This is a genomic window from Microbacterium sp. FG3 (genome assembly GCF_057809335.1).
Window position 1 is genome coordinate 1 of record NZ_JBMDJT010000010.1, and the last position, 57,079, is coordinate 57,079.

A 57,079-nucleotide genomic window follows, 5' to 3' on the forward strand; every position below is an offset into this window, starting at 1 on the left:
CTCCCGCGCCCGCCGCGCCAGCACCGCCGACGCCTGCGCCCGCGGCGCCCGCACCGCCGAAGATGCCGGGGCCGCCGGAGATGCGCGCCGCCACGCCGGCGCCGATCGCGCCGCCGCCGAGGGCCGCACCGATGCCGACGCCGCCTCCGTTCACGCCGCCGCCGACGCCACCGCCGATCCCGCCGCCGAGACCACCGCCGATGCCGCCCGCACCGGGCACCGTCGGCGCGCCGGGCGTGAGGCCGCCGTCGATGCGGATGGGGCCGCCCTCGATGTCGCCGATCCCGATGCCACCGGGAGGAACCGTGCCGCCCGGCCCGGGCAGCGACGGAACGGTCGGCGAGGGAAGCGGGTAATCCGGAAGCGTCTGACCAGGCGTCGGGACCGTCGGCGTCGACGGGGTCTGCGGGAACGTGCCGCCGTGGATCGGATCCATCGGCCGCACCTGACCGCCGCCGTATCCGCCGCCGCCCGGCACGCCGCCGCCGTACCCGCCACCGGGGCCCAGCAGTCCGCCGGTGCCGCCGGTGCCGATCGGCTCAGGGGTCGGACCGGGGATCGGATCGGGGGCATCCCGCGGCGGAAGATCAGTGTCGACAGGCTCCGGCAGCGAGGCTCGGGCGTTGTTCATGCCCCTCTCGAATTCACCGAGCGCCCTGGCCGCCGCTTCCTCCCGCCGTCGCTCATTCTCGCCGATGAGCCAGTCCGCCGCGATGTCGCCCGCGACGTACCCGAGCGGCCCCGCGAAAACCGTGCCTCCAGTCTTGAGGGCGATCTCGATCGTGTTGCGATCGCTCTCCGAGAGGTCGGTACCGGGCAACGACTCGAGCGCCGCAGCGGCGTCGCCGAACGCGCGCGTGGCCGTGGTCCACGCCGGGGTGTGACTGCCCAGATTCGTCCTCAGATTTTCGAGCTTCGCCGCCAGCGCGTCGAGCCGATCGCCGGATGCGTCCGCGATCTTCCCCGTGAAGCCGGGAGCGCTCCGCACATTGCGGATGGCAGTGACCACATCGTCCAGAGCGGCCTTCGTGTCGTACACCCGGTTGCTGAGCGCCTCGCGCGCGTCGCCATTGTGATACGTCGCCGCAAGAGCGCGGAGGCGCTCCTCATTCGTCCCCGCCATCTCAGGCCTCCAGTGTGTCGATCGTGGCGTTCACCGCGGCAAGGAACTCCTGCGCCATGGCGGCATCGGCGTCTTCGACGTCCTCCAGCGCGGCGCGGAGCTGCTCCGCGATGTACAGAGCCTCTGCCCGCGCCTCGGAGAGAAGCTGCACACCCGCTGACATGTTCTTGGTGAACCGTGCGCGGAAGTCCTGCGACATCTGGTCGTTCGCCCACACCGTCGCCGTCAGCTGAGCGTCTGCGCCGCTCAACTCTCCACGCGCGAAGGTGATCGTCTCCGCAAGCTCGTTCAGCCTGCTGACCTGATCCGCGATCTGATCGCGATCCGCGCCGAGTTCCTGACTCATCGTTCCCTCCCCGATTCGTCCAACGTGGGCAATGCTAGGGGCTGGCCCGCTCCATGCCTATGGAGAGAACTACCCACTCTGCGTCAGCGAGGCGGTTGCGCCCCGGGGCTCGCCCCCGCGCCGGGAGGTGGGGGCTGCTGCCCGTACGTCCCCGGCGGGTATGAGCCTTGCGGCGGCTGGCCGTAGTAGCCCTGCGGCGGGTGCGGCCCAGGCACCGGCTGCCGCTGCTTGCGACGCGCGGCCAGCACCACGACCAGCACGATCACACCGACCAGCACCACCCCGCCACCGAGCAGCCCCAGCACCAGACCCATCGGGAACGGCTCACCCTCGGAGCCGCCGCCGGCGCCCTCATCAGAGTCGGCTCCCGCGGCGGGGGCATCCCCGATCGGCGGATCGATCGGGTACTCGTTGAATTCGCCCGAGTACACGCCGGCCTCGTACTGCGCGGGCGTCGGCACGCCCTCGGCGGTGATCAGCGGGTTCTCATCTGGGAACTGGGTCGGGTCCGTCGCCAGCAGACGCGGCAGATCGATGAACCCGTACCCCTCCTCGTCCGTGTGCACCGGATCGGGATTCGCGTGCGAGGCCGTGTGGATGAGCGACTGCAGAATCTGATTCGACGTCGCCTCCGGCCACTTCTGCATCGCCAGGGCAAGGCTGCCTGCGGTGAACGGCGCGGCAAGCGACGTGCCGCTCATCAGCATGGGCCGGTCCCAGGTGCCCGCATCGCCGCGCTGATACGTCAGCGAGCCGTCGCCCGGAGACACGATCGTGAGCCACGGCGCGATCACGGGGTCGTCCCTCACGCCGCCGGGGCCGAAGCTCTCCACCGAGACGGCGCCGTTGAACGAGGCGGTGGTGCTGCCATCGCCGAGCTCGTTCGTATCCGCTCCCGCGTTGCGATTGGAGGCGACAACGATCACACCCGCCTTGACGGCCTGGATCAGCGCGGTTGCGAACTGCCCGTCGACGCCCTGCCCGCTCGTGAAGAGGATGATGTCGGCACCGCGCTCGACAGCGTCACGCACGTTCTGGACGCTGTACTCCTCGTCTGTCGCGCAGAGGGGCACGTCATCTCCCTGGCCGTACACGGCGGTGTACACGAGCACTTCGGCGCCCGCTGCAACGCCCGGGATGCCCGGGTTTCCGCCCACCGGCTGGCCGTTGCCCGCGAGCATCGTCGCGACATCCGTGCCGTGCTGCGCGGTGGCGCCATCATCCAGAATCGGCACCTCCTCCCCCGAGGCGCACTCGGTAGCGCCCGCGCCGACGATGTTCGCTCCCCGCAGCGCCGGCGCATCGGCATTCACGGGCGTGTCCATCAGCGCGATCGTCACGCCCTCGCCCGTCACCTCCGCATGCGCGGCCGCGACCCCGGCATCCGTGTACCACCACAGGCCGCTCTCATAGTCCGACGCCGCACCCGCCGGCGCCGCCGCCCCCAGCAGCAACACCAGACCCGCAGCGGCCGCCGTCATCCGCCTCACACCACGCTTCACGCGCCCACCCTTCCGCTCACGCGACAGACGTCCCGGCGACCCGCATCGCACGAGCAGTGCCGGCACGCCGTCATGAGCAACCTACCCAACTCCCCCGCGAATGGGGCGGGCAGCCGTGCCCATCGCGACCGCGCGACACCGCCGGTACGATCGGACGCTCCTACCCGCCCTGCCCGTGCGGCGCCTGCGGCGGCCTGGGCGGGGGCGGGTACTGGCCCTGGGCGGGATGGCCATACTGGCCCTGCGGGTGCGGGCCCGGCGGGTGCGGGCCCTGTGGCGGCTGACCGTAGTAGCCCTGCGGCGGATGCGGACCAGGCACCGGCTGACGCGGCTTGCGGCGGGTGGCCAGCACCACGACCAGCACGATCACGCCGACCAGCACCACCCCGCCACCGAGCAGGCCCAGCACCAGACCCATCGGGAAGGGCTCGCCCTCGGAGCCACCGCCGGCGCCTTCGTCGGAGTCGGCTTCCGCAGCGGGGCCATCCCCGATCGGCGGATCGATCGGGTAATCACCGAACTCGCCCGAGTACACACCGGCCTCGAACTGTGCGGGTGTCGGGTCGCCGTCGGCGGCGATGAGCGGGTTCTCGTCCGGGAACTGGGTCGGGTCCGTCTCCAGCAGTCGCGGCACGTCGATGAACCCGTACCCCTCCTCGTCCGTGTGCACCGGATCCGGGTTCGCGTGCGAGGCCGTGTGGATCATCGACTGCAGGATCTGATTCGACGTCGCCTCCGGCCACTTCTCCATCGCCAGCGCCAAGGCTCCGCCCGTGAACGGCGACGCGAACGACGTCCCCGCCAGAAGCTGCGGCTCGTCCCACGCGCCCGCGTCGCCGCGCCGATACGTCAGCACAGTGTCGCCGGGAGCCACGATCGCCACCGACGGCGACACCACCGGCTCATCCCGCGAACCGCCCGGACCATACGCCTCCACCCCGATGAGCCCATTGAAAGTCGAGATCTCCGTCCCCGGAGGCATCACGTACCCGTAGTTGTCGTGCGCCGCCGTGACAATCACTCCCGCGTTGATCGCCTGGATCAGCGCGGTCGCCGTCACATCGGCGATCGCGAGGCCGCTCGAGGTGACGATGATGTCCGCGCCCTGCTCGACAGCGTCACGGATCAGGCTCACGGTGTACTCGGCGTCGGACACACACGTCGGCACACCCTCGGCACTGTTGAGAGCGGTGTACACGAGCAGCTCCGCCCCGGGGGCGACGCCCGTGACACCCGGGTTGCCGTTCACCGGCTGCCCGTTGCCCACGAGCATCGTCGCCACATCCGTGCCGTGCTGCGAACCCGGCCCGTCATCGAGCACCGGCACCGGCTCTCCCGTCAGGCACTCGGTCACACCGCCGGCACGGATGTTCGCGCCCGCCAGCGCCGGCGCATCCGCGTTCACCGGCGAATCCATCAGCGCGATCCTCACGCCCTCACCCGTCGCCTCCGCGTGCGCGTCCGCGACCCCGGCATCCGTGTACCACCACAGACCGCTCTCGTCGTCCGACGCCGCACCCGCCGGCGCCGCCGCACCGAGCAGCAGCAGCATCACGCCCGCAGCAGCAGCCGCCATCCGCCCCGTTCGGCGGGGGCGACGCCCAGTGCGCACGCTCATCTCGATCCCTCCGGAGCCTGGCGTGGCGCGGAGGACTCCCGCGCCGCCCGCTCCTGACGTTCCCATCGCTTCCGGCGCGCACGACGGAGGACGACCGTCCACAGCACGATGACGGCGAGGAGGACCACCCCGCCACCGATCGCGCCGATCAACAGCGCCTCGTCGGACGGGCGGTTGTTCCCCCACCGGGAGTACCACAGGGAATCCGACTCCGTGGCCGCCGTCGCAAGCAGCGTCGGCAGCGCCGCGGCCATCACGGCCGCCCCATACGCCAGCTCACCCTTCATGGGCCGCCTTCCCGTCTCGCGCTCGCGCGCCGATGATGCCACGCGTCCGTGCCCCGTCCGGCGCCGGACGCGAAGATGGGCGGCGCCCGCTCACGCGGACACCGCCCATCTGGTCAGCCTGAGGCTCAGGCGAAGCGCTTGGCGTTCGCCTGCTCCGTCTGCTGGAACTGCTCGCCGTCGCGCTGAACCTGCTGGCCGATCTGCGTCAGCAGGATCTTCATGTCCGCAATCGCCTGGTTCCAGTTGCGCTGAGCGATCTGGTACGACTCGGACGCCGAACCCGACCAGTCCGAACGGAGCGGCGCGAGCGCGCGGTCCATGTCGGCCAGGTGGGACTCGATCGTGCTGGCGCCGGACGAGATGTCGGCCGCGGCGGTGGCGATGCCACCGAAGTTCGCCTTGAAGGTCATGATTCTCTCTCCCTAGGTTCCGGTCAGCCCAGACGGCTCTGAAGGTTGCTCATCGCCGACGCCGACGTGTCGTCGGACGTCGTGTAGCCCACCTGCGAGGACTTGAGGTTGGCCTCGAACGCGTCGAGGTTGTCGGTGATCTTCTTGGCCTGGGCGCGCCAGGCCTGCATGAGCGACGTGAAGGCCGTCGCGGCGGAACCCTGCCACGACGCGCCGATGCCGGCGAGCTTGCCCTCCAGCTGCGTGATGTCGGTGTTCAACTGAATCTTCGCCTGCGCGACGATCTGAGCGCCGCGCTCAATAGCACCATCTGCGGCGGAAACCTCGTTGGCCATATTCATCTCCAAGTTCTGGGGCGACGTATGTCACCCGGTCATGGACCCCTCGGATCCCCCCTACGGGAACCATCACCGGATGCCCGGCGACGCGACCCACCATACAGAGACGCCCAAGGCGGACCAATGGGTACCACTCCCCATCGGACGCGTCCCTATACTGAGTGCGGCGCTGGGACACAGGGGAGCGGATGAACGAACGCGACGGAGGCACCGCAGTGGCGGCGCCTCAGCTGCTGAAGCTCACGATCCAGTCAGGCGAACGCCGCGTGGACGTCGCGCTTCCCGGCGGGGTCCCCGTCGCCGAGATCGTGCCGTCGGTCGCGCAGCGCCTGCGGGTGCTCGACCCCGTCGACGCGCACGCCGGCTACTGGTTCGTGCGCTCGGACGGCGAGCGGCTCGACCCCGACCGCTCGCTCGTGGCGCAGCGGGTGCAGGACGGCGATGTGATCGCGCTGCAGGTCGGCGCCGACTCGACCCCGACCAAGACCTACGACGACATCGTCGAGGCCGTCGCCGACGTCGTCGAGGAGCAGGCGAAGCCCTGGACGCCCGCCGACACCGTGACCACCACGACCGTGACGGCGTCGGTGCTGCTGACCGTGGCGGCGCTGCCCGTGCTCGTCGCCGAGCTCGCGGGCGAGCACTCGCTCATCGCGCCGATCGGCACCGGGCTGGCCGCCGTCCTGCTGCTCATCTGCGCGACCGTGCTCGAGAAGATCGGCACACCGCCGCAGGCGCCGGTCGCCCTCGTGCAGGTCGCGGCCCTGCACGCGGCCGTCGCGGGGTTCACCGCCCTGGGCGTGGCTCCCGGCTGGGGCCTGCCGACCGCCCTGGCGGGCGCGGGCGCCGCCCTCGTCGGCGGCGTCGCCATGCTGCTCGTGTCCAAGCCGCGCGAGTACTCGCTCATCCCGCTCGTCGTCGGCGGCGTCATGGGCCTGGCGGGCCTCGTCGTCTTCCTCACCGGCGCCGCGCCGGCGTCGATCCTCGCGATCGCCCTCGCCGCCGCCGGCATGGCCGGCCTCGGCATTCCGTGGCTCGCCCTGGCCTCCACATCGCTGCGGGTCGCGTCGGCGCGCGACGACTCGGAGATCTACGCCGCGCCCGCGGAGGTCTCGCGCGCGCAGGTCGCCGAGCGCTACGCCATGGGCCACCGCTTCCAGGTCGCGCTGCGGATCGCGACGGGCGCGATCGCGCTGCTCGCCACCGCCCCCGTCGTCGCATCCGGCCTGCCGGGCCTGGCCCTGGCCGTCTTCACGTACGTGGCCCTCGTGCTGGGCGTGCGACAGGTGTTCTCGCGCGCCGACATCGTCGCGGTGACGGCCACCGCCATGGCCGGCGCCGTGCTCACGGTCTTCGTCGCCGTCACCGCGTTCCCCGATTGGAGCACCGGGCTCATCATCGTGCTCGCGGTCGTGGCCGCCGCCGTGATCGGGCTCGGGCTGCTCGCCCCGAAGAAGCGCCTCTGGCTCGACCGCGTCGCCGACCCGGCCGAGATCGTGACGATCGCGCTGCTGCCGCCGCTGGCGATCCTCGTGGGCGGGTGGTTCTGACGCATGGCGTCGAAGCAGGAGCTCATCCAGGCGCACCGCTTCAGCCGGCGGCGACTGCTGACGGCCTTCACGAGCGGCGCCCCCGGCGGGCGTGAGCTGGCGCCGGCGAAGCCGCTGCGCGGCGTGGTCGTCGGCCTCGCGCTGGCCGTGCTGACCGCGGTCGGCACCCTCGTCGTCGGCTCGTTCACGGGCACGCTCCCCGACGGCTGGAAGGACGCCTCGGTGGTCGTCGTGAAGGGCGAGGGCACGCGGTACGTCGCCATCAACGGCACCCTCTACCCCTTCCTCAACCTCGCCAGCGCCCGGCTCGCGACCGGATCGTCCGACATCCTCGAGGTGACGGCGGATCAGCTGGCCGGCATGCCACGCGAGTCCGCCCCGATCGGGATCGCCGACGCCCCCGACGCGCTGCCCGAGGCCGCGCGCCTGATCGACGCCGCCTGGACCTCGTGCGTCTCGGACGAGATCGGCCGCGCGATCGCGGGCGAGACCGTCTACGGCGAGGACGGCAACCCGATCGAGGCGGCTCCGTCCACCCGCATCGCGACAGCCGGCGTGCCCGGCACCGCCCCCGTCGCCGACATCGTGCTCGACCCGGCCGGCACCGCGTACTACGTGACCGGATCGATGCGGTACGAGATCCCCGCGCAGGTCGAGGCCATGAGCCTGGCCCTGCAGGTGACGCACCAGCCGCGCACCGTCAACGCCAACTGGCTGAACCTGCTCGACCAGGGCACGCCGCTGCGCGCCCTCTCGTTCGACCGCCTGGGTCAGCCTGCCGAGGACACGGACCTGCGGGTCGGGCAGATGGTGCAGACGCAGGACGCGGAGGGCGCCGTGACGGGCGACTACATCGTCACCGACAACTCGCGGCTCGTGCGCCTCAACGCGTTCGCGCGCGAGCTCGCCGCGATGTCGGTGAGCGAGGATCCGACGCTCCAGGAGCCGGTCACCATGAGCGTGACCGAGGCGGGACCGCTCATCTCGGAGGAGAGCGCGATCCCGGAGGACTGGCCCACCTACCTCGCGGCCCCGGCCGAGGGGGCGACGTGCGTGCGCATGGAGCCCTCGGAGTTCCCGGCGACCGACGGCGCCGAGGTGCTGCGCCCCACCGTGACGGTGAGCGCCGCTCCGGCCGACCTCACGCCCGGCCCCGTCGTCGAGCCCGGCGGCGGCGCCCTCGTCGACGCCGTGTCGGCCGGCGGCGGCGACGCCTTCGGCTACATCTCCGAGAACGGCGTGTACTTCCCGATCGCGACCTTCGCCGACGTCGAGCGGCTCGGGTACGCGCGCGATGACATCGTGATCGTCCCCGCCGGCTGGGCGCGGCTGTTCCCCATCGGCCCCGAGCTCAGTCAGGACGCCACGGGAGTGGTGGCCTCGGAGGGCTCGTGAGCCGGCGCGGGCCGATCGGCGCACTGGCCGTCGCCCTCGCCGTCGGCGGGCTCGCGGTCGCACCGGCGCAGCCGGCCGTCGCGCAGACCGAGGAGCCGTGCCTGCAGGCGCAGCCGCTCATCGAGGGCTCCGGCAACTCGCTCGTCGAGCGGCTGGGACTCGCGAAGGCCTGGCAGGTCACGCGCGGCGAGGGCGTGACGGTCGCCGTCGTCGACAGCGGCGTCGACGCCGACAACGCGCACCTGCGGGGCGCGCTCGCGGGCGGGCAGACGACGTTCGCCCCCGCCCCCGGCCAGAACCCGTCCGTCGACCCCGGATCGGACCTGTACGGGCACGGCACGGCGGCCGCCGGTCTCATCGCGGCGCGCAGGATCGACGGCTCCGACGTGGTGGGCGTGGCCCCCGCCGCGACCGTGCTGCCGCTGCGCGCGTTCCAGGTGCCCTCCACCGAGGACGACCAGAACGTGGGCCCCTCCGCCGCCTCGGTGGCGAACGCGATCCGGATCGCGGCCGATCAGGGCGCGCAGATCATCAACCTCTCGCTCTCGCAGGCCGCGCCGAGCGGCGAGATCCAGGGTGCGGTGCAGTACGCGCAGGACCGGGGCGCGCTCATCGTGGCCAGCGCCGGCAACCGCGGCACGAGCGAGGACGACGCCGACGGCGTGCGCTACCCCGCCGCGTACGACGGCGTGCTCGGCGTGAGCGGGGTGACCCTCGCCGGGGAGTGGGACTTCGGGGCGTCGTTCGCCGGCGAGCACGTGGACGTCGTGGCGCCGGGCCAGGGGCTGCTCGCGCCGTGGTGCGGTGGCGGCGACACGTCGCTGGGCGACGAGGTGTCGGCCAGCTGGGCCACCGCGGTCGTCTCGGGCATCGCGGCGCTCGTGGCGTCGGCGCACCCCGACGAATCTCCCGAGCAGTGGGCGCACCGGATCATGGCGACGGCGCTGCGGACCACGCCCGACGCGCGCAAGGACACCGTCGGCTGGGGCGAGGCGCGCCCCTACGAGGCCGTCGCGTTCGTCGACGACGGCGGCGTGCCCGGCCCGGACTCGCCCACGCACGAACGGCCGGCCGACGTCGTCATCGACGACAGCGAGATCCGCATCGAGGCGCCCCGCGATCCGCTCGCCGGCGCGAGGGAGATCGTGGCCTGGACGCTCGCGGGGGGCGTGGCCGTCTCGCTCACCGCGCTCGTCATCGGCCGCCTCGGCACGCGCCGCCCCGTCCGCCGCCGCTGAACGCGTTGTCCTTTTTTGATCTGCGCCGCTCGGGCACCCGCTTCGCGGGTGCCGCTCGCGTGCTCGCGCCGTCGCGTCCCGCGCCGGCGAGGCGGCGCTGCGCGCCGCATCGGCGGCCGCACGCTCGCGCTTCGCGCTCGCACAGTGACCGGTTGGTGTGGAGGGGCGCGCGAATCGGTTGAACTGATCGGTTGCTGAACGGAGCGGCGCAGCCGCGGAGATGAAGCGACCACCACAACCGTCTTGGACTTGCTGGGGTTCAGCGACCGTGGGGTTTCACCGTTCGGTTGAACTGATCGGTTGCGCCCGTCGGTTGCCGCGGCCGGGTGCAGCGGATCAGATGACGTCGGCGAAGGTGCGGTCCGGGGTGCCGAAGCGGTGGGCGGTGATCGAGATGGCCTGCTCGCGCAGGAACGGCAGCAGCTCGAGGCGGCCGGCCGTGGTGACCTCGCCCGCGTAGATCGCGAGGTCGGGGTCGCCGTGCACCGCCTCGGCGAGCGCGCCATGCAGGGCGCGCACGGACGTGCGCGGACCGATCAGGCGCACGCGCGGCGGGCGGGCGACGTCCGCCGCGCGCGGATCGACGAGGTCGACCAGCTGGGCCTCGGCGTCGTCCGCGTCGGAAGGCTGCGGTGCTCGCCTCGCCTCCGCGGCGTCGCCGCTGCGTTCCGCCACCGATCCGAGGTCCGCGGCCGACCCGGCTTCGGCGGCCGGGCGTGCCATCCGGGCGATCCAGTCCTCGTCCGACTCGACGTGAACCGGGATGCGCAGGTCGCCCAGCGCGCGGCGCACCGGCGCCGGCAGCCCCACCGGCAGGCTCAGCGTGAACGCACCGCCGGTGCGGATGCCCGCGATGAGCACGCGCAGCACCTCCTGCCGGCCGGCGTCGGCCGTCGCCCGTACCGCCACGGGCACCGGCCGGTAGCGGAACAGGTTGCGCTCCACGCCCAGGCGCGAGACGTCCTTGATCCGGCCGAACTCGCGATCCCACGCGACCGCGTCCGACAGCGCGGCGCGACGCAGCCACTCGAACTCGTCGTAGCCGAGCGAGGGCTGGGCGGCCTCGATGAGCGCCGTGATGCGCGTGTCGAGCCCCCGCAGGTGGAGGTTGCGCCCCGCGGCACCGCCGTTCGTCGCGCGCCAGTCGCCGAGCCCGATCAGGTAGTGCGGTCCGCCCGCCTTCGTGCCGGCGCCGACGGACGATCGCTTCCAGCCGCCGAACGGCTGGCGCTGCACGATCGCCCCCGTGATGCCGCGGTTGACGTAGAGGTTGCCCGCCTCGACCCGGCGCAGCCACGCCGCCAGGTCCTCCGGATCCTGCGTGTACAGCCCGGCGGTGAGACCGTAGTCGACCGCGTTCTGCACGCGGATGGCCGCCTCGAGCGTGGGCGCGTGCATGACGCCCAGCACGGGGCCGAAGAACTCCTCGGTGTGGAAGCGCGAGCCCGGCCGCACGCCCACGCGGATGCCGGGGGTCCAGTACCGGCCGTCTCCGCCCGGCACCTCCTGCGGCTTCACGAGCCACTGCTCGCCCGCGTCGAGCGTCGTCAGCGCCCAGTGCAGCTTGCTCGAGGGCCGCGGCGTCTCGATGAGCGGCCCGACCTCGCTGAGGGGATCGGACGGCGGCCCCACGCGCAGCGAGCGCGTGGCGTCGACGAGCTGCCTCGCGAAGCGCTTGGAGCGACCGACGGGACCGACGAGGATCGCGAGCGACGCCGCCGAGCACTTCTGCCCCGCGTGCGAGAAGGCGCTGCGCACGAGATCGGCGGCCGCCAGGTCGAGGTCGGCCGACGGGGCGACGATCATCGCGTTCTTGCCGCTCGTCTCCGCCAGCAGCGGCAGGTCCGGCCGCCAGCTGCGGAACAGCTGCGCCGTCTCCCACGATCCCGTGAGGATCACGCGGTCCACGTCCGTGTGCGAGACGAGCTCGCGCCCCAGCTCGTCCTCGTCGAGGTCGACGAGCGCGAGCAGCTCGCGCGGGATGCCGGCGTCCCACAGGGCCTCCGCCACGACGGACGCGCACCGCCGCGCCTGCGGGGCCGGCTTGAAGACGACGCCGGATCCCGCGGCGAGCGCCGCGAGCACACCGCCGGCCGGGATCGCGAGGGGGAAGTTCCACGGCGGCGCCACCACGGTCACGCGCGACGGCTCGAACCGGGCGCCCGGCACCGCGTCGAGCTCGGACGCGTTCGCCGCGTAGTAGTTCGCGAAGTCGACGGCCTCGCTCACCTCGACGTCGGCCTCGGCGAACACCTTGCCCGTCTCGGAGGCTGCCACCTCGATGAGGGCGCCCCGGCGCGCGTCGAGCGCCTGGGCGGCCCGGCGCAGCGCCTCGGCGCGCTCGGCGGCGGGGGTGGCGCCCCATGCCTCGCCCGCCGCTCGTACGCGCTGCACGATCCGCTCCAGCGCGTCGCGGTCGGTCACGCGCGCGGCCTCGACGGTCGCCGTGCCGGCCGTCGAGGCCGGCACCCGGGCGAGCACCTCCCGCGCCCACTCGCGGTTCTCCGGCAGCGCCGGATCCGTGTCGGGGGTGTTGCGGAAGCCGGGTGCCCCCGTGGCGTCGGCCGACTCCACCGCCTGGAACACGGCCGTCTCCACCCATGTGTCCTGCTCGAACCGGCGGTCGGGCTCGTCGTGCCCGCGTGCGATGTCGAGCACCGCCTGCGTCAGCTGCTCCTCGGCCGCGGGCGCGGCGTCCGAGGCCTCGGTGGCGCGGCGGCGGGCGCGGCGGTTCGGGCCCGTCGGCAGCGAGGGATCGACCGATCGGCGCACGGACGCCACGAACCGATCCCGTTCTCGCGCGAAGAGCGATCCGTCCTCGGCCATCCCGAACGCCGCCGAGAGGAAGTTCTCGCTCGAGGCGTTCTCCTCGAGGCGCCGCACGAGGTAGCTGATCGCCACGTCGAACTCGGCCGGGGCGACCACCGGCACGTAGAGCAGCACGGGGCCGACCGTGTTCGACACCGCCTTCACCTGGCCCTGCGCCATGCCGAGCAGCATCTCGAACTCGACGGCGCCCGCCACGCCGCGGCGGTTCGCGAGGTGCCACGCGTACGCGATGTCGAAGAGGTTGTGCCCGGCGACGCCCAGCTGCACCGCACGCGTCCGCTCGGGCGTGAGCGCGGCGTCGAGGCAGCGCACGTAGTTGGCGTCGGTGTCGAGCTTCGAGGAGTAGGGGGCGAGCGGCCAGTCGTGCATCGCCGCGTCGACCCGCTCCATCGCGAGGTTCGCGCCCTTCACGAGGCGCACCTTGATGGGGGCGCCGCCGGCGTCGACGCGCGCGGTCGCCCAGGCGGTGAGCTCGTCGAGCGCCGGCAGGGCGTCGGGCAGATACGCCTGCAGCACGATGCCGGCGCGCAGCCGGCGCAGCTCGGGCTTCTCGAGCAGCCGCGTGAACACCGCGATCGTGAGGTCGAGGTCGCGGTACTCCTCCATGTCGAGGTTCAGGAACGTGCCGTTGCCCGCCGCGGTGAGGTACAGCGGCGTGAGCCGCTCGACGACGCGCTCGACGATCTCGTCGAACGCCCACATCGACAGGTGCGAGGCGATCGCCGACACCTTCACCGAGACGTAGTCCACGTCGTCGCGCTCCACGAGCGCGTGGATGCCCGCCAGGCGGTGCCGCGCCTCCTGCTCGCCCAGCACGGCCTCGCCGAGCAGGTTGAGGTTCAGCCGTGCGCCGCCCTGGCGGAGCCGCTCGATCGCCGGCCCCAGCTTCTCCGGGCGCGCGTCGACGATGAGATGCCCGACCATCGCGCGCAGCACGCGGCGGGCGAGGGGGATGACGGCGGCCGGCGCGATCGGCCCGACGGCACCGCCCGCGCGCACGGCCGCCCGCAGCGGCAGCGGCAGGAAGCCGGGGGCCAGCGGCGCGATCCTCGCGAGGTTGCGGGCCGCGGCGGTGAGGCTCTCCGGCCGCATCACCCCGTCGACGAAGCCGACCGTGAAGTCGAGCCCGTTCGGATCGCGCAGCACTCCCGCGAGGCGCTCCGCGGCCGGGTCCTGCTCGACCTCGGCGGCCTGCAGCACCCAGCGCCGGGCGAGGGCGACGGCCTCGTCGATCAGGTCGCTGTGCGTCGCGGCAGGCATGGGCCCAGCCTACGAGACGAGACCGATTTCGCTCCGTTCCCCGCAGGGGGTTAGTGTCTGGCCATGGAAGCCACCGACGTGCTGATCCGCCCCATCCGAGACGTCGACGCCGAGGCGATGGGCCGTGTCCACGCCCAGGTGTGGCACGAGACCTACGACGGCATGGTGTCGAAGGCCACGCTCGAGGCCGTCTCGCCCAAGCGCCTGGCCGACCTGTGGACCCACTACGCGCAGCGCGGCCCCGAGCACCGCCACGCCGCGGCCCTCGTCGACGGCGAGATCGTGGGCTTCGCCGCCTCCGGCCCCGCCCGCGACGACGACGCGCCGGCGCCCCGCGAGCTCTACTTCGTGTACCTGCTCGACTCGTGGCACCGCAAGGGCATCGGCCGCGCCCTCTTCGACGCCGTGGTCGACGACGGCGAGCCGCTGTACGGCTGGATCGCGAAGAACTACCCGGGCGGCACCGGCTTCTACGAGAAGCGCGGCTTCCGGCTCGACGGCGTCGAGCGCCAGGAGCCCTTCCTGGGCGAGACGCTCACCGAGGTGCGCTTCTCCCGTGCCTGAGTCGGTCCCCGGATCGCTGCAGGTCTGGGCGCTCGAGGGGATCGGCGAGGTCCGCGCGGGCGACGACCTCGTCGCCGTCATCGCCGCCGCCGCGGGCGACACCCTGCGCGACGGCGACATCCTGGTCGTCACGAGCAAGATCGTCTCCAAGGCCGAGGGCCGCTTCGTGCGGGCGGACGACCGCGAGGACGCCATCACCGCCGAGACCGCGCGGGTCGTCGCCGAGCGCACCTGGCCGAACGGCTCGCGCACGCTCATCGTCGAGAGCCGCCTCGGCATCATCGCCGCCGCCGCGGGCGTCGACGCGTCGAACACCCCCGAAGGGACGGTCCTGCTGCTCCCCGAGGATCCGGATGCGTCCGCCCGTGCGCTCGCGACCGGCCTGCGGCTGCGGCTCGGCGCCGAGGTGGGCGTGATCGTCTCGGACACGCTGGGGCGCGCATGGCGCGACGGGCAGACCGACCACGCGATCGGCGCCGCCGGCGTGCGCGTGTTCGAGGACCTGCGCGGCCAGGTCGACGCGCAGGGTCGCGAGCTCGCCGTCACGCTGCCGTGCGTCGCGGACGAGCTGGCCGCCGCCGCCGACCTCGTCAAGCGCAAGACGGCGGGGCGCCCCGTGGCGGTCGTGCGCGGCCGCGCCGACCTCGTGGGCCCGCTCGACCTGCCGGGCGCGCGCTCGATCGTCCGCCCCGCCGAGCGCGACATGTTCCACACCGGCGCGGAGGAGTCCTACGCCGCCGGCTACGCGGCCGGCGTCGCCGCGCGCGGCTGACCGCTCCCTGAGCCCCTCCCCGGCGCCGGATCGGGCCTTCCCGCGCCGGCGCCCCGCTGACAGACTGGCCGCATGGGTGCCATCGAGAACGCCAAGGTCACCGTCGTCGGGGCCGGAGCCGTGGGGTCGAGCAGCGCGTACGCCATGCTCATCCGCAAGGCGGCCCGCCACGTGGTGCTGTACGACATCGCCGCGCAGAAGGTCGAGGCCGAGGTGCTCGATCTCGCCCACGGCACGAGCTTCACCGGATCGAGCCGCATCACGGGCGGCTCCGACATCGCCGTGACGGCGGGGTCGCACGTCGTCGTCATCACGGCCGGCGCGAAGCAGGCGCCCGGCCAGACGCGCATGGACCTCGCCGCGACGAACGCGCGGATCATCGCCACGATGATGCCGCGGCTGCTCGAGGCCTCGCCCGACGCGATCTTCGTCATCGTGACGAATCCGTGCGACGTGCTCGCGGTGATCGCGCAGCAGGCGACCGGCCTGCCGCCGGAGCGGGTGATGGCATCCGGCACCGTGCTCGACACCTCGCGGCTGCGCGTGCAGCTGGCCGAGGCCGCCGGCGTGGCCACGCGGTCGGTGCACGCGCACATCGTGGGCGAGCACGGCGACACCGAGTTCCCGCTGTGGACGAGCGCCACGATCGGCCCCGTGCCGCTGCTCGACTGGCGCGCGCCGGGCTTCGACGGCTTCCGCCGCGAGGAGCTCGACGCCATCGCGATCGAGGTGCGCGACGCCGCCTACCGGGTGATCCAGGGCAAGGGCGCGACGAACTACGGCATCGGCCTGTCGGTGACGCGCATCGTGGAGGCGATCCTGGATGACGAGGGGGCCGTGCTGCCCGTGTCGACGGTGCTCAGCGGCTTCCACGGCATCGACGGCGTCGCGCTGTCGGTGCCGTCGATCGTGAACGCGGCCGGCGCGTTCCCGATCCGCGAGACGCGCTTCGACGACGCCGAGCTCGAGCTGCTGCGCACGTCGGCCGCCGCCATCTCGCTCACGGCGCAGAGCGTCGCGGGCTAAGACAGCGCCGGTCGGATGTCGGTGTGGCCGAAGTCCTCCCCGACGAACAGCAGCTCTTCGCCCCGGGCGCGCGCGAGCGCGTAGCTGAAGCAATCGCCCAGGTTCAGCCGGGCCGGGTGCCCGCAGCCCCGACCGAAGTCGCGGTAGGCCTGCTGGGCGATGCGAGCCTGCTCGGCGTCGAACGGCACGATCTCCACGCGCCAGAGCCGCAGCAGGTCGTCGGCGAGACGCTCGACGACCGGATTGCGGCGCCCGGCCAGCACTGCGGCCAGCTCCACCGAGGTCGCGGCCGATATCGACAGCCGTTCCGCGGAGAAGGCGGCCCGATCCACCTCCGACCACCCCTCCTCGCGCAGCAGCACGGCGAGGACCGCCGAGGTGTCGAGGATCATGCGGGCAGGCCGTTCTCGTCGTACAGCTCCGCGCCGAGCGCGCCCGACGACGGCCACGCTTCCGTCTCCTGCCACACGCGCGACAGCAGCGTGTCGATCTCGCGGCGGCGATCCTGCTCGTCGGGCATCGGCTCGCCGGCCTCCAGGCGCTCGAGCTTCTCGCGAAGCGCCACCTCCAGGGCACTCACCTGCGTCGAGCCCAGCCGCGCGGCGAGCTCGCGGGCCAATGCGACGACCGCGTCGTTCTTGATGTTCAGGCTCACGGGTGCCATTCTACCCCGCGCCTTCTACCCGTCTACCTGTCTACCCTCGAGCTCAGCCGATTTCCCCCTTCGAGCCGCGCTCCCCGGTGTGCGACGGGTTCCCGGGCGACATCCGGGAGAATGGCGGGGTGACCACGCCCCGCCCGCGCCCCACCTGGATCCAGGCGCTGTCGGGTGTGTTCGCGGCGGCCGCGCTCGTCGTCCTCGCCTGGTGCGCCGTGTTCGCGGTGCGCGCGCTGCTGCCGACGGAGCCGATCCGCTCGTTCCTCGAGGCGTTCCCCGGCGATGCGCCGCTGCCCGCCGACACGGCCGAGGGCATCCCGGCCTTCGTGTCGTGGACGCACTTCCTGAACGCGTTCTTCCTCGTGCTGATCGTCCGCTCCGGGCTGCGGTTCCGCTTCGAGAGCCGCTCGGGCGGGCTGTGGACCTCGCGGCGCGTGAAGCGCCGCCGCCTGTCGCTCGCGCTGTGGGGCCACCTCGCCGTCGACCTGCTGTGGCTCGCGAACGGCGTCGTGTTCGTCGTGCTGCTGTTCGCGAGCGGCCACTGGGTGCGCATCGTGCCGACGAGCTGGGATGTGCTGCCGAACGCGGTCTCGGCGCTGCTGCAGTACGTGTCGCTGGACTGGCCCACGCACAACGGCTGGGTGCACTACAACGCGCTGCAGCAGCTGGCGTACTTCGCGATCGTCTTCCTCGCCGCGCCGGTCGCGGCGGTGACCGGCTGGCGACTCAGCGCGTTCTGGCCCGCGCGGCTCGACGGCCTGCTCTCCGCGCGCGTCGCGAAGGCGCTGCACTGGCCGACGATGCTCTTCTTCGTCGCCTTCACGCTCGTGCACGTCGGGCTCGTGCTCGCCACCGGCGCGCTGCGCAATCTCAACCACATGTACGGCGGCCAGGACGCCGTCAACTGGGTGGGGTTCGGGGTCTTCGCCGCCACCGTCGTGCTCATGGCGTTCGGCTGGTACGCGATGCGCCGCGACGACTGGATCGCGAAGGTCGCGGCGCGCTTCGGCGACGTGCGCCTGCTCGAGCGCTGACCCGAGTCAGCCGCGCGAGCGGGCCGCGAAGGCGGCGATCCGCTCGCGGGCCTCGGCGCGCTCGAAGGCCTCGCCGATGGTGCGGGCCTCCTCGTCGAGCTGCGCCGCGAACGACCGGCCGGGGCGCGAGCGCAGCAGCCGCTTCGCCTCGCCCAGCGCCCGCGAGGCACCGGCGGCCCACGCGCGCGCGACCTCCTCGGCCCGCGCGGCGACGCTCTCGGGCGCGACGACCTCGGCCACGAGGCCCCACTCGCGCGCCTCGGCCGCCGGCAGCAGCCGGTCGCCGAGCGCCAGCTGCAGCGCGCGGCGCTCGCCGACCGCGGCGGCCAGGTGCGCCGACACCGACAGGTCGGGCGTGAGGCCCACCCCCGCGTAGCCGCAGCCGATGCGCGAGTCCTCGCCCACGACCGCCCAGTCGCTGCTGAGCAGGATGCCGAGCCCGCCGCCCACGGTCGTGCCGTGCGCGGCGGCGACCACGGGGATCGCCGACTCGGTGAGGGCCAGGATGCCGCGGTTGATCACGCGGGCCAGCTCGCCCACCTGCGCGCCCGAGCTCAGCTCGGCCGCCATCGCGCGCACGTCGCCGCCGGCGCAGAACGCACGCCCGGCGCCCTGCAGGATGATCGCCCGCACGTCGTCGCGGCCGACCGCCTCTGCGGTGACCCGCTCCCACGCGCGCGCCATCTCGGCGTCGAACGCGTTGAGGCGATCCGGGCGATTCAGCGTGATGCGAGCGAAGCCGCCCTCGACCTCCAGCAGCACGGGTGCGTCCGACATGAGCTCTCCCTCGGCGTCATCGCCCGGCCGCGTCGCCGGGCGATTCCGAGCCTAGGCGATCACGCCCCGGCCGCATGCCGGATCAGGCGGTCGCGGCGGCGGCCTCGTCCTCTTCCGTCGCGACGAGCTGGCCGCACGCGCCGTCGATCTCCTTGCCGCGGGTGTCGCGGATCGTCGTGGGGATGCCGGCGTCGTTGAGGATGCGCACGAACTCGTTCTGCGCCGCCTTGGTCGACGCGTCCCACACCGAGCCGGGCGTCGGGTTCAGCGGGATCGGGTTCACGTGCACCCAGCCGCGGCCGCGGGCGTTGAGCTTCTCGGCGAGCATCACGGCGCGCCACGGGTGGTCGTTCATGTCGCGGATGAGCGCGTACTCGATCGAGACGCGGCGCCCCGTCCTGTCGAAGTAGGCGCGCGCGGCGTCGAGCACCTCGTCGACCTTCCAGCGCGAGTTCACGGGGATCATCTCGTCGCGCAGCTCGTCGTCGGGCGCGTGCAGCGAGAGCGCGAAGGTGACGGGGAGCCCCTCGTCCGTGAGCTTGCGGATCGCGGGGGCGAGGCCCACCGTCGACACGGTGATGCCGCGGGCGCTCATGCCGAGCCCGTGGTCCTTGTCGGTCATCACTCGCAGGGTGTGCATGACGCGGGCGTAGTTGGCCAGCGGCTCTCCCATGCCCATGAAGACGATGTTCGTGACCCGCTCGTCCGGGTGCTCGGCAGTGCCCAGGTGACCCTCGCGGATCAGCGCGTTCGCGCGCACGACCTGCTCCACGATCTCGGCGGCCGACATGTTGCGGGTCAGGCCCGCCTGCCCGGTCGCACAGAACGGGCAGTTCATGCCGCAGCCGGCCTGCGAGCTCACGCACAGCGTGATGCGGCCCGGGTAGCGCATGAGCACCGACTCGACGAGCGCGCCGTCGTGCAGCTTCCACAGGAACTTGATCGTGTTCCCGTCGTCGGTCTGCAGGCGGCGCACCTCGGTGAGCAGCGTGGGCAGCAGGCCGGCGACGAGCTCCTCGCGGCCGTCCTTCGGCAGATCCGTCATCGCGGACGCGTCGCTCGTCCAATGCTGGAAGTAGTGCGTCTCGAGCTGCTTGGCGCGGAAGCCGGGCAGGCCCAGCTCCTTCGCCTTCTCCACGCGCTGCTCCGGCGTGAGGTCGGCGAGGTGCACGGGCGGCTTGCCGCGCTTGGGGCTGGCGAACTGCAGCAGCGGGCGGCCGGTCTCGTCCTTGGCCTGCTGCCACCCCTCGGTGCGCGGCCGCACCTGGCGCACGGCGCCGGCGGTGCCGCGCGGCTCGTCGGCGCGCGTCGGGGTGGGGATCTCGGCCATGCCCCCAGGCTATCGGGCGCGCCCTGCGAGAACGCCCGTGCGGACCGCGCGCGCACGCCTGACTAGAATCGGCACGGCTCCGCGACCCGGAGCCCCGTCATCCGCCGCCGCAGCGATGCGGCCCCACCGTCCCCAACGAGGAGGACCATGTCCGTACCGCAGGATCAGACCCCCAAATGGAAGGTCATCGGCCCCGGCTTGGTGGTGGCCGCGACGGGCGTGGGCTCCGCCGACATGGTGGCCACCCTCGTGGCGGGATCGAACTACGGGTACGCGCTGCTGTGGGCCGTGGTCCTCGGCGTCATCCTGAAGATCGTGCTCGTGGAGGGCGCCGGCCGCTACACCGTGGCGACCGGCCGGACGATCTTCGAGGGCTGGCGCTCGCTCGGCCGCTGGCCGGTCTGGTATTTCGCGCCGTACATCGTCGTCTGGGGCGTCGTCTACGCGGCGAGCGCCATGAGCTCCACGGCGCTGCCGATCGCGGCGCTGGTGCGCGACGTGCCGGCGCTGCAGGGCACGGTCTTCACCGAGCTGTGGCCGTGGGCGATCCTCACGGGCCTGCTGGGCTTCGTGCTCGTCTGGTTCAACAAGTACAAGGTCTTCGAGAAGATCACCGCCACGCTCGTCGGCATCATGTTCGTGACGATCGTCATCCTCGCGGTCATCGCCGCGCCCAACGTGCTCCAGGTGCTCACGGGCCTCGTGCCGCTGCTGCCCGAGGGCGACAACTCGATCTTCTACACGCTCGGCCTCGCGGGCGGCGTCGGCGGCACCATCACGCTCGCCGCCTACGGCTACTGGCTGCGCGAGAAGGGCTGGGACAAGCCCCAGTTCATGCGCGTCATGCGCATCGACAACACCGTCGCCTACATCGTGACCGGCATCTTCGTCATCTCGATGCTCATCGTGGGCGTCGAGGTGGTGCAGGCCGCCGGTGTCGCGCTGTCGTCGGGCGACGCGGGCCTGCTCGACCTCGACACCGTGCTGCGCGAGCGCTACGGCGACTTCATCGGCGTCTGGTTCCTCATCGGCTTCTGGGCCGCGGGCTTCTCGTCGGTGCTGGGCGTGTGGAACGGCGTCTCGCTGATGTTCGCCGACTTCATGGGCAACGTCACGGGCAAGGGCTCGGCCCACCCCGACTCGCGCCTGAACGGCAAGTGGTTCCGCGTGTACCTGATCTGGCTGACCTTCCCCGCGATGCTGCTGCTGTTCCTCGAGCAGCCGATCTTCCTCGTGCTGCTGTACGGGGCCCTCGGCGCGCTGTTCATGCCGTTCCTCGCGATCACGCTGCTGCCGATCCTGAACACGGATCGCGTGCCGCGCGAGTTCCGCAACCGCTGGCACACGAACACCGCGCTCGTCGTCACGACGGTGGTGTTCGTCGCCCTGGGCGTCTACCAGCTGATCACCGCGCTCACCCCGCTCTTCGGCGGCTGACCCCTCCCCCTCTCCTCCTCCGCCGAACCCGCCCTCGTTCGCCGAACCCGCGCCCGATCCGGGGCGGGTTCGCGGATCGGGCGCGGGCTCGGCGGGGTGGACGCGGTGGCATCATCGGGGGATGAGCGTTCCGCTGCCCGGCATCGACGTGCCCGAGCGCGTGCGGGCGCTGGCCGGGCCCGAGCCGCTCGAGCCGGTGTGGCGGAACGTGCTCGGCGGGCTCACGTTCCGCGCCGGCGACCGGTACGTGAAGTGGGCGCCGCGGCGCCCGGGGCTGGATCTGCCGCGCGAGGCGGAGCGGCTGGCGTGGGCCGGGCGGTTCGTGCGCGTGCCGCGCGTGCTCGCGCACGGGGCGACCGGCGACGAGCAGTGGCTCGTGACCGAGGCGATCCCGGCGTGGTCGGCGGTGTCGGAGTGGGGCTTCGCGAATCCGGCCGAGGCGGTGCGGGCGGTCGGCGCGGGGCTGCGGGCGATGCACGACGCCCTCCCCGTGGCCGAGTGCCCGTGGGACTGGGGCGTGCCGGCACGGATCGCCGCGGCCGCCGAGCGCGGCACCGTCGTGCCGCCCGAGCTGCGCGATCCGCCGCCGATCGACCGGCTCGTCGTCTGCCACGGCGACGCGTGCTGCCCGAACACGCTCGTCGACGAGCGCGGATGGGCGGCGCACGTCGACCTCGGCAGCCTCGGCGTGGCCGACCGCTGGGCGGATCTCGCGCCGGCCGTGTGGAGCGCGGGGTACAACTTCGGGCCCGGCTGGGATGGCGCGCTGCTCGAGGCGTACGGCGTGGACCCCGACCCGGCCCGGCTGGACTACTACGACCGGCTCTGGCACGCGACCTGACCCGCGCGCCCGGCCCGGCCGCGCGTTAGCCTCGACGGATGGCCGAGGAGCACCCCGCGACGATCGCCGAGCGGGTGGATCGCGAGCTCGAGATCAAGAGGTCGCGGTTCCTCTGCCACCTCGCGCCGGTGGCGTCGGTCGCCGAGGCGGACGCGTTCATCGCGGGGATCCGCCGGGAGTTCTGGGACGCGCGGCACAACTGCGTCGCGATGATCACGGGCGTGCGCGGCGAGCACGCGCGCTCCTCCGACGACGGCGAGCCGTCGGGCACGGCCGGGGTGCCAATGCTCGAGGTGCTGCGGCGGCGACGGATGACGGATGTCGTGGCCGTCGTGACGCGCTACTTCGGCGGCGTCAAGCTGGGCGCCGGCGGCCTCGTGCGCGCGTACGGCCAGGCGGTCTCGGACGCGCTCGACGCGGCGCGCATCGTGCATCGCCGCTCCCTCACCCGCGTGCGGATCGACGCGCCGCACGCCGACGCCGGCCGGCTCGACAACCTCCTGCGCGACTGGGCGCACGCGCACGACGCGGTCCTCGATCCGCCGGAGTACGGCGCCGTCGCGCAGCTGACGGCGTGGGTCCCCGCCGCCGCGCTCGACGCCCTGCGCGCCGACCTGGCGGCCTGGACCCTCGGGGCTCTCGCCCCCGCGGTGGGCGAGGAGCGCGTCGTCGACGTGCCGGACTGACCTGCCGCCTCCTGCGCCGAACCCGCCACCGCTCAGGACGGGCCGAGGATGAAGTTCCAGGAGCCGGTGACGACGGCCGCCGCGACCGCGATGCCCGAGATGAGGGCGCCCGCCGCGATCAGCGCCCACTCGCGCGCACCCCACGGCGACGTGCGCGCCCAGGTCCGCTCGACGGGCGCGCCGAAGCCCCGCGCCTCCATCGAGGTCGCGAGCGTCGACCCGCGCCGGATCGCCAGCACGACGAGCGCGAACGCCATCCCGAGCACGCGCCGCACCCGGCCGGTGTCGGCCACGCCGCGCGCGCGGCGCGCCACCTCGAGCTCGCGCCAGTCGTCGACGAGCAGCCCGATGAGGCGCATGCCGCCCAGGGCGCCGAGCACGAAGCGGGCCGGCAGCCGCACCCGCTGCGAGAGCGCGTCGGCGAGGTCGGTGGGATCCACGGTCGCGAACAGCGCGATGCCGGGCAGCGCGATCGCGAGCACGCGGAAGACGGTGGCGACGGCGAGCGCGAGCGAGCCGTCGGTGATCCGCACGAACAGCCACTCCACGTGCACGGCGCCGTCGGCCTGGCCGTACAGCGCGATCGTGACCCCGGCGAGCGGCGCGGCGATCCACACCGGCAGCGTGCGCATCCAGAACTGCCGGCTCGTCAGACCGGCCGCAAGAAGCAGCGGGATCTCGAGCGCGAGCGCCACGGCGGCCGAGACCCAGTCGATCGTGAAGACGAGCGGGAACGCGATGACGAGCGCGGCGGCGAGCTTGGCGGCGGGATTCGCCCCCGCGATCGGGCCCCTGGCCCGCGGCGGCGCCGGCATCATCATCGGCGCGCTCCCGTGAGCGCGAGGCGGCGCGCGTGGAGGGCCTGGAGCACGTCGGCGTCGTGCGTGACCGCGACGATGCCCGCGCCCGGATCGTCGCCGGCGCCGTCGCGCAGCGCGGCGATGATCGCGACCAGCTCGGCCCACGTGCGCGCGTCCTGCCCGAACGTCGGCTCGTCGAGCACCATCACGCGCGGGCGGGTCGCGAGCATCGCCGCGACCGTGAGACGCCGCTTCTCGCCCCCGGAGAGCGTGTGGGGGTTGGCCTCGGCGAACGCCGACAACCGCAGGCGCTCGAGCAGCTCGCCCACGCGCGCGGCGATCTCGGCCTCGGGCAGGCCGAGCGCCCGCGGCCCGACCTCCAGCTCCCGGCGCACCGTCGTGGCGAGCAGCTGGTGCTCCGGCGACTGCAGCACCGTGCCGATGCGGGTGAGCAGCTGGCGCGACGTCCAGCGGATGGGCGCCGGCCCGGCGTCGCGGGCCACCCCGGCGGCCGCGCGCACCTCGCCGTCCGCGGGCGGCAGGAGGCCCGCGAGCGTGCGACCGAGCGTCGACTTGCCCGCACCGTTGGGGCCGATGATGCCGAGCACCTCGCCCGCGCGCACGTCGACGTCGAGGGGGCCCGCCACGGCGCGGCCGCGCACGCGGGCGACCTCGAGCGCCCGACCGGCGACGAGCACCTCGCCCGGGGCGGATGCGGGGGGAGCGGGATGCCGGGGCGGGATGCCGGGCACCCAGACACCGCGCGCGGTGAGCTGCGCGCCGCGCGCCCCGAGGACCTCGGCCGGCGGGCCGTCGGCGATCACGCCCGGCTCGTCGTCGTCCGCCCCGAGCACCACGATGCGGTCGACGACCGGCAGCCACACGTCGACGCGGTGCTCCACGACGACGAGGGTCGCGCCCGTGCGGTCGAGCACGCGCCCGACGGCGTCGCGCACCTCGGCGACGCCCGCGGGGTCGAGATTGGCGGTGGGCTCGTCGAGCAGCAGCAGGCCCGGCCGCATCGCGAGCGCCCCGGCCAGCGCGAGCCGCTGCTTCTGCCCGCCCGACAGGGCGGACGTCGAGCGGTCCAGCGGCACGTCGAGCCCGACGAGCTCGAGGGCGCTCCGCACGCGCGACCAGATCTCGTCGCGCGGCACCCCGAGGTTCTCGCAGCCGAACGCGACGTCGTCGCCCACGCGCGCGAGCACAGCCTGCGCGTCGGGATCCTGCTGCACGAGCCCCACCCGCCCGCGGGCAGACGCGGGCTCGCGCCCTTCCACGCGCAGGAAGCCCTCCTGCTCGCCCTCGTCGTCGCCGCCCAGCACGCCCGCGAGCGCGTGCAGCAGCGTGGACTTGCCCGATCCGCTCGCCCCGAGCAGCAGCACGCGCTCGCCCGGCGCGATGCGCAGATCGAGCCGACGCGCGGCCCAGCGCAGCCGCGTCGCGTACCGCCAGCCCCAGCCCGCCGCCTCGACGGCGGCGGGCACCGTCGAGGAGGCGGGCATCGGGCCGGGCGTCGGCGCGCTCAGACGCGCTTCCCGGCCGCGCGGCCGGCGGCGAAGCGGTTCAGCGCACCGGTCGCGGCGAGCCCCCGCACGATCGCCCAGCCGCCGAGGCCGGCGATGACGAGGCCCGAGACCGTCGTGGACGCGATGTAGACGGTCGTGAACAGCGCGTCCGCGCCGGGGTACCAGCTGATGCGGTCGTTGATGCCGCCTCCGAGGCCGGCACCCGCGCCCGCGAGGAGCGCGACGGGGAGGCGGAACGAGGCGTAGAGGAAGACGGCGAAGATCAGCTCGGCGCCGAGGCCCTGCACGAGGCCGGACACGATGGTGAGCGGGCCCCACTGGTTGCCGACGAGCGCCGAGATGACCGCCGCGAGCAGCTCGGTGTACAGCGCCGCGCCGGGCTTGCGGATGACGAGGCCGCCGATCACGCCGGCGATCAGCCACGGGCCAGCCAGCAGGCCGCCCAGACCGGGCAGCAGCGCGCCGATGAGGTCGCCCGGCAACTCGTAGCCGACGTTCCAGATCAGGAAGATCACGGAACAGGCGACGCCGATGACGCTGGCGACGACGATGTCGACGACCCGCCAGGTGAAGCGGCGGGACGGTGCGCCCGAGGCGGTCTCGGGCACGGACGTGGACGTGTTCATACTCTCTCCTCCCTGCGCCGGCATGATCCGGATCAGGTTCGACGGTCGAAGCGCGGATCGCTTCCTCTCAGCCCGGCTCGCCGGACTCCCGTGTGATGTGTGCGACCAGTGTAGATCCCCCGCAGGGGTGCGAGCGGCCGCGGGGCTCGACCGACCGGGTGCCCGGGCGCAGCCGGCACCCTCAGCGCCGTTGCAGGGGACGCGCCGCAGCCGCGGTACCGTAGGACCGTGACCCCCGACGATCTGCCCCGGGCGACGTCGGCCGCGGAGCTCTCCCCCGAGCCCGGTCCCCTCGATTCGCGGCCGTCGCACCTGTCCCGGCGGGCGATGCGCGAAGCGCGCCAGCGCGAGCTTCGCGCGCGCGAGAGCGCGCCGCCCGTCGCCGCACCGCCGGTGCTCGCGCCGCCCGCCGAGGAGCCCGCTCCCGGCGCGAGGCGGGGTCTGTTCGGCAAGCGCGCCGCCGCCGCGCCGCCCGCCACCCCCGCCCCCGCCCCGCTCCGCGAGGCGGCGTTCGCCGCGCCCGCGACGGCTGGCGGCGTGGCACCTGGCCCGGCCGAACCCGCGTCACCGGCGGGGCAGCCGCGGACCGCGGTTCTGGATCCGTCGGACGCTCCCGAGCCGGCATCCTCCCCCGAGTCGCCGTCCGTCCCCGAGCCCATGGCCGCGCCGCGCGCCGATGACCTCACCGCGCTGGTCCCCGCGCCGACGGGTCCGGACGTGCCGCCGCTGCGGTACGCCGCCGAGGGCGAGCCCCTGCCCGTGCCGGGCGATGGGCCCGCACCCGCTCACGCCCCCCGCGCCCTCGCGTGGGTCGACCCCGAGGCCGTGGCCGTGCGGTCGTCGACCGCGGCGTTCTCGACCGCGCCGCACCGGGCCGTGACCGGACCCGACCTGCTGCCGCCGCGCCGGAGCCGCACGCTCTCGGCGCTCGCGCCCGTCGCGACGGCCGGCGTGCTCGCGGCCGGGTACGTCGCCACGTGCGTGCTCTGGCCCCTCGATGCCGTGGCCCCGACGGTGACGGCCCAGCAGGTCGCCGTCGCGCCCGCCGCACCGCTCACGGTGGACTGGCCCGCCGCGGGCTCCGCGGCCGTCGCGCCGGTGGGCCTGCTCGACCGTGCCGCCGCCGACTCGAGCGCCTCGCTTCCGATCGCGAGCATCACCAAGCTCGTGTCGGTGCTCATGATCCTCGAGAAGCAGCCGCTCGCCCCCGGTGAGGACGGCCCTTCCTACGGCTTCACGTGGAGCGACTACCGCGACTACCTCGACAACTACCTGTGGGCGGGCCAGTCCTCGCTGGACGTGCCCGTCGACGGCTCGCTGACGCAGTACCAGATGCTCGAGGGCATCCTGATGGGCTCCGCGAACAACTACGTCAATCGCCTCGTCGCGGAGATCTGGGGATCGAACGAGGCCTTCGCCGCCGAGGCCGCCGAGTGGCTCGCGGCACACGGGCTCGCGCACACGACGATCGTCGAGCCGAGCGGCATGGATCCCACGAACACCGCCACGGCCTCCGACGTGCTGCTGCTCGGCCAGCTCGCGCTGGAGAACCCCGTCGTCGCCGAGATCGTCGCCAAGCAGGAGACGACCCTGCCCGGCAACGCGGAGCCGGTGAGGAACTCGAATCCGCTGCTCGGCGAGGAGGGCATCGTCGGCATCAAGACCGGCACCCTCGACGAGTGGAACCTTGTCTCCGCGAAGCGCGTGGACGTCGACGGCGAGAGCGTGACGCTGCTCGCCGCGGTGCTCGGCCAGCCCGACGCCGAGGCCCGCACGAACGCGAGCCGCCAGCTGCTCGACGCGGCCGTCGCCTCGTTGCAGCCGACCACCGTGGTGCCCGCCGGCACCGTCGTCGCCTCGGTGCGGACAGAGTGGGGCGCCGCGGCCGACGTCGTCGCGGCCGAGGATGCCTCGCTCGTGCTGTGGAACGGCGCCGTCGCACCCGTCGAGCACGCCATCGGCGACGTGCTGGGCGAGCTGAGCGGCGACGCCGTGGGGGAGCTGACGGCGACCGGATCGTTCGCGACCGAGACCATCGCGCTCGAGCTGTCGGACGACATCGGCGTGCCGAGCCTAGGCTGGCGCCTGACCCATCCGCTCGACCTGCTCGGCCTGCGCTGAGCGGCGGCCTGCGCTGAGCGGCGAGACCGACGCCGCGGCGCCGGCCCCGCCCGATCACGCCTCGGCGGCCGGCGCCTCCCCGACGTCGACGGCGGCGTGCTCGAACTGGCTCTGGTACAGGCGCCAGTACGCGCCCTCCCGGGCGATCAGCTCGTCGTGGGTGCCCTGCTCCACGATCGCGCCGTGCTCCATCACGAGGATGAGATCGGCGTCGCGGATGGTCGAGAGGCGGTGCGCGATGACGAACGACGTGCGCCCCTGCCGCAGCGCCGCCATGGCCTTCTGCAGCAGCAGCTCGGTGCGGGTGTCGACGGAGCTCGTCGCCTCGTCGAGGATCAGCACCTGCGGGCGGCGCACGAACGCGCGCGCGATCGTGACGAGCTGACGCTCGCCCGCCGACACGTTCGCCGCGTCCTCCTCGAGGACCGTGTCGTAGCCATCCGGAAGCGAGTGCACGAACCGGTCGACGTAGGTCGCCTCGGCGGCCTGCTGGATCTCGTCGTCCGACGCCGCCTCGTTCCCGTAGCGGATGTTGTCGCGAATCGTGCCGGCGAACAGCCACGGGTCCTGCAGCACCATGCCCGTGCGCGAGCGCAGATCGGCCCGCGTCATCTCGCCCGTGTCCTGCCCGTCGAGCAGGATCGCGCCGCCGTCGAGCTCGTAGAAGCGCATGAGCAGGTTCACGAGCGTCGTCTTGCCCGCGCCCGTGGGGCCGACGATCGCGACGGTGTGCCCCGGCTCCACCCGGAACGACAGGTCGCGGATGAGCGGCTGGTCCGACGAGTACGAGAACGTCACATCGCGGAACTCGATGACGCCGCGGCCGTCGGCCGGGGCCGTCGGCGCGTTCTCGGCGTCGGGCTCCTCCTCGTCCTCGTCGAGCAGGGCGAACACCCGCTCGGCCGAGGCCGTGCCCGACTGCACGACGGGCAGCATGCCGCCCAGCTCCGTGAGGGGCTGCGTGAACTGCTGGGAGTACTGCACGAACGCCTGCACGTCGCCGATCCGGATCTGCCCGCTGGCCACCATGATCCCGCCGAGCACCGCGATGCCCGCGTACGTGAGGTAGCCGACGAACTGCATCGACGGCATCATGATGCCGGAGAGGAACTGCGCCTTGAACGAGGCGCCGTACAGCTCCTCGTTCTCGGCCTGGAACGCCTCGGACACCGCCTTCTCGCGGCCGAAGACCTTCACGAGCGCGTGGCCCGAGAACGACTCCTCCACGCGCGAGTTGAGCCGGCCGACCTTCTTCCACTGCGTCTGGAAGGCCTTCTGCGACTTCGGCCCGATGACGCCCATGATCACGCCGATGAGCGGGAGCGAGACGAGCGCCACGAGCGCCAGCTGCCACGAGATCGAGAACATCATGCCGACGACGCCGATCACCATCAGCAGCGACGTGATGGCACCCGACAGCGACTGCTGCAGCGTCTGCGTCATGTTGTCGACGTCGTTCGTGACGCGGCTGATCAGCTCGCCGCGCTGCACGCGGTCGAAGTAGCGCAGCGGCAGCCGGTGGATCTTGGCCTCGATGCGCTCGCGCACGCGGAACATGGTGCGCACCATCACGACGTTGATGATGTAGCCCTGGACCCACTGCAGCAGCGCGCTCACGACGTACACCGCGATCGCCCACATGACCACGGCGCGCAGCGCCTCGAAGTCGATGCCGCTGCCCGGGTTGAAGCTCTGCATGGCGGCGACCATGTTGGCGAAGTCCTGCTGGCCGGCGGCCTCGAGCGCCTGCACGACCTGCTCCTGCGTCATGCCGGCGAACTGGTCGCCGATGAGCAGGCCCACGGCACCCTCGAACACGACGTTGGTGGCCTCGCCGAGGATCTTCGGTCCGGCGACGGCGAGCACCACGCCGACGGCCCCGAGCAGGGTCGCGAGGGCGAACACCCACGCGTACGGCTTCAGCAGCCCGATGAACCGCAGGAAGCTCGGCCAGAAGTTCTGGGGCTTGCCGCCCAGCGCGCCGGGCTCGAACCCGCCGGAGGCGATCATGGCCTCCTGCGCCTCGAGCTCCTCGGTCCGCTCGTCGGTCGTGCTCACGAGGCCACCCCCATCTGCGACTCGACGATCTCTCGGTAGGTCTGGCTCGCCTCGAGCAGCTCCTCGTGGGTGCCGACCCCCACCATGCGGCCGTCCTCCAGCACGACGATCCGGTCGGCGTCCGTGATCGTCGACACGCGCTGCGCGACCACGATCTTCGTCACCCGCGGCAGCTCGCGCCACAGCGCCTGCCGCAGCCGGGCGTCGGTCGTGAGGTCGAGGGCCGAGAACGAGTCGTCGAAGACGAGGATGTCGGGCTGGTGCACGATGGCCCTGGCGATCGCGAGGCGCTGGCGCTGGCCGCCCGAGACGTTCGTGCCGCCCTGCGAGATCGGGCTGTCGAGTTGCTCGGGCTTCTCGCGCACGAAGTCCGCCGCCTGGGCGATCTCGAGCGCGTGCCACAGCTCCTCGTCGGTGGCGTCCTCGCGCCCGAACCGCAGGTTCGAGGCGATCGTGCCGCTGAACAGGAACGGGCGCTGCGGCACGAGGCCGATGCCCTGCCACAGCGCGTCGAGGTCGGCCTCGCGCACGTCCACGCCCTGCACGCGCACCGTGCCGGCCGTCGCGTCGAACAGGCGCGGGATGAGCGACACGAGGGTGGTCTTGCCCGCGCCGGTCGATCCGATGATCGCCACCGTCTCGCCCGGCGCCGCCGAGAACGAGATGCCCTGCAGCACCGGCTGATCGGCGCCCGGGTACGTGAACGCGACGTCGTCGAACTCGACCGTGCCGGGGCGGGGCATCTCGCGCACCGGGTCGGCGGGCCGCACGAGGGTGCTCTCGCTGTCGAGCACCTCGCCGATGCGGTCGGCCGAGACGGACGCGCGCGGGATCATGATCGCCATGAAGCTCGCCATCATGACGCCGCCGAGGATCTGGCCGACGTACTGCATGAAGGCGAAGATCGTGCCGATCTGCGTGTCACCCGTGTTCACCTCGAACGCGCCGAACCACACGACGGCCACGACCGTGACGTTCAGCACGAGCATGACGAGCGGGAACATGAGCACGAACAGCGAGCCGACCTTGCGCCCGACGACCATGATGTCGACGTTCGCGAGCCGGAAGCGCTCCTCCTCGATCGCCTCGCGCACGAACGCCCGCACGACGCGCACGCCCGTGAGCTGCTCGCGCATCACGCGGTTCACGGCGTCGAGACGGCCCTGGTAGCTGCGGAACAGCGGCACCATCCGCCCGATGATGAGCCCGGCGAGGATCAGCAGCACGGGGATCGACACCCCGAGGATCCAGCTGAGCCCCACGTCCTGGCGCAGCGCCATGATGATGCCGCCGATCGCCATCATGGGCGCCATCACGAGCATCGTGGCGCCCATCATGGCCAGCATCTGCACCTGCTGCACGTCGTTCGTGTTGCGGGTGATGAGCGATCCGGCGCCGAAGTGCGACACCTCGCGCTCGCTGAACGCGCTGACGCGCTCGAACACGTCGCGACGCACGTCGCGGCCCACGCCCATCGCGGCGCGCGCGGCGCAGAACGTCGCGATGATGCCCGCGACGATCTGGCCCAGCGCGACGAGCAGCATGAGCAGGCCCGTGCGGACGATGTAGCCGACGTCGCCCTGGGCGACGCCCTGATCGATGATCGCGGCGTTCAGGGTGGGCAGGTACAGGGCGGCGAGCGCCGAGGCGAGCTGGAACACGAGCACGCCGACGAGCATGAGGCGGTATCGCCTCAGGTAGCGGACGAGGAGCTTTCCGAGCACGGGTTCTCCGGATCAGGCGAGGGAGGCGTGCCCGAACGGAGCACCGTCCGATCGTGCCACGGACCACCGACATCCGGTACCCGGGGAACCCCCGCGTCCGCTCGAGGCGGAACCCCTCAGACGAGGCCGAGCTCGCGCGCCACCGTCTCGAGGCCCGCGAGCGGCTCGTCGCCGAGCATCTGCACGCTCACGTGGGCGGCGCCCGCGTCGAGGTGGGCGCGCAGGCCCGCGACCACCGCGTCGGCCGTCGTGGGCGCGACGAGGTCGATGAGCCGGTCGGTGCCGAGATCCGCGAAGTCCGCCGGATCCACCCCGAAGCGGATGAGCGCGTTGACGTAGTTCTCGAGCCCGAAGTAGCGGCGCAGGTAGCGACGGGCGATGTACCGGCCCCGCTCCTGGTCGACGCCGACGACGGCCTTCAGCTCGGGCGCGAGCAGCGGCTCCGCGCCCAGCACCTCGCGCGCGTGCGCCGTGTGGGCGGGGACGGTGAGGTACGGGTGCGCGCCGAGCGTGCGCTCGCCGGCGAGCGCGAGGGTGCGATCGCCCAGCGCGGCGAGCAGGAGCTGGTCGCGCGGCACGCCCTCGCCCTCGAGCACGTCGAGGTACTCCCGCAGCGCGGTCAGCGGGCGCACGCGCTCCGGCGTCACCTCGCGGTGGCCCGATCCGATGCCCAGCACGAAGCGGCCGGGGTGGCGCTCCTCGATGCGGCGGAAGGACGCCGCGACCGGCCGCGCCTCGTCCTTCCAGATGTTGACGATGCCCGTCGCGACGACGATCCGCTCGGTCGCGTCGAGCGCGCGCTCCACGACCTCCAGATCGCCCGTGGGGCTGCCGCCGATCCAGAGCGTGCCGTAGCCGAGCCGCTCCACGCCCGCGGCGAAGTCGGCGTCGACGCCCGACTCCCACCGCCACACGCCGTAGGTCCCGAGGTCCTGCTTGCTCGTCATGCTCGTCCTCCTGGCTTGCGGTCTGTCCTGACGTGCGGTCTCCTACTCGCCGGGCACGCGATCCCACAGTGGCTGCGGCGCGCGATGCGCGAACGCCTCGTCCACGTGCCGCCGCGTCACCTCGGCCAGCGTGGCCGGGTTCCAGCGCGGGTCGCGGTCCTTGTCCACCACCTGCGCCCTGATGCCCTCGGGCATGTCGGGCTGCCCGCGCACGAAGTACGACACGAGGTGGTACTCCTGCTCGATCGAGGCGTTCAGCCCCGGCAGCTCGCGCGCGCGGCGCACGGCGCGCAGGGTGACCTCGAGCGCGAGCGGCGCGCGGCGCTCCAGCTCCGCGAGGGCCGCGGCGGGCGTGATCTCGCCCTCGGCCTCGCCCATGTCGCGCAGGCGGTCCATGATCTCCGTCACCGAGCCGGCCGAGAACGCCTCGTCGATCCACGGCCGCGCGCGCTCGACGGGGCCCGCCTCGGGCGATTCGTCGAAGAGCAGCACGAGCTCGTTCGGCGTGCCGGGATCGGCGCGCGTCTCGAGCGCGTGGCGCAGGTCGCCCAGGTGCGCGGAGGGCACGAGGTGGTCGGCGAAGCCGCAGTGGATCGCGTCGCCCGGCCCCATCGTCCAGCTCGTGAGCGCGAGGAACTCGCCGAGACGCCCCGGCGCGTGCGACAGCAGCCACGATCCGCCCACGTCCGGCGTGAAGCCGAGCCGCGTCTCGGGCATGGCCAGCCGCGAGCGCTCGGTCACGACCCGCACCGACGCGTGGGCCGAGAGCCCGATGCCGCCGCCCATCGTGACGCCGTCCATGAGCGCGACCACCGGCTTCGGGTACGCGCCGATGAGCGCGTTGGCCCGGTACTCGGCGAGGAAGAAGGCGTCGACGGACGCGAGGTCGCCGGAGGCGATGCCCTCGCGCAGCGCGCGCACGTCGCCGCCGGAGCACAGGCCCCGCTCGCCCGCGCCATCGATGAGGACGATCTGGACGTCCGGTTCGTCGCGCCAGGCGCGCAGCGTCGCGAGGATCGTCTCCACCATGCCGACATCGACGGCGTTGATCGCCTCGGGGCGGTTCAGCGTGAGGCGGCCGACGCCGCCTGCGGTGCGGACCAGGACGCGGTCGGGGCTGTCGGTGGCGCTCACGTCGGCCACGTTACCGGGGCGACGGCGAGCCGGCGCCGCTGATGGTCGGGGCGCCGCGCACGGGCCGCGGGCCCGTCGATCCGGTATTCCCCCGGTCCATCCGCCAAGATAGAGGTGAACGCTTCATGACGAGAGGGGCCGCATGGCCGACGGGAAAGTGCTCGAGTTCACCGGGGTGACGAAGGTCTTCGGCGACGTCGCCGCCGTCTCCGACCTCACCGCACGGATCGAGCCCGGTTCCGTTACCGCCTTCCTGGGGCCGAACGGCGCCGGCAAGACGACCACCCTGCGCATCCTGCTGGGGCAGCTCAAGCCCACGAGCGGGCAGGCCACCATCGGTGGCACGCCCTACGCGCGCATCTCCGCTCCGGCCCGCACGGTCGGCTGGGTGGGCGAGTCCGAGATGGGCTTCCGCCCCCGCCGCACCGCCGTGCGCCACCTCACGTCGATCGCGAAGTCCGCCGGCATCCCCACGGATCGCGTGCGCGAGGTGCTCGACCTCGTCGGCCTCGCCGACGTGGCCGAGATGCGGATCGGCGGCTACTCGCTCGGCATGCGCCAGCGGCTCAGCGTGGCGCAGGCCCTGCTCGGCGATCCCGGAGTGCTCGTGTTCGACGAGCCCGCGAACGGTCTCGACCCCGAGGGCATCCGCTGGATGCGCCTGCTCATGCGCAGCCTGGCCGACGAGGGCCGCACGGTGCTGATGTCGTCGCACCTGCTCAGCGAGGTGCAGCAGATCGCCGATCGCATCCTGATCATGTCGAACGGCAACCTCGTGTTCAACGGCGGCATCGAGCAGCTCGCCGAGGTGGAGGCGCCCGTCGTCGCGGTGGACTCGCCCGACCGCGCCGCGCTCTCGGCGCTGCTGCGCGAGCGCGGCTTCGACTGCGAGGTGCTGCGCTCGGGCGTGAACGTGCGCGGCGCGACCGCCGAGGAGATCGGCATGCTCGCCGCCTCGGCCGGCATCCCCCTGTCGACGCTGCACCAGCGCACGCCGAGCCTCGAGGACGTGTTCCTCGACCTCGTGAGCGGCCGCCGCTCGCAGCAGACCGCCGCGCTGGGTGCGCCGACGGCCTCGCCCGCGACGCCCGCCGCGGTGCCGGCGGTCGAGGAGCGGATCATCGCGCCGGCGGCGGACGAGGGGCCCGCGGTCGCCGATGTGCCGGCGCGCGACGCGGCCGGGACCGCGGAGCCCGCGGGCGACCCGGACGCCGAGGTCGACCTCGCCGCGATCGCCGGGCTGGGTGGCGCGGCGGGCGTCACGGGCCTCGCGGGCGCGGCGGCCACGGCGTTCGCCGCGGATGCCACGAGCGACCCCGAGCCGCTGCCGGGCGCGCGCACCGCCGCCGAGCTGGACGACGCGGGCGCTGACGCGGACGAGACGGACGAGGCGCAGACGGACGAGGGGCGCCCGGACGAGGCCGCCGGCGACGCGGAACAGGACGGCGAGTCCGCCGGCGACGCGGACCACGGCAGTGCGGAGCCGGCGGTGGAGGCCGCGTCGACGTTCGCGGAACCCGCCGACGCGCACACGGACGACGCGGAGGCGTCGGCCGAACCCGGTACGGAGGATGCGGCGCCCGCGACCCCGGCGGACGCCGCGCCGAGCTTCGCCGACGTGCTGGCCGCCGTGGAGCGGGAGTCGGCCGAGTTCGACGGCCCGCGGGAGGAGACGACCGAGGGCGCGGAGGGGACGCCTGCGGAGGCCCCCGCCGAGGCGGGATCCGAGGATGCCGCCGACAGCCCCTGGGCCGTGGGCCCGAGCTTCGCCGATCGCCTCGGCGGCGCGGCGGACGCGCCGGCGGGCGATGCGCCCTTCGATGCGGAGTTCCTCCCGAGCCACCTGCTCGAGACGCAGGCGATGGACGTGGTCCCGGATGGCGATCCGGAGGCGGTCGCGGAGGTCGTCGAGGCGGAGCTGATCGACGACCCGCGCGGCGCTGAGGAGCAGCGCGACGCGGATCGGGGTCACGAGCAGGGCGAGGCGGACGGCGACGCGCCGCACGGCGAGGACACCGAGCGGCGCGACTGAGCGCACCGCTCGCGTCGACGCCCCGGCGGGCTCAGCTCGCGGGGGCGGGCCGTGCGGCGGGTGCGCGCTTGGGCGCGGGCTTCTTCGCGGGGGCGGGCTCGCCGTTCGGTTCCTTCTTGGTCGCCAGCTTCCTCGGGGCCGCCGTGCCGGCCAGCTGCGCGACGTCGGCCGCCTCGGGAACCTCGTCGAGCCGCAGCGCCTGCACGAGCGCCACGCCGTGCCGCGTCGAGAGGATGACGCGCGAGAACGCCTCGCCACCGTTCGGCTCGGTGCCGTGCAGCTCGGTACCGTGCAGCTCGATGACCACGCCGTGACGCTTGCGGCCGTTGAGCAGCACGAAGTCCGTGCCCTTCGATGCGCGCCAGGTTCCCATGGCCAGCGTGCCGGGCAGGTGCGTGCCGGCCGCGCGGATCCCGCGCAGCCACGTCCAGGGCTCGTCCGTGAGCTGCACGCGGCGGATCGCCTGGCGCTCGATCTTGAGGGATTCCCTCCGGAAGGCGAGAGCGCGCTCGGCCGGCGACAGCACGATCTCGAGCCGCGTCTGATCGAGGAGCAGCGTCACCATGGACCCATCCTGGCATGCGGCGGCCCGCGCCGAGCCGTCGGTCCGCGACGAACGCGCACCGCACCCCTTGGCCGCTTCCCACACTCGGCGATCCGGCGCGGCGACGGCGTTCCGCACCGTCGAGCCACCCGGCTCCCGCGGTGAGAGACTGAAGCGGTGACGCTGATCGACCCGGCCCCCACCACGGCCGACGCGCTCGCCCGCGCGGCGCGCGGGGCCCGGCTGGGCGCCGATGACGCCCTTGCGCTGCTGCGCGCCGAGGGCGGCGAGTTCGAGCAGGTGCTCGGGCTCGCCGCCCGGATGCGCGACGAGGGCCTCGAGGCCGCCGGACGCCCCGGCATCATCACGTACTCGCGCAAGGTGTTCATCCCGCTCACCACCCTCTGCCGCGACCGCTGCCACTACTGCGTCTTCGTCGACACCCCCGGCCAGCTGCTCAAGAAGCACAAGCCCGCGTACATGTCCGAGGAGCAGGTGCTCGCCGTCGCCCGCCGCGGCGCCGCCATGGGCTGCAAGGAGGCGCTGCTCACCCTCGGCGACCGGCCCGAGGATCGCTGGCCCGAGGCGCGCGCCTGGCTCGACGAGCACGGCTACGCGTCCACCCTCGAGTACGTCGGCGCGATGGCGCGCCTCATCACGGCCGAGACGGGCATGCTCGCCCACCTGAACCCGGGCGTCATGCGCCCCGACGAGCTCGAGATGCTGCGGCCGACCGCCCCGTCGATGGGCGTGATGCTCGAGACCACGTCGCGCCGCGTGTTCGAGGAGCCGGGTCAGGTGCACTACGGCTCGCCCGACAAGGATCCGGCCGTGCGCCTGAAGCTCATCGACGACGCCGGCCGCGCGCGGATCCCGTTCACGACGGGCATCCTCGTGAGCATCGGCGAGGAGCTGCGCGACCGCGCCGAGTCGATCGTGGCGCTGCGCGACGCGCACGACCGCCACGGGCACATCCAGGAGGTCATCGTCCAGAACTTCCGGGCCAAGCCGCGCACGGCCGCCGCCGGGGCGCCGGACGCGTCGCTGCTCGAGTACGCCGCGGCCGTGGCGGTGACGCGGATCGTCATGGGGCCCGGCATGCGGGTGCAGGTGCCGCCGAACCTCTCGGACCCTGCGGAGTTCGGCCTGCTCGTGCGCGCCGGCATCGACGACTGGGGCGGCGTCTCGCCGCTCACCGCCGACCACGTGAACCCCGAGCGCCCGTGGCCGCACCTCGACGACCTCGCGGCGGCGACCGCGGAGCTGGGCTTCACGCTGCGCGAGCGGCTGACCGCGCACCCGCGGTACGTGCGCGACGCGGAATGGATCGATCCCGCCCTGCGTCCGGCCGTGCTCGCGCTGGCCGACGAGGCCGGGCTGGCGGTCGAGGGGCTGCGGCCGACCGGGGCGCTTTCTGTGGTCGCTTTATCTCCGGCGCTGCGCGCCTCCGTTCAGCAACCGATGGGTTCCCCCTCCCCGGTAACCGAACGGAACGGCGCAGCCGCACGGCAACCCGGCAGGGTCATCTCGTCCGGCTCCACCGGCCTCATCGCCGCCGTCATCGACCGGGCGGGGCAGGACCCCGCCTCGCTCGAGGACGACGAGTGGGAGCGCCTGCTGCTCGCCACGGGCGACGACCTCGAGGCCCTCGTGCGCACGGCCGACGACGTGCGGCGCTACACGGTGGGCGAGGCGGTGAGCATCGTCGCGAACCGCAACATCGCCTCGTCCGGGTATCGGTCGACGGGACGCGGCCCGGCGACCGTCCGCGCGGCCGGCGTGCAGCAGGAGGGCGAGGCCTTCGACCTCGACACGCTCGCGGAGGCCACGCGGGACGCGTGGGATCTCGGGCTCGGCGAGGTGTGCGTCCAGGGTCTGATCGACCCCGCCGAGCCGGCCGAGAGCTACCTCGCGATCGCGCGCACCGTGAAGCATGCCGCACCCGGCATGCACCTTCACGCGTACCGCCCGCAGGACGTCGTCGACCTCGCCGCGCGATCCGGCCAGGACGTCGAGGGCGCGCTCCGCGCCCTGCGCGAGGCGGGGGTCGACTCCGTGCCCGGGACCGGCATCAAGCTCGCCAGCGAGCGTGTGCGCGCCCTCGTCGCGCCGGGCGACCTGGAGATCGATCGCTGGATCGAGACCATCACGGCCGCGCACGAGGCCGGGTTCTCATCGACGTCCGTGATGTTCTACGGCCACGTCGAGACCGCCGCCGAGCGGATCGCGCACCTGCGCACCCTGCTGGCGATCCAGGCCCGCACGGGCGGCTTCACGGAGTTCGTGCCGATCCCCCTACCCGGCCCGGCCGGCGGCGTGCCGCTCGTCCCGGGACGCGCGGCGCTCGACGAGCACCGGGCGATGATGGCCGTCTCGCGCCTCATGCTCGGGGAGTCGATCCGGCACCTGCAGGTGCCGTGGACGCGCCACGACCGCGCCGCCACGGCCGAGCTGCTGCGCAGCGGCGCCGACGACCTGGGCGGCACGCTGCTCGACGGGCGCGTGCTGCCGCGGGCGGGCATCGAGGCCGGGCAGGAGCTGCCGCTGGCCGAGGCGCGCCGCATCGCGCAGCGCCTGTTCCGCCCCTTCCGGCTGCGCACGACGACGTATGCCGAGCCGACGGCCGAGCGCAAGGCGGCGGCCGAGGCCGGCGCCGCCGGCACGCCCGCCGCCCCGGAGACGGCCGGATGACGACCGTCATCGTCGGCGCCGGCTTCGCCGGGATCGCCGCGGCGATCGCGCTGCGGCGGCAGGGGATCGACGACTTCGTGCTGCTCGAGCGCGCCGACGCCGTCGGGGGCACGTGGCGCGACAACACGTACCCGGGCGTCGCGTGCGACGTGCCCTCGCACCTGTACGGCCTCGCGTCACACCCGTGGCCGGAGTGGTCGCGCACCTTTGCGCCGGGCCACGAGATCCGCGCCTACCTCGAGCACGTCGTGCGCGCCGAGGGCCTCGAGCGTCACCTGCGCCTGGGCACCGCGCTCGCCGGCGCCCGTTGGGACGGCGCGCGGTGGATCGTCCGCACCGCGGGCGGCGCGCGGATGCACAACGAAGGAGATGCGGCCGCATCCCCCACCGGAAGGGCCTCCGCGGCGTCCGATCCGCACGATCTTCCTTCGTTGTGCAGCGACGAGTTCACCGCCGATCACCTGATCCTCGCGTGCGGGCGGCTCACCGAGCCGCGCATCCCGCATATCGCCGGGCTGGAGACGTTCCCCGGCCCTGTGGTGCACTCCGCGCGCTGGCGCGACGACGTGCCGCTGCACGGCGCGCGCATCGCGGTGGCCGGCACCGGGGCCAGCGCCGTGCAGCTCGTGCCGGAGCTCGTGCGCCGCGGCGCGCGGGTCACGCTCATGCAGCGCACGCCGGCGTGGATCGTGCCGCGCGGCGACCGGGCCGTCTCGCCGGACGAGCGGCGCGCGTGGCGCGAGGATCCCGCGGCGCTGCGGGAGGTCCGCGAGCGCCTCTACGCGGAGGGCGAGGCGCGCTTCGCGTCGCGCTCGGGGGATCCGCGCGCAGCGCCGGAGGCGCGGGCGATCGCGCTCGCGCATCTCGAGGCGCAGGTGCCCGATCCGGCCCTGCGCCGCGCCCTCACGCCCGAGTACGCGTTCGGGTGCCGGCGCGTGCTGCTCAGCGACGACTTCTACCCCGCGATCGCCTCGGGCGCCGTCACCCTCGTGCCGAGCGCGCTGGCCGCCGCCGACGGATCCGCGCTCATCGCCGCCGACGGCACCCGGCACGAGGCCGACGCGCTCGTCCTCGCCACCGGCTTCCAGGCCGCGCGCCAGCCGTACGCGCACCTCGTGACCGGCGCGCACGGCCGCACGCTCGACGAGCACTGGTCGGGCGGATACACCGCCGTCGGCTCGACGCTCGTGCACGGCTTCCCGAACCTCTTCGTGCTCGGCGGGCCCAACGCCGCGCTCGGGCACAACTCGGCCGTGCTCGTGCTCGAGGCGCAGGCCGCGTTCGCCGCGGAGCTCGTCGCCGTCGGCGCCCCCGTGCGGGTCACGGCCGAGGAAGAAGCCGAGGCCTCGAGCGAGATCGACGCCCTCGCCGCCGGCACCCCCTGGCTCACCGGGGGCTGCCGCAGCTGGTACGTCGACGAGCGCAGCGGCCGGCTCACCCTGCTGTGGCCGGGCACCGTCGACGCGTTCCGCGCGCGCCTCGACCGCGTGCGCGACCGTGTGATCCGCACCATCCCATCCGCCACGACCGTAGGAGCACCATGACCGTTCCCATCCGATTCGGCTACAAGGCCTCCTCCGAGCAGTTCGGCCCGCGCGAGCTGCTCGACTACGCCGTGCTGGCCGAGGAGGTCGGCTTCGACTCCGTCTTCCTCAGCGACCACCTGCAGCCGTGGATGCACGAGGGCGGCCACGCCCCCGCCGCGCTGCCGTGGCTCGGATCCGTCGGCGAGCGCACCTCGCGCGTGCTGCTGGGCACCTCGGTGCTCACGCCGACCTTCCGCTACCACCCCGGCGTCGTCGCGCAGGCGTTCGGCACGCTCGGGGCGATGTACCCGGGCCGCATGATCCTGGGCGTGGGCACGGGTGAGGCGCTCAACGAGGTGACCCTCGGCCTCGAGTGGCCGGAGCCGCCCGAGCGGTTCCAGCGCATGAAGGAGGCGATCACCCTCATCCGCCGGCTCTGGGAGGGCGAGCGGGTCACCTTCGAGGGCACCTACTACTCCGTGAGCAACGCGACGATCTACGACCGACCCGAGCAGCCCGTGCCGGTGTACATCGGCGCCTCGGGGCCCGCGGCGACGCGCCTGGCGGGGCGGATGGCGGACGGCTGGATCACGACGAGCGGCAAGGGCGACGAGCTCTACACCGACAAGCTCATCCCGGCCTTCGAGGAGGGGCTCGAGAAGGGCGGGCGCCGCCGCGACGACGTCGACACGATGATCGAGGTCAAGGTCTCGTTCCGCCCCGACAAGGCGAAGGCGCTCGAGAACACGCGCTTCTGGGCGCCGCTGGCGCTGAAGCCCGAGGAGAAGACGGGCGTGCACGATCCGATGGAGATGCAGCGCCTGGCGCAGGAGCTGCCGATCGAGCGCGCCGCGAGCCGCTTCATCGTGAGCGACGACGTCGAGGAGCACATCGCCGCGATCGAGCGCTATCTCGACCTCGGCTTCCGCCACCTCGTGTTCCACGACCCGGGTCACGACCAGGAGGCCTTCCTGCGCCTCTACGGCGAGGAGGTGCTGCCGCGCCTGCGCGAGCGGCACCGCTCGTGAGCGGCGCCCGCGGCTGGAGCGTCGTCGTCCCCGTCAAGCCCGCGGCGATCGGCAAGTCGCGGCTGGAGGTGCCCGGCGTCGACCGCGCCGCGCTGGCCCGCGCCATCGCGCTCGACACCGTCGCGGCCGTCGCCCGCGCGGGGAGCGTGGCCGAGGTGGTCGTGGTGACGGACGACCACGGCGTGCGCACGGCCCTCGCCGCCCTGCACAACGAAGGAGAACGGGGCGGGGATCGGGCGGATCCGGCCCGATCCGGGGGTGCGGCGGAGGGATCTCCTTCGTTGTGCAGGCCGCGCGCCGTCGCGGACCCGGGCGGCGGGCTGAACGCGGCGATCGCGGCGGGCCTGGCGGCGGCCGCCGGGGGCGCGAAGGCGGCGCTGCTCGGCGACCTGCCGGCGCTGCGTCCGGACGATCTCGACGCGGCGCTGGCCGCCGCCGGGGAGGGACCGGCCGCGGTGCCGGATGCCGAGGGCACGGGGACGACGCTGCTCGCGCACGCCGAGCCGGCGATCCTGCGCTTCGGTGCGGACTCGTTCGCGCGGCACCTCGCCGCCGGCGCCGCCCGCCTCGACATCGCCGAGACGAGCACGCTGCGGCACGACGTCGACACGGCCGCCCAGCTGGATGAGGCCCGCGCCCTCGGCCTGGGCCCCCGCACGGCGGCCCTGCTCCCCTGACGCGGCGCCGCGGTGTTCCGCAGCCGATCAGTGCCACCCCTCGGTTGCGGAACGAAGTGAGCGCCAGCGAACGAAGATGAAGCGACCACAGCAACTCCACGCCGGCTGCGGTGGTCGCTTCATCTCCGCGACTCCGCCGCTGGAGTTCCGCAGCCGATGGGTGCAACCCACCGCCGCTCCAGGGTCTGGCGCGCGGTCGGCGGCGGCAATACGGTGAGCGCAGCGGGACGGCGGCCGATCGGGCCGCGCCGCCCACACCCGGGAGGGCACATGGCCGGCCTCGACGACATCCTGAAGAACCTGCCGATCGGCGACATCGCCGCCAAGCTCGGCGTGGACGAGGGCACCGCGCTCTCGGCCGCGCGCGAGGGGAGCCAGACGATCCTCGGCGGCCTGCAGAAGGAGACGCAGACGCAGGAGGGCGCCGCCGCGCTCGAGAGCGCACTCGCGAAGCACGCCGGCGAGAAGCGCGTCGCGTCGGCGGACGACATCGACGAGGAGGACGGCAAGGGCATCCTCGGGCACATCTTCGGCGGGCAGCAGGACCAGGTCGCCCAGAAGCTGACGGCCTCCGAGAAGACCACCGGCGGGATCGACTTCGCCAAGCTCCTGCCGCTGCTCGCGCCGATCGTCATGAACGTCGTGGCGAACCGGAAGAGCGAGAAGCAGGCCGAGCAGGACGGGGGCTTCGACCTGGGCGGCCTGATCGGCGGACTCGTCGGCGGCGGATCCTCGGGCGGATCGACCGGCGGCGGGATCGACCTCGGCGCGATCGGCGACGTGCTGGGCGGCTTCTTCGGCGGGCGCAGGTAACCCGAGCCGCCCGCCCTACGACGCGGGCGTGAAGGGCGGCGTGACCCCGTCGGCGTAGACGGGTGCGGGCAGCACCGTGTCGGTCGCCCCGTCGCGGATCGCCCGGATCGCGTCCGCGATCTCGGCCGAGTTCTCCGGCACGGGCAGGCCGCATGCCGCCAGCTCGGAGGCGAACTCCAGCGTCAGGCGCGTCTTGCCCGCCGCTACCGCGTCGGCCGTCGTCCCGGTGGCCTGCGGCGTGCTCGCGTTCTCGACATCGGGCACCTCGGCGCACACGTGGTAGACGCCCCCGCCCTCGACCCACACGACCTCGTCCTCGCCGAGGATCTGGATCACGGTGGACCGATCCGCCGTGTACTGCTCGACCGACGGCGGGTCGACATCGATGCCGAGCGCGATCGCGACGACCGCGATGACGCCGCCGATCGCTCCCGCGATGCCCTTCTGCGACTTCGACATGTCCTTGTTCATGAGGACGAGGATGATGAGGGGCACGAACGCGACGACCGCGACGATGGCCCCGAGCTGGTTCTGCACGAAGAACCGCACGGTGTCCGAGCGCCTGGCGGGGTCGATTCGGTTGGCGCGCTTCCACAGCATCGAGCCGGTGATCGACAGCGCGCCGATCACGACGAAGGCCACGATGAGCGAGATGAACGCCCACTGCGGGAACTCGTAGCCGACCTCGTGCGCCTCGAGCAGGCCGGTCTCGTCGTCGCGGACGATCCCCTCCTCGCCCACCGGCACGCGCTGGCGCAGCAGCCAGAAGATGGCGACGAGCTCGAGCGCGATCGCGACGATCCACAGCACCCACGAGACGATCCGCAGCGTCGTCGCCTGCTTCTTGCCCGCCTCGGTCGGCTTCCAGTCGGCCGCGGCCGCCTTCTCGGTGGTGTTCTCGGCCATGATCCCCCCCATACGCCGATCCCCCTGACCGGCGGATCGAGCATAGCGGCGCGCCGCCGCTCGCGGGGATCTACGCGGCGGCCGCGGCGCGCGCGGCGGCGGGCAGCGCCGCGGTGATCCGCTCGAGCGCGGCGGCGTCGTGTGCGGCCGTGAGGAACCAGGCCTCGAAGACGCTCGGCGGCAGGTGCACGCCGGCGTCGAGCATGGCGTGGAAGAACGGGGTGTAGCGGAAGGCGTCCTGCGTCTTGGCCCGCTCATACGTCACGGGCGCCTCGTCGAGGAACGCGAGCCCGAACAGGGTGCCGACGCGCGGGACGGCGTGCGCGACGCCCTCCGCGGCGAGCGCGGCCGAGAGCGCGTCGATGACGACGGAGGCCGCGGCGTCGACCGCGACGTACACCTCGGGGGTCGCCAGCTCGAGCGTGCGGATGCCGGCGGCCACCGACAGCGGGTTCCCCGACAGCGTGCCCGCCTGGTAGACGGGTCCGGACGGCGCGAGGTGCTCCATCACGGTGCGCTTGCCGCCGAGGGCGGCGAGGGGCATGCCGCCGCCGATCACCTTGCCGAACGTGACGATGTCGGGCTCGTAGGCCTCGCCGGACTCCACCTGCAGCCCCCACATGCCCGCGGCGTGCACGCGGAAGCCCGTGAGCACCTCGTCGAGGATGAGCAGCGCACCGTGGCGGTGGGCGACGTCGGCGAGTCCGCTGTTGAAGCCCGCCGGCGGCACGACGACGCCCATGTTGGCGGGCGCGGCCTCGACGATCACCGCCGCGATGCGGTCGCCGTGGGTCTCGAACGCCGTGCGCACCGCGTCGAGGTCGCCGTAGGGCAGCACGAGCGTCTCGGCCGCGACCCCCGCGGGCACGCCGGCGGTGCCGGGCAGCGCGAGCGTCGCCACGCCCGATCCGGCGGCGGCGAGCAGCCCGTCGGAGTGGCCGTGGTAGTTGCCGTCGAACTTCACGAGCAGGTCGCGGCCCGTCACGCCGCGCGCGAGGCGGATCGCCGTCATCGTCGCCTCGGTGCCGGTGGAGACGAGGCGCACCTCCTCAACCGGGGCCAGGCCTCCGGCGCGCACGCGCTGCGTCACGAGCTCGGACAGCCGCACCTCGCCCTCGGTGGGCGCGCCGAACGACAGCCCGCGCGCGGCCGCCTCCTGCACCGCCGCGACGACCTCGGGATGCGCGTGGCCCAGCAACGCCGGGCCCCACGAGGCGACGAGGTCGACGTACTCGCGACCCGCGGCGTCGGTGACGTACGCGCCCCGCGCGGAGGCGAGGAACCGCGGCGTGCCCCCGACCGATCCGTACGCCCGCACCGGCGAATTCACCCCACCGGGGATGACATCGCGGGCGTGGGCGAACAGTTCGTCGTTGCGATCGGCCATGCTCCCATTCTCCCGCGCCCCGCCTGGGCGCGCCCGGTGCGGCCGGAGCGCGGAGAGGTCAGAGCTCGGCGCGGAGCCAGGTGGCGGCCTCGGCCGCCCAGTAGGTGAGGATCGCGTCGGCGCCCGCCCGGCGAATGCCGAGGAGGGAGTCCTGGATGGCCGCGCGGCGATCGATCCAGCCGTTCGCGGCGGCGGCCTCGATCATCGCGTACTCGCCCGAGACCTGGTAGGCCCACACGGGGATGTCGACGGCCGCCCGCACGTCGGCGAGCACGTCGAGGTACGGCTGCGCGGGCTTCACCATGACGATGTCGGCGCCCTCCTCGGCGTCGATCGCCGCCTCCTTCACGCCCTCGCGGGCGTTGGCCGGATCGAGCTGGTACGTGCGGCGGTCGCCCCTCAGCTGCGAGTCCACGGCCTCGCGGAAGGGGCCGTAGAACGCGCCGGCGTACTTGGCCGAGTACGCCATGATGAGCGTGTCGGCGAAGCCCGCGGCGTCGAGCGCCTCGCGCACGGCTGCGACCTGGCCGTCCATCATGCCGCTCAGGCCCAGCAGCGCCGATCCCGCGCGTGCCTGCGCGACGCCCATGGCGGCGTAGCGCTCGAGCGTGGCGTCGTTGTCCACCGATCCGTCGGCGGCGAGCACGCCGCAGTGACCGTGGTCGGTGAACTCGTCCAGGCACAGATCGGTCTGCACGACGAGCGCGTCGCCGACCTCGGCGACGACGGCCTCCGTGGCGACGTTGAGGATGCCGCGCGGATCGTCGGCGCCCGATCCGGTCGCGTCGCGCACGGCCGGCACGCCGAAGAGCATGACGCCACCGACGCCGGCCTCGGCCGCCTCGGCGGCGGCGCGGCGCAGCGTGTCGAGCGTGTGCTGCACGACGCCCGGCATGGACGAGATCGCGACGGGCTCGTCGATCCCCTCGCGCACGAACATCGGCAGCACGAGCTGCGACGGCACGAGGTGCGTCTCGCGCACGAGGCGGCGGACGGCGGGGGACTGCCGCAGGCGGCGCGGCCGGTGCTCGGGGAAGCTCACCTGTGCTCCTGGGGTCGGTCGACCACCGCGTTCGAGCCCGTGTCGGCGATCGCGAGCGCCTCCGGGGTCGGCGGCGGCACGGGGATGGCCGCGAGCGTGTCGATCAGCGAGTCGATCGTCTGCGTCGGCGCGACGACCCGCACCGGCAGGCCCACGCGCTCGGCGTCGCGCGCCGTGCGGGGGCCGATCGCGGCGATGACGGTCTGATCCGGGATCTGCGGGAACTGCTCGCGCACCTGCTCGGCCACCGATCCGCTCGTGACGAGGATCGCGTTGATCCGGCCCGTCTCGACGTCGCGCGCGACGCGGTCCGAGACCGGCACGCCGATCGTGCGATACGCCACGACGCTGCGCACGTCGTGCCCGGCCTTGCGCAGCGCGGTCGTGAGCACCGGCTTGGCGATCTCGCTGCGCAGCGCGAGCACGCGCCGCGGCTCGGTCTCGAGCTCGATCATCTGGTGCGCGAGCCCGGCGGCGGAGTTCTCGATCTCGGGCACGAGGTCGACGCGGTAGCCGACCGCCGCGAGGGCGGCGGCCGTCGTCTCGCCCACGGCGGCGACCTTCGTCGTCTCGGGGATCGTCGCCTGGTACGCGTAGAGCACGTCCACCGTCGTGGCACTCGTGACCGTGAGCCAGTCGAACCGGCCCTCGCGCAGATCGGCGAGCGCCGCCTCGAGCGTGGCCACGTCGTCGGTGGGCGCGAAGTTGATGAGCGGCGCGATCACCGGCACGGCGCCCTTGGAGCGCAGTGTCGCGGCGACGCCGTCGCCCCACGGTCCGCCGCGGGGGACGAGCACGCGCCAGCCCGAGAGGGGCCTGGCGGTCTTCGCTTCTGTGTCTGGAGTCATGGAGTGGGGGGTCCCGATACGAGGTCGCTCGCCCCGGCCTCGAGCAGCCGACGCGCGACCTCGTTTCCGATGTCGTCGGCGCGCGGGTACGCGCCGGAAGCGTCGTCGTCGGCGCTGCCTGTGTCCCGACTATACCCCTGGTCGCCGGAGGCGGAAATCGGCCCGATCAGCCGATCCTCCGCCCAGCGCACGGTCTGCGACGGGTCGGCGCCATACACCTCGGCGCGCAGCCGCAGGCGCTCGCCGTCGACGATCGCGTGCACGCCGACGGGCGCGTGGCAGCCGGCCTCGATGCCCGCGAGGATCGTCCGCTCGACCGTCTGCGCGCAGCGGGTGGCCGGATCGTCGAGGCGGCCGACCGCGGCGAGCAGCTCGGCGTCGGCGTCGTCGCGCATCTCCACCGCCAGCACGCCCTGCCCGGCCGCCGTGGGCCAGTCCTCGAGGTCGCGCGGCTCGACGTGCAGGTCGATCTCGGCCCCGAGGCGCGCCAGGCCCGCCGCGGCGAGCACGATCGCGTCGAGCTCGCCGTCGCGCACGCGCGCCATGCGCGAGTCGACGTTGCCGCGCAGATCCCGGATCTCGACGCCCGGGTTCGCGGCGCGCACCTGCGCGATGCGTCGCGGCGATCCCGTGCCGACGAGCGATCCGGCCGGCAGGTCCTCGAGCCGCGTGCCGTCGCGCGTGATGATGACGTCGCGCGCGTCGGCGCGGCGCGGCGTCGCGGCGATGACGAGGCCGGGGGCCGGCGAGGTCGGCAGGTCCTTGAGGGAGTGGACGAGCAGGTCGCACTCGCCCGCGAGCAGCGCCTCGCGCAGCCGCGTGGCGAAGACGCCCGTGCCGCCGAGACTGGCGAGCGAGGCGCGCGTCGTGTCGCCCTCCGAGACGATCCGCACGAGCTCCACGGGGCGGCCCGTGACCGCCTCGAGGTCGCGCGCCACCATGCCGGACTGCGCCATGGCCAGCGCGCTGCGGCGCGTGCCGAGCCGGATCGGCGCGCCCGCTGCCGGGGTCGTCACTGCAGCACTTCCGGGATCTCGTCGAGCGCGATCCGGCGGCCGGTGAAGAAGGGCACCTCCTCGCGCACGTGGCGGCGCGCCTCGGTGTAGCGCAGCTCGCGCATCATGTCGACGAGGTCGGTGAGCTCGTCGGCCTCCATCGGCAGCATCCACTCGTAGTCGCCGAGCGCGAACGACGCCATGGTGTTGGCCGTGACGCCCGTGAACGCGGCGCCCTTGCGGCCGTGATCGGCGAGCATCGCGCGGCGCTCCTCGTCGGGCAGCAGGTACCACTCGTAGCTGCGCACGAACGGGTAGACGGTGAGCCACTCCTTCGGAGCGATGCCGCGGAGGTAGCCGGGCACGTGGCGCTTGTTGAACTCCGCGTCGCGGTGCACCGCCATCGCGTTCCACGTGGGCAGGAGCGGGCGCAGCAGCTCGGTGCGGCGCAGGCGGCGCACGGCCTTCTGCAGATCCTCGGCGACGGGTCCGTGCAGCCACACCATGAGGTCGGCGTCGGCCCGCAGCCCGCTGACGTCGTAGAACCCGCGCACCGTGACGCCGCGCTCGGAGAGGAATCCGACGATGTTCTCGAGCTCGGTGGGATCGGTCTCGCTCACCGCCTGCGCCGGGTTGCGGCGCCACACGGCCCAGAGGCTGTAGTCGTCGCCGGCGCGCTCGGGGGCGTCGGCCTGGTCGAGGGGCTGGTTCTGCGCCATGCCGTCATTCTCCCACCGCGAGGTGAGTGATCGATCCGCGTTCCTGGGGCCGCCGCATCCGGACCGGGAGTGCTCCTTCGGGTCGAGCCTCCCGGGCCCGGATGCGGAGCGGATCAGGCGTTGCGCCTCGCGCGACGACGGCTGAGGAGCAGCACGCTGCCCGCGATCAGCAGCATCGACGCCACGGCGATCGACGTGCCGACCTCCGTGCCCGTGTCCGGCAGCTTCCCCGCGACCGTCACGGGCGCCCAGGCGACGACCGCGCCGTCGGCATCCGTGAACACGACGCGGTGCTCGCCCGGCGCGACGGAGGCGGGAACGCTCAGCGTGACGACGCCGTTCGCGTCCGACGTCCTCCACCCGAGCGCGACCGGCTCGGAGAACATCCAGACGTAGTAGTCGGTGCGCGGCGCGAGGCCGGCGACCGTGAACGTCCCGCCGGCTACGGCGGAGCCGCTCGTCACGCTCGCGCCACCGCGGTTGCCGCCGTTCAGCGTGGCCGCATCGGGCGCCTCCGGATCGCCGCCACCGCTGGACGGCAGAACGACGGTCGGCTCGGGCTCCGACGTCTCCATAGGCGCCGGCGTCTCCGTGGGCTCCGGCTCCGGTGTGGGTTCGGGCGCCGGGGTCGGCTCCGGCGTCGGCGTGGGCGTCGGCTCGGGCGTCGGCTCCGGCGTCGGCTCCGGCGTCGGCTCGGGCGTCGGCTCGGGCGTCGGCTCCGGGTCCGGCGCCGCGTTCGTCCGCTGCGTGCGCGATGCCGCCTCACCCGCTCCGGCCTCGTTGCGGGCGGCGACGCGCACCGTGTACTCCGTCGCAGCCTCGAGGCCGGCGATCGTCGCCGACGTGCCGCTCACGCTCACCGTCGCGCCCGGCACGGCCACACCGGCCGTGAGCACCTCGACGACGTACCCGTCGATCGTCCCGCCGCCCGTGTCCGCGGGCGCGTCCCATGCGACGCGCAGCCCGGTCGGCGACACCGCCTCCACCGAGGTGATGACCGGCACCCCCGGCACCACGATCCGCTCGGTGGTGAATGCGACCGGCCCCGCGGCGGCACCCACCCCGGCGCTGTTGCGCGCCGCGACCGTGACCTCGTACGCCGTGGCCGGGCTCAGCCCGGAGATCGGGAGGGAGCGCACATCGCCGACCTCGATCACGCGCGGCGCGGGCGCGCCCTCGGCCCGCACCGAGACGACGTAGCCCGTGACGGGCGCACCGCCGTCGACGGCGGGCGGTGCCCACGACACGGTCGCGCCGCGCGTCGTCACCTCACCCACCGACGGCGCCGCCGGGATGCCCGGCGCCACGACCGGAGCGGTGACGGTGAGGATCGCCTCGCGAGAGATCCTCTCCTCGCCGTCCCGCGTGAACACGGCGCGGAAGACGCGCTCGCCGACCTCGTCAGTCTCGACGGAGAGGGTGGTGTCCGTGGCACCCTCGAGGTCTCGCCACTCGCCGTCGATGCGCTCCTGCCACTGCAGGTCGGGCTGCGGCCGGCCGGAGGCGATGGCCGTGAACTCGGCGTACCCGCCCGCCTCGACCGCGACGCTCACGGGATTGCGCGTGATCTCGAAGGCCTCGGTGAGCGTCTGCTCCGGGCGGAGCGGCTTCTCGCCCTCCTCCAGCGGCAGCGGACGCGGCACCTCGATCTCGGGCGTGCGCTTGCCCGCCTCGATCTCGATGATCTTGGCCTCCGCGCGCGTGGCCTTGTTCGGATACCACGACGTGCCGTGCTCCTCCGTGTACACGTACAGGGTGTAGCGGCCGGGGTCGACCGGCGGCAGCTCGAACCGTCCGTTCTCGTCCGTCGTCGTCTCGATCCCGAGGATCGCGTCGGCCGGGTCCTCCGGGACGAACATGCTGCGCAGCACGGAGAAGAGCGAGAGCTCCGGCGCGGTGGCGAGGCCCACCGTCGCCCCGGCGAGCGGCTTGCCGTCGGCGCCGATGATCGTGCCGCGGGCCACGCCGCCGAGACCGAGACGAGCCTCGATGCCGGTGAGCGGACGGTCGACGATCGTGATGGTGCGGGCCTGCTCCTCGGACGCCGCGCCGTCGTACCACTGCTCGACGTAGAGGCCCTCGTAGTTGCGGAACACCAGCGTGTACTCGCCGGGAGGCAGAGCGGGAGTGGTGAACGTGCCGTCCGAGTTCGTGTAGACACCCCTGCTCATCCAGTCGTCGCCGACGCGGCGCACCACCGACACATCGATGTCCTCCAGCCCGACGTCGAGGTTGTCCGCGCGCACCGTGCCCGAGATCGAATAGGCCGGCTGCCGGTAGACCGTGTGACCCACAAGACCCTCCGGGGGCACGGTGACCGGCGCCGGCGTGACGAAGGCGTCATCGGCGAGGCCGATGCGGTACGCGCCGGGGCCCGGCAGCTCGAGCGTGTACGCGCCATGTGCGTCGGTGTACGCGTAGGTCCAGGTGTCCTCCTCGCGCACGGACACGTACGGCAGCGGCTCTCCGGTGAGCGCGTCGATCACGGTGCCCGTGACGGTCACGCCCGCCTCGAGCGTGGCATCCAGCACCACGGGCGCCTCGCCGAGCGCGGGCGCCACGACCGGCTCCGCCTCGTCGCGCGTGACCGCCTCCGGCCACCACTGCGTCGCGACACCCTCGCCCGTGAACTCGACGAAGTACTCGCGGCCCGCAGTGAGGTCGTAGAACGCGTAGCCGCCCTCGTCGTCGAGGTAGCTGTTCCGGGAGTTCCACCAGCCGCCGCCGTCCGACCACTCGCCCGGCTCCCACCAGTGGACCGTCACCTCTCCGCCGCGCAGCGGCTCGCCCGTCCGCGCGTCCGTCACCGTCCCGATGATCTGGGGCACCAGCTCGAGCGCCTGGGCCTCGGTGTGCTGGCCCGCCCGCACGGTGATCGCCTCGCCATAGATCGACTGGGTGCCATCGATCACGTACCGGAGGCTGTAGCGACCCTCCGCGACGCCCCACATGTCCCACGTGCCCCACGACGCGTCGCCGCGCACCAGATAGAGGCGCTCGCTGAACACGGCACCCTCCATCGGGTCGAGGTAGATCTCGAGCGACTCGATCGTCTCGGGCACCGTGAACGCGCCGTGAACGGCGCCCCCGATCTTCTGCGCGATGTCCGCCGCATCGAAGACGCTGCCGTCGCCGATCTCGATCGCCGACGCTCCCGGCCGGGTGCCGTCGCCGCCGTACCAGGTCTGCGCGCCGAACGGCTCGGACCGATCGATCGCCACGGCGTAGTTCTGCGGCGCCAGCCGCGGGAACTCGTAGGATCCGTCCGCCCCCGTGGTGGTCGTGCGCACGGGAACCTCCTGGTTGCTCGCGCGGTACAGGCTCACACGCGCCTCCGCGAGAGGCTCACCCGACGAATCCGTCACCACCCCCGAGATGGAGCCGGTGCCGCCGCCGACGTGCACGGCCTGCGGCTCGTCGTCCGAGAGGGTCACAATGGTCGCCTCCTCGCGAGACGTCGCGTTCTCCCACCACACCGTCCGGTACTCGCCGGTGTCGTTCCACACGCGGAAGCTCACGACCACGTCGGCGCCTGCGGGAAGCTCGAACGTGACGGCGGGAGTCGATCCGTCGATGAAGCCGGAAGCGAGCTCGGCAGCACCGTCCGCCTCGAAGACCTGCACGAACGTGTGTGCGTCGGAGTACGTCTCGGCCGTCAGCAGCGCCACTGGCGGGAGCGCGAGCGGCTCGGGATAGACGAAGTCCTGTCCGGGTAGGAGCTCCACGGGGCCGCCCAGCGGGATCGTCGTCGTCCCGCCCGCGTCGTTGCGGAGCCCGACGCTCAGCCGCATCGTGCCGGGGAGGACGCTGTGAACGGCGAAGGAGCCCGTCGCCGCGTCATAGTCGGCGACCGCGAGCATCGTTCCGTCGTTGCGCACGAGCTGGACCCACTGAACACGCTCGCGGAGGCCCTCCGCGAGCGTGCCCGACACGCCCGCACCCTGCACGGCCGCGATGTCGACGCCGGTGGCGTCGCCATCGAGCGTGAGCCGCTCGGCGGTTTCCCAGGACGTGCTGCCGCCGTAGAACGTCGTCATGAGGTTGTCGCGCCCGCGGAAGTCGGCGCTCACGGTCCACGCGCCCGACGCGAGTCCGGTCAGCACGTACCGCCCGGCCTCGTCGGTGATGGCGCAGCCGATGTGCGACGAGGCCCATTCATCGCCGTCCTGCTGCTGCCGCTCACCGAGGATGTAGGCCCCGGCGATCGGCCGGCCCTGCGCATCGCGCACCGTGCCGGAGATCGAGTGGGGCCCCGCGCCGGCGGGCGCGTTGCACCACGCATCGGCCGGTGTCTCGGCCGCGGCGGCGGCGTGGGGAGTCACGGCGTTCGCCGCGTCGGAGGAGACGGCGTGCTCCGCGTCCGTCGGCGTTGCGCCGTCCGCACCGTCGATCACGGTCTGAGCGCCCGCTCCGTTCGTTTCGGGTGCGCCGTACTCGGGCGCGGGCGTCGAGCCGTCCGACTCGTCGCCCGCCAGGCCCAGCTCCTGGTCGAGGGCCGCTGTGGGCACCTCCGACGACGCCGCGTCGGCACTCGCCTCGGGGGACGCCGCATCGGCTCCGGTGTCGGCCGTGGCCTCGATGACGGGGGCGAGATCGTCCGCGGCCAGGGCGGGCACCGCCGCTCCGCCGAAGACGAGCGCGAACGCAGTGATCAGTGACAGCAGCGTGGCCGCGCGCGTGCCGCGGCGACGGTCGTGGTGACGCACAGAATCTCCTCGGTCCGGGAACCCCGACGGGTCCCGTTCAGAGACTTCTTAGCAACGTCCCGCTCGCGCGCACCGCCCCTACCCGGGCAGCCATTTGTAGAGACGCACCCGTTTCGCACGCGGGCGCACACTGTTCTCGACAAGTCCCGGACGATCCCAGACGAACTCGGAAGATCCGGACGCCCGGCAGCGCCCCGCCGCGGAGTGTCAGCCGCGCTTGCTCAGCAGCGTGACGAGGCCCCACACGGCCGCGCCGACCGCCGCGGCGATGGCGACGGCGCCCGCGGCGGCGAGACCGGGCTCGCGGCGGGCGAACGCCTTCGCCTCCGCGACCTTGCGCTCGGTGGCCTCCGCGGCGCGCGCCGGCACGTTGGCCTTGTGCTCGATGGCGGCGAGCGCCGCCCTGAGCTCGGCCCTGGCGCGCTCGACCTCGTCGGTGATGCCGCTCGGGACGACGGTCTTGGGCAGCTCGTCAGAACTCATCGGCGAACTCCTTCACGATGCGCGCGTCGGTCTTGACGGCCTTGCCCGGCCCCTCGAGCCTCTGGATCTTGCGGACGTGCCCGAAGTAGGCCCACGCGCCGGCGACGGCGGCGAGGACGATGCCGATCGCGACGACGATGAGCGCCGCGACCCACAGGGGCATCCACAGGTCCAGCAGGATCACGAAGAATGCGAGGAACGCCGGGATCGTCCAGAACAGGAAGAAGAGGGCGATGATCCCGAAGACGGCGGTGAGCCCGCCGTGCTTGGCGAGCTGCCCGACGTAGCCCTTGGCGGCCCGGATCTCGGCCTTCACGAGGTCGGAGACGAGCCCCGGAACGTCGCCGATCAGCGTCAGCAGTCCGTCATCCGCCCGATCGCGGACGGGCGAGGGACGCGAGGTGCGCGGGGACATCAGTGGTCCGCGGCCTTCTTCACGTCGTCGACCGTGTCCTTCGCCTCGTCGATGACGGCGTCGAGCTTCTGCCCGGGCGTGCCGGTGTTCGAGGCGATGGTCTTCACGACGCCGACGAGGCCGCCCCACGCCGCGGCCGGCACCTTCATGGCGCCCGAGGCGGCGAGGTCCTTGACCCGGCCCACCTGCTCCTGCACGGGCTCGAGGTTCCACACCTTGGCGGCCTGCGTCTTGATCTGCTCGTACCGCTTGCGACCGGCGCGGGTGCCGAGCACGTAGCCCACACCGAGCCCGATCACGAGTCCCACCTTGCCCCTCATGGGGTCTCCTCACGTCGTCGGAGTGCGTCGGCTCCCACGATAACCCGCTTGTGTTTCGGATGCATTCCGCTTGCGGAATCCGTTGGCGCGCGGTAGAACATGCGCCTCAGCCGAACAGCGCCGCGCGACGGAGGCGCTCGGCCTCGCCGATCGCGTCGGGCACGACCTGCGCCAGCCCCGTGCCCGAGAGCCAGGCTCCCGCCGCGCCGAGCCCCGGCACGGCCTCGATCGCGGTGCGGGCCGCGCGTGCGTCGTCGCGGCGCCCGATGGTGGCGGCCGGCTGCGACTGCGAGAAGCGCTCGAGCGCGAACCCGCGCACGCGATCGGCGGGCAGCGGCACGCCGAGCAGCGCCGACACCTGCTCGCGCGCGAGCTCGGCGGCCTCGTCTGCGGAGAGCCCGTCCGTGGCGGGCGCGTCGCCCTGGGCGCCGAACGAGACGCGCACCACGTGCCGGCCGGGGCCGGCCGCCTCGGCGACCCAGCCCCACTTCGCCGTGGCGTGGGTGAGTGCCTTGGCCCGGAAGGATCCGGGCACCGTGAGCACGCCCGTGCCGCGCGGGGCCGCGTCGAGCTCGGGCGCATCGAGCACGAGCGTGGCGACGTGCACGACGGGGCCGGGGCGCGGCGGCTCCACCGCGAGCGCGGCGGCGTGCGGGGCGAGCAGGCGGCGCGCCGCCGGCTCCTCGGTCGCGACGATGACGAGGTCGAACGCGGCGGGCTCCGGGGCGCTCGGGGCGGGGGCTGCGGCCGGCGATTCGGTTGCGGTGGTCGCTTCATCTTCGCGGCCTTCGGCCGCTTCGTTCAGCAACCGGTGGGTGTCGGTGGCGTCGCTCGCCGGCTCCGCGTCGCCCTCCGGCGCGACGACGATCCAGCGCTCGTCCTCGCGCTCCAGCGCGGTGACGGGGGTGCCGGTACGGATCTGCACGCCGAGCTCGACGAGCCGCGTCGCGAGGGCGTCGACGAGCGTGCCCATGCCGCCGCGCAGGCCCTGCACCGCCGATCCGGGGGCGCCCGCCTTGGCGCGGCGCTCGCGCTGCAGCAGGTCGACCGCGCCGAGCAGCGACCCCGTCTTCGTCAGCGCGCCGTTCAGCCCGGGGGCCGCGGCATCCGGATCGATGTCGTCCGGGTGCGCCGAGTACACGCCGTGCGTGACCGGCGCGACCAGCCGATCCCGCACCCGCTCGCCCAGCCGCGTGCGCACGAGGTGGCCCAGGCTCCGGTCCCGGCCGATCGTGAGCAGCGGCCGCACGCGGTCGAGGTACGCCCGCCACGCGCCGCCCCACCCGATGACGCGGCGCACGTCGTCGGCGAACGGGTTGGCCGGGATGCCCAGGATGCCGCCGGCCGGCAGGGGGGCCGCGGCGCCGCCGGGCAGACCGGCGACCCAGGCGCCGCCCGCGCCCGTACCGGGCTCGACCACGAGGTCGCCCAGCCCGAGCTCGTCGACGAGCGCGCGCACGTGGCCGCCGCGCGTGGCGAAGCTCTCGGCGCCCAGGTCGAGCCGGAGGCCGTCGACCTCGCCCGAGCGCACGGCGCCGCCGAGGCGGTCCTCGGCCTCGTAGAGCGTGACGCCCATGCCGACCTTGGCGAACTCGAGCGCGGCGACGAGGCCGCCGATGCCGCCGCCGATCACGGCGACGCGGGTCTCGACGGCGCGCTCGTGCAGGCGCTCGAGCTCCTCGCTCACTTCGATCCGCTCCCGTCCGCCGCGGCCTCGGCGTGCACGTGCTCGACGATCCGGGTCAGCACGTCGGGGTCGGTCTCGGGCGGCACGCCGTGGCCGAGGTTGACGACGTGGGCGCGGGCCGCGCGACCCCGGCGCAGCACGTCGCGCACGTGCGCCTCGAGCACGGGCCACGGGGCGCCGAGCAGCGCCGGGTCGATGTTGCCCTGCAGCGTCGTGTCGGATCCGACGATCGCCGCGGCCTCGTCGAGCGGCAGGCGCCAGTCGACGCCCACGGCGTCGGCGACGCCGTCGAGGCGCATG

At 73.6% G+C, this 57,079-nt stretch carries 48 protein-coding genes, 1 pseudogene and 1 riboswitch (1 of these 50 cut by a window edge); of the genes and pseudogenes, 17 read left to right on the forward strand and 32 right to left on the reverse strand.

What is annotated here, in order from left to right:
- The 7 genes and pseudogenes from ACODR5_RS05170 to ACODR5_RS05200 form a co-directional block, all read right to left on the reverse strand.
- Window positions 1-1,123: pseudogene (locus tag ACODR5_RS05170) on the reverse strand (hypothetical protein); the annotation flags it as partial.
- 1 nt (window position 1,124) lies between these two features.
- Window positions 1,125-1,469 (reverse strand): hypothetical protein, encoded by a 345-nt coding sequence (locus ACODR5_RS05175; RefSeq protein WP_449853898.1) that lies wholly within the window; start codon window positions 1,467-1,469, stop codon window positions 1,125-1,127.
- Between the two features lie 83 nt (window positions 1,470-1,552).
- Entirely contained in the window at window positions 1,553-3,037 is a 1,485-nt protein-coding gene (locus tag ACODR5_RS05180; protein ID WP_488982942.1) for a S8 family peptidase, read from the reverse strand.
- 94 nt (window positions 3,038-3,131) lie between these two features.
- Window positions 3,132-4,547, reverse strand: a complete 1,416-nt coding sequence (locus ACODR5_RS05185; RefSeq protein WP_488982943.1) for a S8 family peptidase — start codon at window positions 4,545-4,547, stop codon at window positions 3,132-3,134.
- Window positions 4,548-4,585: 38 nt separating this feature from the next.
- Window positions 4,586-4,876, reverse strand: a complete 291-nt coding sequence (locus ACODR5_RS05190; RefSeq protein WP_488982944.1) for a hypothetical protein — start codon at window positions 4,874-4,876, stop codon at window positions 4,586-4,588.
- A gap of 125 nt (window positions 4,877-5,001) precedes the next feature.
- Complete coding sequence (locus tag ACODR5_RS05195) at window positions 5,002-5,286, reverse strand: WXG100 family type VII secretion target (protein WP_449853903.1); 285 nt, start codon at window positions 5,284-5,286, stop codon at window positions 5,002-5,004.
- 23 nt (window positions 5,287-5,309) lie between these two features.
- A complete protein-coding gene (locus tag ACODR5_RS05200; RefSeq protein WP_449853904.1) occupies window positions 5,310-5,621 on the reverse strand; it encodes a WXG100 family type VII secretion target in 312 nt (103 codons plus the stop codon).
- A 191-nt stretch (window positions 5,622-5,812) separates the two neighbouring features.
- Here ACODR5_RS05200 and eccD point away from each other — a divergent pair, with 191 nt between their 5' ends.
- The 3 genes from eccD to ACODR5_RS05215 are packed head-to-tail and all read left to right on the forward strand — an operon-like array spanning window position 5,813 to window position 9,807.
- Window positions 5,813-7,174: a type VII secretion integral membrane protein EccD gene (eccD, locus tag ACODR5_RS05205; protein WP_488982945.1), complete on the forward strand. Its 1,362-nt coding sequence runs from the start codon at window positions 5,813-5,815 to the stop codon at window positions 7,172-7,174.
- Window positions 7,175-7,177: 3 nt separating this feature from the next.
- Complete coding sequence (gene eccB, locus ACODR5_RS05210; RefSeq protein WP_460816211.1) at window positions 7,178-8,569, forward strand: type VII secretion protein EccB; 1,392 nt, start codon at window positions 7,178-7,180, stop codon at window positions 8,567-8,569.
- On the forward strand, window positions 8,566-9,807 hold the full coding sequence (locus tag ACODR5_RS05215; protein ID WP_460816209.1) for a S8 family serine peptidase: 1,242 nt from the start codon (window positions 8,566-8,568) through the stop codon (window positions 9,805-9,807). Before eccB ends, ACODR5_RS05215 begins: the two co-directional genes overlap by 4 nt.
- 336 nt (window positions 9,808-10,143) lie before the next feature.
- Here the strand turns inward: ACODR5_RS05215 and ACODR5_RS05220 are convergent, their stop codons facing one another.
- Window positions 10,144-13,896, reverse strand: a complete 3,753-nt coding sequence (locus ACODR5_RS05220; protein WP_488982946.1) for a proline dehydrogenase family protein — start codon at window positions 13,894-13,896, stop codon at window positions 10,144-10,146.
- A 63-nt stretch (window positions 13,897-13,959) separates the two neighbouring features.
- Here ACODR5_RS05220 and ACODR5_RS05225 point away from each other — a divergent pair, with 63 nt between their 5' ends.
- The 3 genes from ACODR5_RS05225 to ACODR5_RS05235 all read left to right on the forward strand — a co-directional run bounded on the left by ACODR5_RS05225 (window position 13,960) and on the right by ACODR5_RS05235 (window position 16,258).
- Window positions 13,960-14,460, forward strand: a complete 501-nt coding sequence (locus tag ACODR5_RS05225) for a GNAT family N-acetyltransferase (RefSeq protein ID WP_449855228.1) — start codon at window positions 13,960-13,962, stop codon at window positions 14,458-14,460.
- Window positions 14,453-15,232 (forward strand): coenzyme F420-0:L-glutamate ligase, encoded by a 780-nt coding sequence (cofE, locus tag ACODR5_RS05230; protein WP_488982947.1) that lies wholly within the window; start codon window positions 14,453-14,455, stop codon window positions 15,230-15,232. Before ACODR5_RS05225 ends, cofE begins: the two co-directional genes overlap by 8 nt.
- A gap of 72 nt (window positions 15,233-15,304) precedes the next feature.
- Window positions 15,305-16,258 carry an L-lactate dehydrogenase gene (locus ACODR5_RS05235; protein WP_460816201.1) on the forward strand — a complete coding sequence of 318 codons (954 nt, stop codon included), beginning with the start codon at window positions 15,305-15,307 and terminating at the stop codon, window positions 16,256-16,258.
- Here the strand turns inward: ACODR5_RS05235 and ACODR5_RS05240 are convergent.
- Window positions 16,255-16,650: a type II toxin-antitoxin system VapC family toxin gene (locus ACODR5_RS05240; protein WP_449855225.1), complete on the reverse strand. Its 396-nt coding sequence runs from the start codon at window positions 16,648-16,650 to the stop codon at window positions 16,255-16,257. The genes ACODR5_RS05235 and ACODR5_RS05240 overlap by 4 nt on opposite strands.
- A complete protein-coding gene (locus tag ACODR5_RS05245) occupies window positions 16,647-16,913 on the reverse strand; it encodes a type II toxin-antitoxin system VapB family antitoxin (protein ID WP_449855224.1) in 267 nt (88 codons plus the stop codon). Before ACODR5_RS05245 ends, ACODR5_RS05240 begins: the two co-directional genes overlap by 4 nt.
- A 128-nt stretch (window positions 16,914-17,041) precedes the next feature.
- Here ACODR5_RS05245 and ACODR5_RS05250 point away from each other — a divergent pair, with 128 nt between their 5' ends.
- Entirely contained in the window at window positions 17,042-17,950 is a 909-nt protein-coding gene (locus ACODR5_RS05250) for a cytochrome b/b6 domain-containing protein (RefSeq protein ID WP_449855223.1), read from the forward strand.
- Between the two features lie 6 nt (window positions 17,951-17,956).
- Here ACODR5_RS05250 and ACODR5_RS05255 read toward each other — a convergent pair whose 3' ends face one another.
- Window positions 17,957-18,727, reverse strand: coding sequence for an enoyl-CoA hydratase/isomerase family protein (locus tag ACODR5_RS05255; protein ID WP_449855222.1), 771 nt, complete (start codon window positions 18,725-18,727; stop codon window positions 17,957-17,959).
- A gap of 82 nt (window positions 18,728-18,809) precedes the next feature.
- On the reverse strand, window positions 18,810-20,057 hold the full coding sequence (gene rlmN / locus ACODR5_RS05260; RefSeq protein WP_488982948.1) for a dual-specificity RNA methyltransferase RlmN: 1,248 nt from the start codon (window positions 20,055-20,057) through the stop codon (window positions 18,810-18,812).
- 147 nt (window positions 20,058-20,204) lie between these two features.
- On the opposite strand from rlmN, the gene ACODR5_RS05265 reads away from it, so the two are divergent.
- The 3 genes from ACODR5_RS05265 to ACODR5_RS05275 all read left to right on the forward strand — a co-directional run bounded on the left by ACODR5_RS05265 (window position 20,205) and on the right by ACODR5_RS05275 (window position 23,021).
- Complete coding sequence (locus tag ACODR5_RS05265; RefSeq protein WP_449855220.1) at window positions 20,205-21,494, forward strand: Nramp family divalent metal transporter; 1,290 nt, start codon at window positions 20,205-20,207, stop codon at window positions 21,492-21,494.
- A gap of 121 nt (window positions 21,495-21,615) precedes the next feature.
- A complete protein-coding gene (locus ACODR5_RS05270) occupies window positions 21,616-22,335 on the forward strand; it encodes a phosphotransferase (RefSeq protein WP_488982949.1) in 720 nt (239 codons plus the stop codon).
- 38 nt (window positions 22,336-22,373) lie between these two features.
- On the forward strand, window positions 22,374-23,021 hold the full coding sequence (locus ACODR5_RS05275; protein ID WP_460816187.1) for an IMPACT family protein: 648 nt from the start codon (window positions 22,374-22,376) through the stop codon (window positions 23,019-23,021).
- Window positions 23,022-23,053: 32 nt separating this feature from the next.
- Here the strand turns inward: ACODR5_RS05275 and ACODR5_RS05280 are convergent, their stop codons facing one another.
- The 3 genes from ACODR5_RS05280 to ACODR5_RS05290 all read right to left on the reverse strand — a co-directional run bounded on the left by ACODR5_RS05280 (window position 23,054) and on the right by ACODR5_RS05290 (window position 25,976).
- On the reverse strand, window positions 23,054-23,842 hold the full coding sequence (locus tag ACODR5_RS05280; protein WP_449855217.1) for an energy-coupling factor transporter transmembrane component T family protein: 789 nt from the start codon (window positions 23,840-23,842) through the stop codon (window positions 23,054-23,056).
- Entirely contained in the window at window positions 23,839-25,326 is a 1,488-nt protein-coding gene (locus ACODR5_RS05285) for an ABC transporter ATP-binding protein (protein ID WP_460816185.1), read from the reverse strand. The genes ACODR5_RS05280 and ACODR5_RS05285 overlap by 4 nt, the downstream gene beginning before the upstream one ends.
- 20 nt (window positions 25,327-25,346) lie before the next feature.
- Window positions 25,347-25,976, reverse strand: coding sequence for an ECF transporter S component (locus ACODR5_RS05290; protein ID WP_449854393.1), 630 nt, complete (start codon window positions 25,974-25,976; stop codon window positions 25,347-25,349).
- Window positions 25,968-26,078: riboswitch (TPP riboswitch) on the reverse strand. Its footprint overlaps the gene before it by 9 nt.
- Window positions 26,079-26,204: 126 nt before the next feature.
- Between ACODR5_RS05290 and ACODR5_RS05295 the strand changes: the two genes are divergently transcribed.
- Window positions 26,205-28,097: a D-alanyl-D-alanine carboxypeptidase family protein gene (locus ACODR5_RS05295; RefSeq protein WP_488982950.1), complete on the forward strand. Its 1,893-nt coding sequence runs from the start codon at window positions 26,205-26,207 to the stop codon at window positions 28,095-28,097.
- A gap of 54 nt (window positions 28,098-28,151) precedes the next feature.
- Here the strand turns inward: ACODR5_RS05295 and ACODR5_RS05300 are convergent, their stop codons facing one another.
- The 4 genes from ACODR5_RS05300 to ACODR5_RS05315 form a co-directional block, all read right to left on the reverse strand.
- Window positions 28,152-30,107 (reverse strand): ABC transporter ATP-binding protein, encoded by a 1,956-nt coding sequence (locus tag ACODR5_RS05300; protein WP_488982971.1) that lies wholly within the window; start codon window positions 30,105-30,107, stop codon window positions 28,152-28,154.
- Window positions 30,108-30,151: 44 nt separating this feature from the next.
- Window positions 30,152-31,879: an ABC transporter ATP-binding protein gene (locus tag ACODR5_RS05305; RefSeq protein WP_488982951.1), complete on the reverse strand. Its 1,728-nt coding sequence runs from the start codon at window positions 31,877-31,879 to the stop codon at window positions 30,152-30,154.
- Between the two features lie 116 nt (window positions 31,880-31,995).
- Complete coding sequence (locus tag ACODR5_RS05310; RefSeq protein ID WP_488982952.1) at window positions 31,996-32,826, reverse strand: TIGR03620 family F420-dependent LLM class oxidoreductase; 831 nt, start codon at window positions 32,824-32,826, stop codon at window positions 31,996-31,998.
- 42 nt (window positions 32,827-32,868) lie between these two features.
- Window positions 32,869-33,960 carry an enoyl-CoA hydratase/isomerase family protein gene (locus ACODR5_RS05315; protein WP_488982953.1) on the reverse strand — a complete coding sequence of 364 codons (1,092 nt, stop codon included), beginning with the start codon at window positions 33,958-33,960 and terminating at the stop codon, window positions 32,869-32,871.
- Between the two features lie 142 nt (window positions 33,961-34,102).
- On the opposite strand from ACODR5_RS05315, the gene ACODR5_RS05320 reads away from it, so the two are divergent.
- Window positions 34,103-35,992, forward strand: coding sequence for an ABC transporter ATP-binding protein (locus tag ACODR5_RS05320; RefSeq protein ID WP_488982954.1), 1,890 nt, complete (start codon window positions 34,103-34,105; stop codon window positions 35,990-35,992).
- Between the two features lie 31 nt (window positions 35,993-36,023).
- On the opposite strand, the gene ACODR5_RS05325 is transcribed toward ACODR5_RS05320, so the two are convergent.
- On the reverse strand, window positions 36,024-36,557 hold the full coding sequence (locus ACODR5_RS05325) for a hypothetical protein (protein WP_488982955.1): 534 nt from the start codon (window positions 36,555-36,557) through the stop codon (window positions 36,024-36,026).
- Window positions 36,558-36,713: 156 nt separating this feature from the next.
- On the opposite strand from ACODR5_RS05325, the gene cofG reads away from it, so the two are divergent.
- The 5 genes from cofG to ACODR5_RS05350 all read left to right on the forward strand — a co-directional run bounded on the left by cofG (window position 36,714) and on the right by ACODR5_RS05350 (window position 43,271).
- Window positions 36,714-39,227, forward strand: coding sequence for a 7,8-didemethyl-8-hydroxy-5-deazariboflavin synthase CofG (cofG, locus tag ACODR5_RS05330; protein WP_488982956.1), 2,514 nt, complete (start codon window positions 36,714-36,716; stop codon window positions 39,225-39,227).
- Window positions 39,224-40,771, forward strand: a complete 1,548-nt coding sequence (locus ACODR5_RS05335) for a flavin-containing monooxygenase (RefSeq protein ID WP_488982957.1) — start codon at window positions 39,224-39,226, stop codon at window positions 40,769-40,771. The genes cofG and ACODR5_RS05335 overlap by 4 nt, the downstream gene beginning before the upstream one ends.
- A complete protein-coding gene (gene fgd / locus ACODR5_RS05340) occupies window positions 40,768-41,781 on the forward strand; it encodes a glucose-6-phosphate dehydrogenase (coenzyme-F420) (RefSeq protein WP_449854402.1) in 1,014 nt (337 codons plus the stop codon). Before ACODR5_RS05335 ends, fgd begins: the two co-directional genes overlap by 4 nt.
- On the forward strand, window positions 41,778-42,458 hold the full coding sequence (cofC, locus tag ACODR5_RS05345; protein ID WP_488982958.1) for a 2-phospho-L-lactate guanylyltransferase: 681 nt from the start codon (window positions 41,778-41,780) through the stop codon (window positions 42,456-42,458). Before fgd ends, cofC begins: the two co-directional genes overlap by 4 nt.
- A 270-nt stretch (window positions 42,459-42,728) precedes the next feature.
- Complete coding sequence (locus tag ACODR5_RS05350) at window positions 42,729-43,271, forward strand: DUF937 domain-containing protein (RefSeq protein WP_460816167.1); 543 nt, start codon at window positions 42,729-42,731, stop codon at window positions 43,269-43,271.
- A 15-nt stretch (window positions 43,272-43,286) separates the two neighbouring features.
- On the opposite strand, the gene ACODR5_RS05355 is transcribed toward ACODR5_RS05350, so the two are convergent.
- The 12 genes from ACODR5_RS05355 to hemE form a co-directional block, all read right to left on the reverse strand.
- Entirely contained in the window at window positions 43,287-44,177 is an 891-nt protein-coding gene (locus ACODR5_RS05355; RefSeq protein ID WP_488982959.1) for a hypothetical protein, read from the reverse strand.
- A 70-nt stretch (window positions 44,178-44,247) separates the two neighbouring features.
- Window positions 44,248-45,564, reverse strand: a complete 1,317-nt coding sequence (gene hemL, locus ACODR5_RS05360; RefSeq protein WP_488982960.1) for a glutamate-1-semialdehyde 2,1-aminomutase — start codon at window positions 45,562-45,564, stop codon at window positions 44,248-44,250.
- 58 nt (window positions 45,565-45,622) lie between these two features.
- Entirely contained in the window at window positions 45,623-46,606 is a 984-nt protein-coding gene (hemB, locus tag ACODR5_RS05365) for a porphobilinogen synthase (protein ID WP_488982961.1), read from the reverse strand.
- Window positions 46,603-47,454, reverse strand: coding sequence for a uroporphyrinogen-III synthase (locus ACODR5_RS05370; RefSeq protein ID WP_449854408.1), 852 nt, complete (start codon window positions 47,452-47,454; stop codon window positions 46,603-46,605). The genes hemB and ACODR5_RS05370 overlap by 4 nt, the downstream gene beginning before the upstream one ends.
- Entirely contained in the window at window positions 47,451-48,470 is a 1,020-nt protein-coding gene (gene hemC / locus ACODR5_RS05375; protein ID WP_449854409.1) for a hydroxymethylbilane synthase, read from the reverse strand. The genes ACODR5_RS05370 and hemC overlap by 4 nt, the downstream gene beginning before the upstream one ends.
- Complete coding sequence (hemQ, locus tag ACODR5_RS05380) at window positions 48,467-49,168, reverse strand: hydrogen peroxide-dependent heme synthase (protein WP_449854410.1); 702 nt, start codon at window positions 49,166-49,168, stop codon at window positions 48,467-48,469. The genes hemC and hemQ overlap by 4 nt, the downstream gene beginning before the upstream one ends.
- A gap of 113 nt (window positions 49,169-49,281) precedes the next feature.
- Window positions 49,282-53,874, reverse strand: a complete 4,593-nt coding sequence (locus ACODR5_RS05385) for a carboxypeptidase regulatory-like domain-containing protein (RefSeq protein ID WP_488982962.1) — start codon at window positions 53,872-53,874, stop codon at window positions 49,282-49,284.
- Window positions 53,875-54,081: 207 nt separating this feature from the next.
- Window positions 54,082-54,357: a hypothetical protein gene (locus tag ACODR5_RS05390; RefSeq protein ID WP_460816155.1), complete on the reverse strand. Its 276-nt coding sequence runs from the start codon at window positions 54,355-54,357 to the stop codon at window positions 54,082-54,084.
- Window positions 54,347-54,772 (reverse strand): phage holin family protein, encoded by a 426-nt coding sequence (locus tag ACODR5_RS05395; RefSeq protein ID WP_460816153.1) that lies wholly within the window; start codon window positions 54,770-54,772, stop codon window positions 54,347-54,349. Before ACODR5_RS05395 ends, ACODR5_RS05390 begins: the two co-directional genes overlap by 11 nt.
- The gene (locus tag ACODR5_RS05400; protein ID WP_460816151.1) at window positions 54,772-55,092 is read right to left on the reverse strand and encodes a hypothetical protein; all 321 of its coding nucleotides are present in this window, start codon (window positions 55,090-55,092) and stop codon (window positions 54,772-54,774) included. Before ACODR5_RS05400 ends, ACODR5_RS05395 begins: the two co-directional genes overlap by 1 nt.
- 106 nt (window positions 55,093-55,198) lie before the next feature.
- The gene (locus tag ACODR5_RS05405) at window positions 55,199-56,779 is read right to left on the reverse strand and encodes a protoporphyrinogen/coproporphyrinogen oxidase (protein ID WP_488982963.1); all 1,581 of its coding nucleotides are present in this window, start codon (window positions 56,777-56,779) and stop codon (window positions 55,199-55,201) included.
- Window positions 56,776-57,079, reverse strand: the end of a protein-coding gene (gene hemE, locus ACODR5_RS05410) for a uroporphyrinogen decarboxylase (RefSeq protein ID WP_488982964.1). The gene runs 749 nt beyond the window's last position; only the last 304 of its 1,053 coding nucleotides appear in the window; its start codon lies beyond the right edge, outside the window; the stop codon is at window positions 56,776-56,778. Before hemE ends, ACODR5_RS05405 begins: the two co-directional genes overlap by 4 nt.

What these genes read in the sequence shown, in the direction of transcription:
- ACODR5_RS05390 (WP_460816155.1), bottom strand. Translation starts at nt 54,357, where the DNA reads ATGAGTTCTGACGAGCTGCCCAAGACCGTCGTCCCGAGCGGCATCACC.
- ACODR5_RS05275 (WP_460816187.1), top strand. Translation starts at nt 22,374, where the DNA reads ATGGCCGAGGAGCACCCCGCGACGATCGCCGAGCGGGTGGATCGCGAG.
- ACODR5_RS05185 (WP_488982943.1), bottom strand. Translation starts at nt 4,547, where the DNA reads ATGGCGGCTGCTGCTGCGGGCGTGATGCTGCTGCTGCTCGGTGCGGCG.
- hemQ (WP_449854410.1), bottom strand. Translation starts at nt 49,168, where the DNA reads ATGGCGCAGAACCAGCCCCTCGACCAGGCCGACGCCCCCGAGCGCGCC.
- ACODR5_RS05350 (WP_460816167.1), top strand. Translation starts at nt 42,729, where the DNA reads ATGGCCGGCCTCGACGACATCCTGAAGAACCTGCCGATCGGCGACATC.
- fgd (WP_449854402.1), top strand. Translation starts at nt 40,768, where the DNA reads ATGACCGTTCCCATCCGATTCGGCTACAAGGCCTCCTCCGAGCAGTTC.
- ACODR5_RS05195 (WP_449853903.1), bottom strand. Translation starts at nt 5,286, where the DNA reads ATGACCTTCAAGGCGAACTTCGGTGGCATCGCCACCGCCGCGGCCGAC.
- ACODR5_RS05320 (WP_488982954.1), top strand. Translation starts at nt 34,103, where the DNA reads ATGGCCGACGGGAAAGTGCTCGAGTTCACCGGGGTGACGAAGGTCTTC.
- rlmN (WP_488982948.1), bottom strand. Translation starts at nt 20,057, where the DNA reads ATGGCCGAGATCCCCACCCCGACGCGCGCCGACGAGCCGCGCGGCACC.
- ACODR5_RS05285 (WP_460816185.1), bottom strand. Translation starts at nt 25,326, where the DNA reads ATGCCCGCCTCCTCGACGGTGCCCGCCGCCGTCGAGGCGGCGGGCTGG.
- ACODR5_RS05175 (WP_449853898.1), bottom strand. Translation starts at nt 1,469, where the DNA reads ATGAGTCAGGAACTCGGCGCGGATCGCGATCAGATCGCGGATCAGGTC.
- ACODR5_RS05395 (WP_460816153.1), bottom strand. Translation starts at nt 54,772, where the DNA reads ATGTCCCCGCGCACCTCGCGTCCCTCGCCCGTCCGCGATCGGGCGGAT.
- ACODR5_RS05290 (WP_449854393.1), bottom strand. Translation starts at nt 25,976, where the DNA reads ATGAACACGTCCACGTCCGTGCCCGAGACCGCCTCGGGCGCACCGTCC.
- ACODR5_RS05335 (WP_488982957.1), top strand. Translation starts at nt 39,224, where the DNA reads ATGACGACCGTCATCGTCGGCGCCGGCTTCGCCGGGATCGCCGCGGCG.
- ACODR5_RS05225 (WP_449855228.1), top strand. Translation starts at nt 13,960, where the DNA reads ATGGAAGCCACCGACGTGCTGATCCGCCCCATCCGAGACGTCGACGCC.
- hemL (WP_488982960.1), bottom strand. Translation starts at nt 45,564, where the DNA reads ATGGCCGATCGCAACGACGAACTGTTCGCCCACGCCCGCGATGTCATC.
- ACODR5_RS05280 (WP_449855217.1), bottom strand. Translation starts at nt 23,842, where the DNA reads ATGATGATGCCGGCGCCGCCGCGGGCCAGGGGCCCGATCGCGGGGGCG.
- ACODR5_RS05355 (WP_488982959.1), bottom strand. Translation starts at nt 44,177, where the DNA reads ATGGCCGAGAACACCACCGAGAAGGCGGCCGCGGCCGACTGGAAGCCG.
- ACODR5_RS05400 (WP_460816151.1), bottom strand. Translation starts at nt 55,092, where the DNA reads ATGAGGGGCAAGGTGGGACTCGTGATCGGGCTCGGTGTGGGCTACGTG.
- ACODR5_RS05190 (WP_488982944.1), bottom strand. Translation starts at nt 4,876, where the DNA reads ATGAAGGGTGAGCTGGCGTATGGGGCGGCCGTGATGGCCGCGGCGCTG.
- ACODR5_RS05300 (WP_488982971.1), bottom strand. Translation starts at nt 30,107, where the DNA reads ATGATCGCCTCCGGCGGGTTCGAGCCCGGCGCGCTGGGCGGCAAGCCC.
- ACODR5_RS05270 (WP_488982949.1), top strand. Translation starts at nt 21,616, where the DNA reads ATGAGCGTTCCGCTGCCCGGCATCGACGTGCCCGAGCGCGTGCGGGCG.
- ACODR5_RS05235 (WP_460816201.1), top strand. Translation starts at nt 15,305, where the DNA reads ATGGGTGCCATCGAGAACGCCAAGGTCACCGTCGTCGGGGCCGGAGCC.
- ACODR5_RS05255 (WP_449855222.1), bottom strand. Translation starts at nt 18,727, where the DNA reads ATGTCGGACGCACCCGTGCTGCTGGAGGTCGAGGGCGGCTTCGCTCGC.
- ACODR5_RS05240 (WP_449855225.1), bottom strand. Translation starts at nt 16,650, where the DNA reads ATGATCCTCGACACCTCGGCGGTCCTCGCCGTGCTGCTGCGCGAGGAG.
- eccB (WP_460816211.1), top strand. Translation starts at nt 7,178, where the DNA reads ATGGCGTCGAAGCAGGAGCTCATCCAGGCGCACCGCTTCAGCCGGCGG.
- eccD (WP_488982945.1), top strand. Translation starts at nt 5,813, where the DNA reads ATGAACGAACGCGACGGAGGCACCGCAGTGGCGGCGCCTCAGCTGCTG.
- ACODR5_RS05370 (WP_449854408.1), bottom strand. Translation starts at nt 47,454, where the DNA reads ATGACTCCAGACACAGAAGCGAAGACCGCCAGGCCCCTCTCGGGCTGG.
- ACODR5_RS05220 (WP_488982946.1), bottom strand. Translation starts at nt 13,896, where the DNA reads ATGCCTGCCGCGACGCACAGCGACCTGATCGACGAGGCCGTCGCCCTC.
- ACODR5_RS05310 (WP_488982952.1), bottom strand. Translation starts at nt 32,826, where the DNA reads ATGACGAGCAAGCAGGACCTCGGGACCTACGGCGTGTGGCGGTGGGAG.
- ACODR5_RS05265 (WP_449855220.1), top strand. Translation starts at nt 20,205, where the DNA reads ATGTCCGTACCGCAGGATCAGACCCCCAAATGGAAGGTCATCGGCCCC.
- ACODR5_RS05200 (WP_449853904.1), bottom strand. Translation starts at nt 5,621, where the DNA reads ATGGCCAACGAGGTTTCCGCCGCAGATGGTGCTATTGAGCGCGGCGCT.
- ACODR5_RS05325 (WP_488982955.1), bottom strand. Translation starts at nt 36,557, where the DNA reads ATGGTGACGCTGCTCCTCGATCAGACGCGGCTCGAGATCGTGCTGTCG.